Below are 46466 nucleotides of genomic sequence, written 5' to 3'. Positions count from 1 at the left end.
GGCCGGGCCTGGGACGGGGCTTGTCTGGGCCGGTGGGGCGGTGTCGTCGGTGCCGGGGTTGGCGGCGCCGGGCGGTGTGCGGGCGTTCGGCGTCCCGATCGGGGACACGGGTTTCCCGACGACGGACGCCGTCGCGGCGCCCGCGCCGTTGCTGCGGTTCGACGGGCCGGATCCCGCGGCGGTGCCCGAGCTGGCCGCGTGCCTGGCCAGGGCCGCCACCGCCGCCGTCGAGCACGCGGCACCGGCGAGCAGGGACGTGACCCACCGCCTCCACCTTCTCGCCGCCTGGCTCGAAGCGCGGGACAAGCCGGCCGACGCCCTGGTCCCCGCGGGGGAGGCCGTCGTACGGCTGCGCGGCCTGGCCGCCGAGGAGCCCGGGCTGCGGTCCATGCTGGCGGCGACCGTGAGCATGCTGGCCCGGCTCCATGCGCGGCTGGATGACCTGGACGCCGCCGCACGATCGGCGGCGGAGGCCGTACGGAGTCTGCGTGCCCTGGTCGCGCTCGACCCTGGCGGGCATCGCGCCCGCCTGGCCGACCAGCTGCTGGTGCTGGGCGAGTTGATGCTGGCGGACGACCGGCCCGAGGCGGCGCTTGGCCCGTTGCAGGAGGTCATGTGCGTGGTGGCGGAGCGGCACACCGCGACGCAGGCGAACGCGCGGAGGCTGCTCGGCCTGTGCCTGGACGAGCTCGGCAGGACCGCCGACGGCGTGGCGCAGCTGGAGATCGCCGCCGAGCTGTACGACGTGGCCGGCGGCCACGCGCGGCACGCGGCCGGGGTACGGGCCAGGCTGGACCGGATGCGCACGGCGCCGGACGTGCGCGACGGCGAGCGGCCCTGGCTGCTGGCGATGGTCACCCGCGATCCCGAGCAGGCCGTGGCCGGTGCGGAACGGCGCCTGGCGGAGTGCAGGCAGTCCTTCGAGAGCGCGGGCGTACCGGGGCTGGAGGAGATCCACGCCTACCTGGCCGCCCAGGCGACGCTCGCCCGCGCGTGGGCGGACGCGGGGCGGGCCGGGGACGGCTTCGCGCTCGCGATGCAGGCGGCCGAGCTGCTGCAGCGGTATCCCGTACCGGATCGGCCGCACGCGATCGCCGTGGGCATGGTCGAGGCGGCGCTCGGGCGCTCGCTGGCCGGGCTCGGCCGCCACAAGGAGGCCATTCCGCACCTGCTCACCGCGATCGAGTCCTACGAACCGCAGACCGGCACGAGCGCAGCGTTCCGGACGGAGCTGGCCGAACTTCTCATTCTGGAGACCGTCGCGCTGTCCCGTGCCGGCTGCCCGTCGGACGCGGAGGCCGCCGCCGACCGGCTGGTCGGGCTGTACGAGGGGCTCGTGGCGGACGGGCTCCATGCTCCCCTGGCGCTCGCCGGGGCGCTGCGGCTCCAGGGCGGCATCCGCTTCGCCCGGCGAAACGCCGGGGGCGCGCTCCAGTCGGTCACCCGGGCGCTCGACATCACGGGCGCGGCGTCCGGCGGCGGGCTGCTGGTCGCCACCTGCCTGGAACTGGGCGGGCTGTGCCTGGCCGAGCTCGGCCAGAGCGACGCGGCCAGGGCGAAGCTGACGGAGGGGGCGGCGTCGATGGCGGAGCACGGTCGTGTCCCGCCGGATCTCGTCGACGTGCACGTGCCGGCCCTGATCACGCTGGCCGGGCTGCGCGTGGCGGAGGAGGGGCCCGCCTCCGGGGTGGCTCTGTGGTCGCGGATTCTCGACATGCGGCCGTTGCCGGGGGTGGACGTACTGGAGGTCCTGGTCGAGGCCCTGGCCGGTTTCACGGGCGACATATCGGATTTGGGGCTGGCGCTGGCGGCGTTCACCGACGCTCTGGAGCGGGAGGTGCCGCTGAGCGGCACCGGCGCCGAGCTGCACGCGAAGTACGGGCGCTGCCTCTCGGGGTTCGGTGACGCTGCAGCGCGGGCGGGAGACGACGGGACCGCACGCGCGGCCGGCGAACTGGCCGCCGATCTCGCCGTCCGCGTCCACCGGAACCTCGCCGCGACGTCGGGTGGGCACCGTACGGAGCTCGGCCTCGCGCTGGCCGCCCTGGCCAGGCTCGGCCACGCCGACCTCGCCGTCATGGAGCAGGCCATCGACCTCCTCGCCGAACCGCCGGACAGCGCGCTCCGCCGGCCGGACGACGCGCTCCACCGGCCGGGCGGTGCGCTGGTCGACGTGCTCGACCGTTATGCCGGCCGGCTGCTCGAAGAGGGCCGCGCCGTCGAGGCCCTGGCCCACTGCGAGCGCGCCGCCGATCTCTGCGACGAGCTGGACGACCCGGCCCTCGCCGCCGTCACCTACGCCCGGCTCGGCACCGGCCTGGCCGTGCTCGACCGGCCGCAGGCCGCGCTGGAGGCGATCACCTGGTCGCTGGCGGAGCTGGACCGGGCCGCGGCGTCGGGTCAGGAGCTGCCGCACGTGCGGGCCCAGGCCATCCGGGTACGCGGGCAGGTGCTGCGGGCGTTCGGGAGGGGGCATGAGGCGCTGGCGCATCTGGTGGAGGCGCTGGGACTGTTCACCCGGCTGTCCGACACGGAGGCCGCCGCCGAGACCGCCGCGACGATCGCCGACGACCTGCTGGCGTCGGGGCGGGCCGAGGAGGCCACCGAGTACGCCAGGGCTGCCGCGACCGGGTACGCCACCGGCACCGTCAAGCACGCGCTGGCCACCCAGCGGCTGGCCAGGTGCCACCTGGTGCTCGGCGAGCTCACCGAGGCCAACGCGCTCGTGGAACAGCTGATCCCGATGGCCAGGCGGTGGCCGGACGACCTCACGCACCGGGCGATCCTCGCCGACTCGCTGGCGCAGAGCTCGGAGCTGCTGCCCCTGCTGCGGCTGGACGGCGGGACGGAGGCGGAGTCGAGAGCGCGGGAGGCGACAGCGCTCTACGACGAGTTGCTGGCCGGCGGCATGGACGCGCAGGCCGTGCACACGGGCCGTGCGGGCGCCTGCCTGGCGCTGGCCTCGGCGCTCAGGATGCGGGGCATGGCCGCCGACGCGATCCAGCCGCTGCGGGAGGCGGTCGCGGCGCTCGAACGCCACGGCTCCGGCCATCCCATGCTGGTCGGCCTGCTGTCCAGGGCGATGCTCATGCTGGGCGACGCCCTCATGGAGGCGGGCCGGGCGCTGGAGGCCGGGCTGGTCTTCCACCGGGCCACGCAGGTGACGCGGGACACGCTGTCCAGAGCCGTGGCGCACGCCAAGCTCGGCCTCTGCCAGGAGGAGCTGGCCAGGGACGACGCCGCCGACGCCGCGCTGCGGGTCTCCGCGGGGCTGCTCCGCGACCTGCTGATCATCGAACGTGGCGCGGGGCCGGCGGATCTCCTGCGTGACGTGCTGCACGGGCGGCTGCGGCTCATGGAGCGGGCCGGGCGGGACGACGAGGCGACGGCGATCCAGGACGAGCTGCGCCGCCTCACCCGCGCGCAGGCTCCGTGAGGGCCGGTGAGTTCCGGATCACCCGTGCGAAGCTTCGGGCGAGCCGCCCTCCACCGTCTCCCGTGCCCAGCGGTAGTCGGCCTTGCCTGCCGGTGAGCGCACCATCTCCGCCACGAATGCGTACGACCGGGGCACCTTGTACCCCGACAACAACTTCCTGCAGTGCGCGTCGAGTTCCTCCTCCGTGACCTCGACGCCCTCCCGTGGCTCGACCACGGCCGCCACCCTGCTCCCCCAGCGTTCGTCCGGCACCCCGGTCACCACCGCGTCGAACACCGCCGGATGCCCCTTGAGCACCGCCTCGACCTCTTCGGGGAACACCTTCTCCCCGCCGGTGTTGATGCACTGCGAACCCCGGCCGAACACGTTCACCGTGCCGTCGGTCTCGACGGTCGCGAGGTCGCCGGTGAGCAGCCAGCGGGTGCCCTCCTCGTCGGTGACGAACGTGCGGACCGTCTTGGCGGGGTCGTTGTAGTAGCCGAACGCCACCCGGCCCGACCTGGCCACCGTCCCCATCTGCCCGGAGCCGGGCTCGACGGGTCTGAGCCGTTCGTCGAGTACGGCCAGCTTGACCACGGAGTTGGGCTGGTAGCGCAGGCCCTTCTCCGGCGAGGAGCCGGCCACGCCCGACGCCGTGTAGCCGGACTCGGTGGAGCCGAAGTTGTCGAGGATCATGACGTTCGGGAGCAGCTCCTGCAGCCGGTCGCGTACGGCGCCCGACAGGATGGCCCCGGTCGAGCTGACCACGAGGAGCGAGGAGACGTCGTGGCCGCCGCCCTCCAGCGCGTCCGCCAGCGGCCTGGCCATGGCGTCGCCGGTGATGTTCAGGGTGAACACGCGTTCCCGCTCGACCGTCCGCCACACCTCGGGGGCGTCGAACTTGCGCACGTACACCATGGCCGAGCCCATCCACCAGGCGATGAACGTGGCCATCTGCGCGGCCCCGTGCATGAGCGGGGGTGCGGCCATCATCACCATCGGGTTGGCCTTGACCGCCTCGTCGACGACCTCCTGCGGGGTGGCGCGCGGCTCGCCGTACGGGTTGCCGCCGCCGAAGCCCATGAACAGGTCCTCGACGTGCCACATCGCGCCCTTGGGCAGTCCGGTGGTGCCGCCGGTGTAGATGATGTAGACGTCCTGGCCGGAGCGCGGCGGGAACCCCCGTTCCGGCTTGCCGCGTTCGAGGGCCGTCGCGTACGGCACCGCGGAGCCGATCGACGACGGCCCGCCGACCGCGATCAGGTGCTCGAGCAGCGGCGCCTCACCGGCCACCGCGGTCACCCTCGGGTCGAACTCCACGTCGTAGATCAGCGCCCTGATGTCGGAGTCGCGGTACAGGTAGAGCAGTTCGGCCTCGACGTAGCGGTAGTTGACGTTGATCGGCACGGCCCGGATCTTCAGCGCGGCGAGCACGCCCGCGACGTACGGGACGCCGTTGTAGAGCTGGATCCCGACGTGCTGGCCCGGCTGGACGCCCAGGTCGGTGAGGTAGTGGGCGAGCCGGTTGGCCTCGGCGTCGAGTTCGGCGTAGGTGCGCCGGTCCTGGCCGCAGACGACGGCCGTTCTGTCCCCGACCGTGTCCGCGAGCCCTTCGAACAGGTCAGCGTGGTTGAACTCCATGGCGACCCTTCCTCTTGCCGGTCAGAGGCCCTTTTCTCGGTTCGGGGTATGCGGGGTGTCCCCGCAGGTCAGGGTTTGTCGCGTCCGACGATCCACATCGCGAAGAACTGGGATCCTCCGCCGTAGGCGTGGCCGAGCGCCGTGCGGGCGCCGTCCACCTGGTGCTCGCCCGCCGTCCCGCGCACCTGCAGCGCGGCCTCGGCGAACCTGATCAGCCCGGACGCCCCGATGGGGTTGCTGGACAGCACGCCGCCCGAGGCGTTCCACGGGATGTCACCGTCGAGTGCCGTGGCGCCCGACTCGGTGAGCTTCCATCCCTCCCCTTCCGCCGCGAAGCCCAGGTTCTCCAGCCACATCGGCTCGTACCAGGAGAACGGCACGTACACTTCGGCCACGTCGATGTCGCGGCGCGGGTCGGAGATGCCGGCCTGGCGGTAGACGTCGGCCGCGCAGTCCTTGCCCGCCTGCGGGCTGACCGTGTCACGCCCGGCGCGGAAGATCGGCTCCGAGCGCATGGCCGTGCCGTGCACCCAGGCGGGGGTGCCGGTGATCGCCCCCTCCGACGACAGCACCATGGCGCAGGCGCCGTCGCTGGACGGGCAGGTCTCCAGGTAGCGGATGGGCTCCCAGAGCATGGGCGTGGACTCGACCATGGCCCGGTCGATGCCGGGGATCCTCAGGTGGGCGTACGGGTTCTTCAGCGCGTTCAGCCGGTCCTTGACCGCGACGAGCGTGCCGATGTGGTCGGGGGCTCCCGACGTGCGCATGTACTCGCGGATGTGCGGCGCGAAGTAGCCGCCCGCGCCCACCACCAGCGACGCGCTGAACGGCAGGTGCGTGGAGAGCGCCCAGGTGGCGTTGGATTCCGACTGTTTCTCGAACGCCACGACCAGCACCCGCTCGTGCACGCCGCCCTGGATCAGCGAGGCGCCGACGAGCGCCGTCGAGCCGCCGACGCTGCCCGCGGTGTGCACCCGCATCATCGGCTTGCCCGCCGCGCCGAGCGCGTCCGCCAGGTACGACTCGGGCATCATCACGCCCTCGAACAGGTCGGGCGCCTTGCCGATGACGACGGCGTCGATGTCCTTGAACGTCAGCCCGGCGTCCTCCAGCGCCCGCAGCGCCGCCTCGCGCACCAGCCCGGCGATCGACATGTCCGTACGCCGGCTGCGGTAGCGCGTCTGCCCGATGCCGATGACAGCACAACGGTTTCCCATCACGCCTCCAACACGGTGACGAGGTTCTGCTGCAGGCAGGGGCCGCTCGTGGCGTGCCCGACGGTGCGGCGGGCGGCGCCGTCGTGGACGCGCCGCGCGGCCTCGCCGATGCGGATGAGGCCCGTGGCCATGACCGGGTTGGCGGCCAGCGGGCCGCCGGACGGGTTGATCTCCGTGTCGTCGCGCAGGCCGAGCGCCTCCCGCAGGATGATCTCCTCGTGCGGGAACTGGGCGTGCAGCTCCGCCACCTCGACGGGGCCCTTGCCGACCCCCGCGGCGCGTGCGGCGTCGGCGGCGGAGTCGGACCGGGCCAGGTCGCGCATGCCCAGGTAGTGGGGCTCTGTGCGGTGGGCGATCCCCCGGATGTAGGCGGGCCGGGGGCACAGCCGGCTCGCCAGGTCGCCCGCCGCGAGCACGATCGCGGCGGCGCCGTCCGTGATGGGCGGCACGTCCGTCGCTTTCAGCGGCCGCACCGCGACGTCCTCGCCCTCCGGGTCCGGCAGGTCGAGCGCGTACGGGTTGCGCCGCCCGTCCGCCCGGCTGCGCCTGACGATCTGGTCCAGCTCGGCCCGGTCGGCTCCGGCCGCGTTCGCCTGGAGCGCGGCGTAGGAGAGCTGGTCGAGCCCGAGCGGCGCCAGGTAGTACGGGTCGAGCTGGAGGGTCATGATCGTGCGCAGGTCGCCCAGCGACGACTTGCCGAAGCCGTAGACCAGGGCCGAGTCGATGTCGCCGTGCTGGAGGCGCACCCATGCCTCGTACAGGGCCCAGGCGCCGTCCATCTCGACGTGGCTCTCGGAGATGGGCGGCCAGGCGGCGAGCGCGTCGAGGGCCGACACGAACGAGAACGGGGCGCCCGCCAGGTAGTCGCAACTGCCCGAGCAGGTGAAGCCGAACCGCTTGAGCCCGGTGCGCTCCTTGACCTCGCCGATCACGGGGCCGATGAGCTCGGGCTCGGTCAGGCCGGTGTCGTGGCCCGTGTGCCGCGTCTGGGCGAACGCGACGATCGCTACGTCTCTCATGGCTGCTCCACGTCGGGCTCGCCGGTGGGGGCGAACCAGCGGATGTTCGCCATGGACGCCGTTCGTTCGGGCTCGGGGACCCAGACGGCCCTGACGCGCATACCCTGGCGTACCTCGTGGGCGGGTACGTCCCCGATCAGGGCGATCACGGGGATGTCGCTGCCGTCGAGCAGGATGTACGCCGACACGAACGGCACCTCGGGGGCCCGCGGGTCGGGCAGGTTGTTGATGGCGAACGTGGTGATCGTCCCGGTGTCGGGGAGTTCGAGCGTCTCAGGGATGGCGTTTCCGCATTCGGGGCAGGTCAGCCGGTACGGCACGTACACCTTGGCGCAGGTGTCGCAGCGGCCGCCGAGGAAGACGCCGCGTTCGATGCCCTCCAGGAAGACGCGGAGGGCACCGCCCGCCTGGAGGCGGTATTCGGTGCGGACGTTGGCCACGATGTCGGTGACTTCAGGGACGAAACACGAAATGTCGGTGATCTGACCGGTGGGGTGGTCGTTCCAGACCGGCCACACCCGCATGCCCGCCCGCAGCCTCTTGGGATCACCCGCGTCCACGGCGTGCACGAGCGCGGTGTCCGCGCCGTCGAGCTTGATCAGCGCCCAGGCGAAGGGGCGGTCGAGCGGGTGGCCCGCGCCGGGCTCGGGCACGAACGCCCACGTCGTCACCGTTCCCGCCGGGCCGACCTCGACGAACTCGCCGGTGACCGGTTCGCCGGTCGCGGGGTCGTACTCGAGGGGCGGCACGAGCACCTTGCCCTCCTTCGTGCGCACCCCGACGATGCGGCGGCCGCGTAATTCGCTGAGGAACCGCCCGATCACCGGGCCCGTGGTGCGCGTGTAACCGCCCGGGAACTCCAGAACGTGCTGGGCTACCAGCGGGTCAGATGGCACGGTCGTGTCCCTCCCAGTACGGGTCGCGTAGCTTGCGTTTGAGCAGCTTGCCGTTGGGCTCGCGGGGCATCTCCGCTATGAAGTCGATGCTCCTGGGCCACTTCATCCTGGCCAGGCGGCCCTCCAGCGACGCGAGCAGCTCGGCGGCCAGCTCCGGCCCCGGCTCGACGCCGGGCGCGGCCTCGACCACGGCCTTGATCTGCTCGCCCCACTCCTCGTCCGGGATGCCGAACACGGCCACGTCCGCCACCTTCGGATGGACCATGAGCTCGTTCTCGATCTCGGCCGGGTAGATGTTGGCGCCACCCGAAATGATCATGTCGGCCTTGCGGTCGCAGAGGTAGAGGAAGCCCTCCTCGTCCAGGTATCCGATGTCCCCAACGGTGAAGTAGTCCTTGAGCCGGTTGGCGGCGGTCTTGGCGGGATCGCCCTTGTACTCGAACGGGACGCCCACCATCTTCATGTAGATCGTCCCGGGGGTGCCGGCCGGCACCGGCTCGCCCTGGTCGTCCACGACGAGCAGCTCGCTGATCGGCCAGGCCGAGCCCACCGTGCCCGGGTGCGCCTTCCAGCCCTCGGGCGTGGCCAGGGTGCCGCCGCCCTCGGTGGCCGCGTAGTACTCGTACACGCAGTCACCCCACCACTCGAACATCGCCCACTTCACCGGGACCGGGCAAGGCGCGGCGGCGTGGATCATCCATCTCAGCGAGGAGAGGTCGTACGCGCGCCTGGTCTCCTCGGGCAGGGCGAGGAGCCGCTTGAAGTGGGTCGGGACCATGTGGGAGCTGGTGACGCGGTGCCGCTCGCACAGCCGCAGCATCTCCTCGGCGTCCCACCGGTCCATGTAGACGAGCGTGTGACCCATGTGCAGGGCGGACCCGCCGAACTGGGTCACCGCCGTGTGGTAACTCGGCGAGGTCACCAGGTGGGCGTTGGGGCGGCCCGGCGTGATGCCGAACAACCCGAGCAGGAACGTCATCAACTCGGCCGAGTCGTCGGGATCGAGCCCGCTCAGGCGGCGCCTGACGCCCTTGGGCTTGCCGGTGGTGCCCGAGGTGTAGTGCATGGTGGCACCGGCGGTGCGGTCCTCGGGCGCGGTGTCCGGCTGCCCGGCGGTCAGCTCGACCACCGGGCGGAACCCGCCGGCCCGCTCGCCGAGCACGAACCGGCGCCCCGGCTCGATGGCCTCCGCGCCCCTCGCGCCCTCCTGGAGGAAACGCGGGTGCACGAAGAACGCCTTAGCCTCGCTGTCGGACACGATGTACGCGATCTCGGGGCCGGTCAGATGCCAGTTGACCGGGGTGTAGTACCACCCGGCCTGCAGCGCGGCCAGGTAGAGGACGAGACCGTCGACGCCGTTGGGGGCCAGGCCGCAGATGCCGTCGCCGGGTTCCAGCCCGAGACCGCGCAGGCCGTGCACGAGCCGGTTCGAGCGGGCCAGCAGGTCGCCGGCGCGGTGCTCCGTACCGTCGGGGTCCACGGCCGCGATCCACTCGGGGTCGGCCTGCGCGAGCCTCCAGAAACCGAGCGTCCCCATCTACTCCCCCTACTCATGGCCTCCACTCCGTGGAGGCGGGTTCGGTCGCCCTTGATGCCGCCATCTCCCCCCGGTCGCTACGCTCCCGCCGCTCCTCCAGGCGACGGCGCTCCCTCACGGGCTCATGGCCTCACTCCGTTCGGCGGGCTCGGTCGCCCGATGCCGCCACCTTCCCCCGCTCTGGTCGCTACGCTCCCGCCGCTCCTCCAGGCGACGGCGCTCCCTCACATCACGGGGGTCGAACAGGAACCTGTTCTCGTTTGATGGGGGGAGCGTATCCTGGGGCGAAAGTTTGTAGCAAGCGCTTGATTCAGCAAATCGGAGGCATCCGTGGAGCTCCTGCCGATCAGCACCCCCCACTGCCGGGTCGAACGCGACGGCCACGTCCTGACCGTCACCATGAACCGGCCGGAGGCCCGCAACGCGCTCTCCTCGGACATGCTGGTCGGCCTGGCCTCGGCATGGGCGTACGCGTCGGCGGAGCCGGAGATCCGGGTCGCGATCCTCACGGGCGCCGAGGGCACGTTCTGCTCCGGGGCCGACCTCAAAGCCATGGGCCAGCCGTCCACCGACCCCGAGGTCCAGGCCAGGGCCGCGCAGATCCCCAACTACCACTGGAAGGGGCTGCTGCGCGAGGAGCTGCCTGCCACGCCGGTCATCAGCGCGGTCGAGGGCTACGCGGTCGCGGGCGGCACGGAGTTGCTGGTGGGCACCGACCTGCGGGTGGTGGCGGAGTCGGCCACGCTGGGCCTGTTCGAGGCCAGACGCGCCCTGTTCCCCATGGGCGGCAGCGCCGTACGCCTGCCCCGGCAGATCCCGTACTGCCACGCCATGGACCTGCTGCTCACCGGGCGCCCGATCACGGCGGCGGAAGCCCTGTCCATGGGCCTGGTCAACCGGGTGGTCCCCGACGGGCAGGCACTCGCGGCCGCCCGCGAGCTGGCCGAGGACGTCGCCGCCTCGGGCCCGCTGGCGGTCCGGGCGATCCTGCGCACCTACCGCGACACGCTGGGCCTGGCCGAGCCCGAGGCGCTGAAGGTCTCGGACGAGCTCGGCTGGCCGGTGATCGGCTCGGAGGACGCCAAGGAGGGCACCCGCGCCTTCCGCGAGAAACGGCCCCCGGTCTACCGCGCCCTCTAGGCCAGGCGATCACCGGCAGCGTCGGACGGACGTCAGGCCTCGACGCCCATGCCGAGCCACGGACACCGGACAAGGCATTCCCCGAAGCGTCCGCTCAATGTCCGGCAGCCGCCCTTGTCCCGGCTTCCCCGGCGATGAAGGCTGTACCGATGTGGCTGGCCGCCCCTGCGGCAGGCGAAGGGCAAGCCGGTCACGAGCATGGCGGACATCGTGGGGAGGAGGACACATGACCAAGCCGCGTCTGCGTGACCGCGAGTACTGATCGACGGCCGACACGCTGACCGGTCGGAAAGGTGATCGGCTCGGGACACCATGGACGGCGCCGCGGGATCGGAGAGCCTTACAGCGCTGTCGGGTTGCCACCGACCGTTCAGCCTGCCGCCCCCGGCCAGTCACATGCGTAACCAGCTGCCTGGCAGGGGGCGGCCGTGTCGAACCGACCCAGAACCGGAAAACCCGCTCAACGTGATGACAACCGACAACGCCTCGCGAGCCACCATCGGCCAGGTGCTGGCCTACGGCGAGTTCCGAGCGCTGTGGCTGGCCCACGCCCTGTCCCTGGCCGGGGACCAGATCGCCAGGGTCGCCATCGCCGTGCTGGTCTTCGGCCGGACGGGCTCCATCTCACTGACGGCGCTCACGTACGCGCTCACCCTCGTTCCCGCGCTGATCAGCGGCCCCCTGCTGGCAGGCCTGGCCGATCGCCATCCCCGACGCCAGGTGATGATCGTGGCGGACGTCGTGCGGGCGGCGCTCGTCCTGGCCATGGCCTGTCCGGGGCTGCCGCTGCCGGTGGTCGGCGTGCTCGTGGTGGCCGTGGTGATGCTGAACGCGCCCTTCAACGCCGCACGATTGGCGAGCCTGGCCGACGTCCTGCCGGCCGCCCAGCACCCGATCGGCATGGGAATCACCAGCACGACGCAGCAGGCTGTGCAGTTGCTCGGGTTCGGCGGGGGCGGGCTGATCGTGGCCATGCTGGGGCCGAACGTCGCGCTCGTGGCCAACGCCGCCACCTTCGTCGTCTCGGCAGCGGTGATCCGCGCCTTCGTCCGCCACCGTCCAGCCTCGTCCTCCTCCGAGCACGCGAACAACCGCCTCACCCGCTCGGCACTGGGCGGCATCCGCATGGTCTGGACCAACCGCCGGCTGCGCTATTTCGCCACCCTGTCGTGGCTGTACTCGTTCTTCGTGGTCCCGGAGGCGCTGGCGGTGCCGTACTTCGCGCAGATCGGCGAGAGCACCGCCTACGTCGGGCTCTTCATGGCCGCCGACCCTGTCTGCTCCGCGGTGGGAACCCTGCTGATCACCCGGCTCGTGCCGGAGGCCGGCCGCGCACGCCTGCTCGCCCCGATGGCGCTGGCCGTGGGCTTCCCCTTGCTGCTGTTCGCCTTCCAGCCGGGCCTGCCGCTTTCTCTGCTCCTGCTGGGAGCCACCGGGTTCCTGTCGAGCTACATGGTCCTGGCCCACACCGGTTTCATCAGAACGGCCCCGGACGATCGCAGGGGCCAGGTGATCGGCGTGGGCTCGGCGGGCCTCATCGGGGGTCAAGGGCTCGGCGTCCTGCTGGCCGGCCTGCTGGGCGATCTGCTGGGCGCTCACCTCGCGATCGCCACCTGCGCTGCCGCGGGTATCCTGACCGCCATCGCCATCACGACCTCCGGCCGCCGCTCGTCGTGAACCTGTCCTGATCGTCACCGGTCCTGCCGGGCCAGGTGCACGCCAATCACGGCGACACCGGCCGCTGTCACGAGCTCGACGACCGCGAGGCCGTGTGCCCCCCGGCTGGGACGAGGAGAGCACAGGGGGCAACGAGCTGGGGGCCCGTGGCCGGTCGGGAAAGGCCGACCTGATCTTCGCCCCCGCCGACCGGCTGACCGATGACCGCACGGACCAGATCCCGGCCGGGGCCGCGTCGGCGAACTGCCGTGGCGGCGCGGAAGACCGTGACTCACCTGGCGCGCCGGCGCCGGTGGATCAGGGCCGGTCGCCGGTGATGCGGCCGAGGCGTTCCAGCGTCTCGGCGTACTCCTCCAGCAGCCCGAACACCACGTCCTTGGTCGACCTGACCTGGTTGGTGACGCCGATGATCTGGCCGGCGGGGAAGGTGGCCAGCTCCGACACGTCCGAGCGGCCGATGCGGCGCAGCGCGTCCGACACCAGCATGAACTGCAGCGGCATCGACAGCGTGCCCGGCGAATCCTCCGACTCCCACGCCTCGGTCCACTCGTTCCTGAGCAGCCGCGCCGGCTTGCCGGTCCAGCTGCGCGAGCGCACCGTGTCCCGGGACGTGGCCGCCAGGATGCGCCGCTTGGCCATCTCCGGCGTGTCCGCCTCCTCTACCGTGAGCCACAGGGATCCGGTCCACACGCCCTCCGCCCCCAGCGCCATCCCCGCCGCCATCTGGCGGCCGTTGCCGATGCCGCCCGCCGCCAGCACGGGCACGTCCACGGCGTCCACGACCTGCGGGATCAGCACCATCGTGGAGATCTCGCCGGTGTGCCCGCCGGCCTCCGTGCCCTGGGCGACCACGACGTCCACGCCCACCTCCACCTGCTTGAGCGCGTGGCGGGGCGTCGAGGCGAGCGCGGCGACCTTGACGCCCCGAGCGTGGGCGAGGTCCACCACGTCGGCGGGCGGCGGGCCGAGCGCGTTGGCCAGCAGCGCGATCGGGTGCCGCAGGGCCACCTCGACCTGGGGCCGGGCTGTGGCGTCCGTCCAGCCGAGCAGCACCCTCCCGGGGTCGGCGTCCGAGGACAGCGGCGGCACCCCGTGCCTGGACAGCAGGTTCTCCACGAACGCGCGGTGCCCGTCGGGGATCATCGACTGGAGGCGGCCGACCAGCTCCTCAGGGGCGAAGTCCGCGCCCTCGTACGAGGCCGGCATGACGACGTCCACCCCGTACGGCCTGCCGTCCACGTGGTCGTCGATCCACTTGAGCTCCATCTCGAGCTCTTCCGGCGTGAAGTAGAGAGCCCCCAGCACCCCCATGCCGCCCGCGCGGCTGACGGCGGCGACCACGTCCCTGCAGTGGCTGAAGGCGAAGATCGGGAGTTCGATTCCGAACATGTCCGTGACCCGTGTCCGCATGGACCGACCATAAGTCCGGGAAAGCTGTACTGCAACGCGTTCTACTCTAGAACGTTCACTCGGTCACCCTGATGGAATGCGTTCTAGCGAGGCAGCCTGCGCCAGAGGGCGCGAGGCAGCAGCCGCAACACGCGGAAGGCGGGCCCGAGCGCCCGCGGCACCCAGACGGAGGGCGCGCCGGCACGCAGCGCGGCCACCGTGGCCAGCGCCACCTGCCGCGGCGTCGAGGACATCGGCGCGGGTGCCAGCCCTTTCGTCATCCGCCCGATCACGAAGCCCGGCCGCACGATCAGCACCCTCGCGCCCGACCCGTGCAGGGCGTCGCCCAGGCCCTGGGCGAACCCGTCGAGCCCGGCCTTGGCCGAGCCGTACACGAAGTTGGCCTTGCGCACGCGCGCGCCCGCCACCGACGACAACACCACGAGCGTGCCGTGGCCCTGCTCGCGCAGCACCCTGGCCGCGTGCAGCCCCACCGACACGTGCGCGCCGTAGTTGACCGCCACGGCCTCGGCGGCGGCCGCGGGATCGGCGTCGTAGCGCTCCTGGGTCCCCAGCACGCCGAACGCGGAGATCACCACGTCGAGATCCCCCACCAGCTCCGTCGCCCTGGCGAAGACGGCGCCGTGCCCGTGCACGTCCAGCGCGTCGAACGGCACGACGTGGACCTCCGCGCCGAGGTCGGGCGGGTCGAACCCGTCCCGCGCGGCCAGCACCACCCGGCCCGCGCCCAGCCCTGCCAGCAGCCTGACGATCTCCAGGCCGATCTCGCTGCGCCCGCCGAGCAGCAGGACGGTGTCGACCCCGCCAAGCGCGTTCTTCACAACCGCAGCCTCCTGGCCAGGTCGGAGCGGAACAGCCCGGCGGGATCGGCCTCGTCCCTGATCCGCCGCCACCGCTCCAGTTCGGGATACATCTCCGCCATCATGGCAGCGCCCAGCCGCGCGTCCTTGGCGAGATAGACGCGACCGCCCGCGCCCGCCACCCGCCGGTCGAAGCCGCGCAGCAGGCCGCTCAGCCCGCGCCCACCGGCGGGCAGGTCCAGGGCCAGGGTCCAGCCGGGCATGGGGAACGACAGCAGGCCGCCCGAGCCGGGCCCGAACCTCTTGAGCACGGTCAGGAATGACGGGCTGCCGTGCTCCGACAGGGTCGCGACGATCCCGCGCAGCGTCTCCTCCGCGCCCAAGGGCACCACGAACTGGTACTGGACGAACCCTCGCGGGCCGTACATGCGGTTCCAGCCCTCCACGCCGTCGAGCGGATGGAAGAACGGCGCGATGCCCTGTGTGAGGGTCCGGCGGCGCGGCGCCCTGCGGTACCAGAGCTCGTTGAACGCGCGCAGGCTCAGCCCGTTGAGCAGCCCGCCGGGCACCCACGCGGGGGCCCGCGCCAGCGCGCCCGGCGCGAACGGCGGCGCCTCCTTCACCTCGGCAGGCGTCGCGTGATCGCCCCTGGTGAGCACGCTGCGCCCCATCCGGCGGCCCCGGGCGATCAGGTCGATCCAGGCCACCGTGTAGCGGTGACGGTGGTCGCTGTCCGCCATGACCGCCATCGTCTCGTCCAGGTCCGCGGTGCGCTGGACGTCCACCCGCATCATGGACGTCCTGATCGGCACGCAGCCGAACGTGACCTCGGCGATCACCCCGGTCAGCCCCATGCCGCCGACCGTGGCCGCGAAGAGCGGGTGGCCGGGACGGAGGGTCAGGACCTCGCCTCCCGCGGTCACCAGGGTCAGCGAGCGGACGTGCGCGCCGAACGAGGAGTCGCGGTGGTGGTTCTTGCCGTGGACGTCGGCGGCGACGGCTCCGCCGACGGTGACGTGCCGCGTGCCGGGGCTGACGGGGACGAACCAGCCCTGCGGGACGAGCGCCGTCATCAGCGTGTGCAGGCTCACCCCGCCGGAGGCTGTCACCAGGCCGCTGCCCTCGTCGAAGGTCCACGCGTCCAGGCCGGTGCAGTCGACGACGAGCCCGCCGGCGTTCTGCGCCGCGTCGCCGTACGAGCGGCCGAGGCCCCGCGCCACCACGCCCCGGCGCGGCGCGGACGCGACCAGCTCGCGCAGCTGCCCGACGGAGCGGGGCCTGGCGAGCCGCGCGGGCGTGGGCGCCGTACGCCCCCAGCCGGTCAGGAACGTGGTCACGCGTAGATCCCCAGACCGACGAGGGCGACGAGCACGGCGGCGAACAGCAGGGTCGGCCGGTCGCGCAGGGCGAGCTCCTCCGGCTCCTCGCCTCCCCCGCGCTCCACAAGCAGGTTGTGCCGGAGCACGAGCAGCACGAAGGGGACGATGCTGAGCCCGTAGAACAGGTCGTCGTGCGCGTTGAGCGCCCACAGGCAGTACGTCACGATCATCGCGCCCGAGCACATGGTCCGCACCTGGGCGAGGTAGGCGGGCGAGTAGGCGGCCAGCGTCGCGCGCGTCCCCGCCGCCTCCACGAGCCGCAGCTCCGCCTCGCGTTTGCCCGCCACCAGCTGCAGCGCGGCCAGCGAGACGACCACCAGGAACCACCCGGTCACCGGCACGTCGACCGCCACGGCTCCGGCGTATGCCCTGATCACGTGGCACCCGGCGACCGCGATCAGGTCCACGACCTCCTGGTGCTTGAGCCACAGCGTGTACGACAACGTCAGGACGAGGTAGCCGGCGACCACGGCGGGCGGCTTCCAGCTCCCGGTGAGCGCGGCGACGGCGGGCGCCAGGAGCAGCAGCACGACGCCGGTCACCCGGGCGGCCCGCACCGACACCGCCCCCGCCGCGACGGCCCGCCGCCGCTTGCGCGGATGCAGCCGGTCGGCCCGCACGTCGGAGGCGTCGTTGATCAGGTACGAGCCGCTCGCGGCCAGGCAGAACGCGGCGAGCACCAGCAGCGCGGCGAGCAGGTAGCGCGGCTCGCCCAGCACCCCCGCGGCCATCGGCGCGGCGAGGACCAGGACGTTCTTCAGCCATTGGCGGGGCCTGGCGGCCCTGATCAGCGCCAGCGCCGGGGTGGCCGCCCGGGGGCTCGCCACCACGCCCTGGCTCATGTGGTCCTGCGGCCGCGCAGGGTCAGCAGGAGGCCGGCGACGAACAGCACGACGCCCACCACACCCAGCACGACGGGCAGCGTGACCCTGATCAGGTCGATCTGGCTCTTGCCCTCTTGCGCGCTCTTCACGAGCCCGTCGACGGTGTCGTCGGTCATCTTGGCCGTGGCCACGAACGCCTTGGAGCGCTCGACGCCGTCGTCGCTCTTGAGCACCTCGTTGCGCTGCTGCTCCTGGCGGACGGGGGCGCCGGTGGTGGGCTCGATCCAGAAGGTGTTGGTGCCGGAGTAGACGCGGTCGAGTTGCACGTCGCCCGACTCGCCCATGCCGAACCAGTCGGCGGGCGCGGTGAGCGTCTGGGTCCTGGTCTCGGGGACGACCTGCTCGAACTTGTACGTGTTCAGCCCGCCGACCTGCTCCTCGCCGACGAACTTGGCCTCGAACGCCTTGCCCGCCGTGGAGTTGAAGACCATGTAGCTCTTCTTCTCCACGTCGAACGGGAACTTGTAGATCTGCCCCTGCAGCTCCACCGGCTCCTTGTCGATGCTGACGCCGCAGCAGTTGAGCCCGACGCCCGAGCGTTTGTCGAAGGCGCTGCGCCGCTCGGTGAAGTCGATGCCGGGCTTGCCGTTGGTGACGTCGTTCACGGCGGTGAACTCGTCCCACACGACCCGGTCGCCGGACGCCTCCTTCACGTCTCCGCGCGTGGTGACGATGATGTCGAGGTCGGCGGTCAGCACCTTGCCGTCGGCGACGCTGAAGTATTGTGCGCCGGTCGCGCGGAGCTTGCTGATCCCGTACTGGTCGCCTTTGGCGCTCATGAGCGCGGGCGCCACCTGGAAGCGCACCAGAGGGGCCAGAACCACGAGGAATGCCCCGACGGCGATGAGGACGCTGCCAACGACGACCCGGTTCATCGACCCTCCATGTGCCAGGTGCACGGACGCCTGTCTGGGTGGTTAAGTACTGAAACCAAGTTTCTACTCGCCGGTATGTTATTGCGGGGAGTGACCATCGTCACCAGGGATGCGGAAACGTGACCGAAACAGGTTCTACATCGGCGCGGCTGCCGGCGATCTCCGGCCGCCAGGCCGCGCTCGACGGCATCCGCGCCGTGGCCGCCTTCGCCGTGCTGCTCTTCCACGTCGCAATGGAGGCGGGAACGGCGCTGGAGCCAGGGTTCCTCGGCGGCGTGCTGTCGCGGGGCGAGATCGGGGTGCCGATCTTCTTCACGCTCTCCGGCCTGCTGCTGTACCGCCCGTGGGCGGCGGAGGTGCTGACCGGCGAGCGGGCCCCGGACACGCGCCGCTACCTGTGGCGGCGCTTCTTCCGCATCGTCCCCGCCTACTGGCTGGTGGTGGCCGTGGCCCTGCTGCTGTGGGGCGAGGCCCACCGGTCCGACCCGTGGACGTGGGCGCAACTGGCGTTCCTCGTGCACACCTACGACCTGACCCCGTGGTGGTTCGGCCTCGGGCCCAAGGGGCTCGGGCAGATGTGGAGCCTGGCGGTCGAGCTGACCTTCTACCTCACGCTCCCGCTGATGGCGGCGGCGCTGCGCTGGTTCGCGCTGCGCGCGGGAGCCGACCTGCGGGCCAGGGCCAGGCGCCTGCTGATCGGGCTGGCCGCCTTCGGCGCCCTGTCGTACGTGTACACGATCTTCGAGTACTTCCCCGAGTACCGCCCGTGGATGAACGTGTGGCTGCCGCGCTCGTGGACGTTCTTCGTGCCCGGCATGGCGCTGGCGGTCCTGACCGTCTGGGCCAGGGCGGAGGACGGACGGGTACGCCGCCTCTGCGCGGCCCTGGCCGGCTCGTGGGGCACGCTGTGGCTGATCGCCGGGCTCGCCTACCTGATCGCCTCCACCCCGGTGACCGGGCCGCGCTTCGTCGGCCTGGGCGGCATCTGGACGGCCTTCTCCGAGCAGGCCCTCTACACGCTCGTCGCGCTCTGCCTCGTGGCGCCCGCCGCCCTGGAGTCCGAGCGGTCCACCCGGCTGGGCGAGCTGCTCGGCGGCCGGGTCATGAGCTATCTCGGCCGGATCTCGTACGGGGTCTTCCTCTGGCAGTTCGTGGTCATCTACCTCTGGTACGACTTCACCGGCCAGCGGCCGTGGACCGGCAACCTGATCCTCAACCTCGTCGCGATCAGCGCCCTGTCCGTCGCCCTCGCCGGGCTCACGCATCGCTACGTGGAGGAGCCCGCCCGGCGGCTCATCCGGCTCGTCCCTCACGCGGCGGGAGGAGCCGGCCCCGGCTCCCCGAAGGCCGCGGCCCTCAGGCAGAATGCCTGACCCTGGCCGCCCGCCGCGCTGATCCGCATCCCCTTGCCCGACCCGTCGTGCGGCACGTAGTAGAGCGCGCCCGTCTCTCCGGTCGCCGGCAGCGTGGCCGCCCGCTCGGTGCCGCCGAGATCCACCACCACGTGCACCTGCCGGGGACTGGTGTAGGCCAGGGCCACCACCATGCCGGGGCCGCCGAGGGACTCGACGGGGAAGACTTCGTCCTCCGCGTAACACTTCTCGCCCTTCACCGCGTCGAAGAACGGCGTCACCCGGCCCACCGGGACGAGCTTGCCCGTGGAGTCGAAGACGTACGGCTTCGCCGAGGGCCGCGGGTCGCGCATGCGCCGCCGGGTCCCGGGCTCGGCCAGCGGCGCGAGCACGTACGACGTCAGCCTGCGGGAGCCGTTCCACGGCAGGACGACCTCCGGCGGCACGGGACGCGGGTAGATGTCGGTCCCCGGCGCGGCGGTGGCCAGCGAGGCACGCGCGTTGCCCAGGTAGCTCCTGACCTTGTCGCCGCTGAGAGTGTCGCCGTAGGCGTTGATCGACACCAGCGACGCGGCGAGCACGGCCACGGTCAGCGCGCTCGCGGCCATGGACAGGCCGCCGCCCACCGGCCGGCGGCGGGCGTCCGGCTCGCCCTCGACCGGGTGCCAGGCCAGCGCCAGGCAGAGGGCGAACAACACCGCGGCGTCGGCGACGTACCGCGTCTCCGCGCCCACGAGGTCCCACGCGGTCGCCCGCGCGATCGTGGTGGGGATCGCGTCGGCCACGACGACGTATGCGGCCAGGATCGCCCACGCCCGCCACGCCCGCCTGCGGTACACGCACGTGATCACGACCAGCAGCGCGAGCAGCGCCCATGCCGCGATCACGGTGGCCTGGGCCGGGTCGGCCAGCCCGCCGGTGGAGGTGAGCCCGCCCCAGCGCAGCGGGCCGCCGACCGCGCCGGTGGGAAAGGTCTCCCCCAGCAGCCTGCGCAGCAGCCCCGGCACCACCTCGGCCTTTGGCCCGGTCAGCGCGTCCGAGCCGGCGGTGTCGCGGCGCAGCAGGTAGAGCACGGCGTATCCGGCCAGCAGCGCTCCGTGCGCCCACCAGACCGGCCTGCGCAGCTCGGCCGCCAGCGCCCGCAGCCACAGGCCCCTTCCGAGGTAGGCGCTGGTGACCCCCAGCACCACGAAGGGAATGAACACCCCCTTCGTGGAGCAGGCCATCCCGGCGGCGGCCCAGATCAGGGCGTGCCACCGGCCCTTGCCCTCGCGTACGTACCTGACGTGCGCCGCGAGCGCGGCGACCAGCGCGAGCTGCAGCGGCACCGCGTTGAGCGCCGCCGCCCACCAGCTCATCGCGGGAACGGTGAGCGGCGCGAACGCGTAGACGGCGAGGGCGGCCAGCACCACGGCGCGGTCGCCGAAGAGCCGCCGCAGCAGCACCAGGAACACGATCGAGGCGGCCGCCTGGAGCGCGAGCGTCACGAACGACACCAGCGCCCAGCTGTACGGCGCCACCCAGGTGAGCAGCCACACCAGGGCCAGCGAGCCGGGCATGAGATGCCCCTTGTGCACGCGGGTCAGGTAGTCCCAGGTGAGCCCGCTGTCGCCGGCCGCGGCCACGAACAGGAAGTCGTCCTCGACGAAGTACGCCTTGCTGAGGACGTGGGCCCTGAAGATCAGCGAGACCAGGATGAGCAGCAGGCCGACGCCCATGATCGGCCCGGTGCGGATCGAGGGCAGCGTGATCCGCACGGGTTCGGAGCTCTTGGCGCCTTCCACCATCGTCGTTTCCTTCCGCTGCGTCAGAGATCCCCCGAGTGGACTGCCGTGACGGCCCTGCCAGGCACGTCCACGGCAGGCCAGTAGGCGGGGTGCTTGTTGGTAGGCTCCGCGCCGTGGACACCCCCGTACCGTTCCGAGCGGATCTCGGCAGGTCCGTCCGGCTGCTGCGCGCCTTCCGTCTGGAGCAGAGCGATCCGGACTTCTTCTACGGCACCCTGGCCATGGACACGGTCGCCCAGCTCGGCACGTACACGGGGCTGGCGGGCGCCACGGTGGCCGACGTCGGGGGCGGTCCCGGCTACTTCGCCGACGCGCTGCGCGCGGCCGGGGCGCGCCCGGTGTGCGTCGACTGCGACGCGGGCGAGATGCGCCTGCGCGACGGCCGGCCGCCGCGCGAGGCCGTGCTGGGCAGCGCGCTCGACCTGCCGCTCGCCACGGGCTCGGTGGACGTGTGCTTCTCGTCCAACGTGCTGGAGCACGTCCCAGACCCGATCAGGATGGCCGCCGAGATGGTCAGGGTCACCCGGCCCGGCGGGATCGTCTACCTGTCGTACACGGTGTGGCTCTCGTTGTGGGGCGGCCACGAGACCTCCCCCTGGCACTACCTGGGCGGCCACTACGCCGCCCGGCGGTACACACGCAGGCACGGCAGGCGGCCGAAGAACGTCTACGGCGAGAGCATGTTCGCCGTCGGGGTGGCCCGCCCGCTGGCCTGGGCCAGGCGCTGCCCCGACGCCGACCTGCTGGACGCGGTCCCCCGCTACCATCCCCGCTGGGCCCGGCACGTCGTCCACCTACCTGGCGTCCGCGAGCTTGTCACCTGGAACCTGCTCCTCGTCCTGCGCCGCAGGTGAGCGCCGCCGCACGAGCAGGAGCGCGGCCACGACGCAGCCCGCGCCCGCCACGCCGCCGCCCACCGGCGCGACCGTGCCCAGCAGCACGATCCAGCGACGATAGGCCGCCGCCGTGTCCAGCGCCGCCACGACGTCGGCCTCGCTGGTGCGGAACGTCGCCTCCAGCGCGGTCAGCCGGCCCCGCCCGTCGGCCGTGACCAGCGTCTCCTTCACCTCTTCCACCGTCCTGACCGGCTGCCCGCTGACCGGCTCGACCCAGTACGTACGCCGGATCTCGGCGTAGCGGGCCAGCCCGACGTCGCCCTTGCCGGGCAGCCCGACGAGGCGGCGCGGCAGCGGCGCCGTCTCCCCCGGCACCGGCCGGCGCGGCGTGCGCTGGACGTAGCGGTAGGTCTCGACGCCGCCGATCTGCTCGACCCCGTCGAAGGCGGCCGTGACCGGCACGCGCAGCCGCAGGTCGAACAGCGTGTAGTCGCGGCGCTGCGCGTTGAAGGGCCAGCGGAACGCCTGGCCGGACTGCCGGATCGTGGTGTCCTCGTCCAGGTACTCGCCGCAGCAGTTGATGATCGCGCCCGTACGGCGGTCGAAGGCCAGGCGCCGCTCGTGGTAGTCAAGCCGCTCCTCCTCCCGCGTGGCCAGGGAGACCGACTCGCCCCACACCGCGCGGTCCTCGTCGCCGGCCAGCACGTCGCCGATCAGCCAGCGGGTCCGCACCAGCTCGCCCACCACCGGCCGCATCGTGGCCGGATCGAGGTAGGTCGCCGACTCCGCCACCGACCGGGTCATGCTCTGCTGCTCCAACGGCGCTTTGAGCACCTGGGCGGTCACGTACAGGCGGGTCAGGGGGATGAGCGTCAGCAGGAAGGCGCCCACGCCGGCCAGCACCAGCGCGAGGTTCCTGCGACTCATGACGATCACGGTCGCGGCACCGCCTGCCCCGGTGTCACGTCGCCGATGCACACGCCCGGTGGCAGGTCGTCGACGACGATGCGGTCGGCGCCCGGCTCCGCGAGCACGAACACCCGGCCGAGGCCGGCCCGCAGCGCCACGTCGGTGGCGCGGTCCGCCATCCACAGGGTGACCTTCGTGTCCGCGCGGGCGGCGTACCCGAGCCTGACCAGGGTGCCCTCCGCGCGGGTGACGCGGTTGTCCAGCGGCACCTGCACGGTCCCGCCGGTGACCGGCCAGCACCGGTCCCGGGTGCGCGGAGCGAGCGGGACACCCTGCACGTCCACGGGGCGCAGGCGACCCTGATCGTCGAAGACCATGCCTTCGAGCGCCGCGGGGGGCGCCTGCATCGTGGCCCTGAGCCGCGGCGGGGCCAGCGCGCCCAGCACCTTCGACGTCAGGCTGTAGGCGCCGTAGCTGCTCGGCAGCACGTCGGGTGGCACGAGCCGGTCGTAGATCACCGTGCCGGGCGCCGCCCTGGCCAGCTCGGCGCGGGCCGTCTCGATGTAGCGGTGGCGCCGCTCCGCGCCCAGGTGCCCGGCGAAGACCGAGACCGACACCAGCGACGCGCCCACGAACAGCCCGAGCGCCGCGCCGCAGACCCCGCTCACCCGTTCTCTCGCGGGCAGCGCCCGCCGGTACGGCTCCGCCTCGCCCGGGAGCGGCAGCAGCACGAGCCCGGCTACCAGGGCGACCAGCGGGACGGCGTCGGCGACGTAGCGCGTGTCCGTGCCGGCGAACGAGCCGAGCAGGTGGACCCGGCCCCAGAGCACCGGAAGGGCGTCGGCGACGAGCACGTAGCCGAGAAGCAGCGCCCACGCCAGGCCGGCGCGCCTGCGGTAGTACGTGGTGACCGCCACCATGGCCGCGAGGGTCACGAGGGAGGCGATCACGACGGGCAGCGGCGGCGAGACGACCCCCCAGTCGTTGCCGGCGAACCACCGCCACGGGCCGCCCAGCACGGTCGTGGCGAAGGTGCGGCCCAGCAACTCCCACAGGAAGCCCGCCGCCTGATCGAAGATCGGCAGAGCCCCGGTGTTGGGCGCCGACAACGACCGCTGGACGTAGAGCGCGCCGAAGCCCGCCAGCACGACCAGCTGCATCGACCAGGCCGCCACGTGCCCGCGCAGCGCGCGGCGGAGACCGCCGTGATAGATCGCCGTGAGGGCGAGCAGCACCAGCGGCAGCGCGAAGCCCTTGACGAACCCCAGCAGCCCGAACAGCACCCACAGCGCGGCGGCCACGGCGTGCCGCAGCCGGCCGGTCCGCAGGTGGTGCCAGTGCGAGGCGACCGCCATGGGCAGGGCGATCTGCAGGAAGACGGTGTTGAGCCCCGCCGCCCACCACGCGAGCACGGGCACGGTGACGGGCGCGACGAGGAAGACGAGGAGCGGCGCGAGGATCGCGGGCCGTGCGCCGAACACGACGCGGAGCATGCGCAGCACGGCGAGGGCGGCGCAGGCGTGCAGCGCCAGGACCATGCCCGCCGCGTACCCCCAGCCGAAGGGCTCCAGCCTGGCCGAGATCCAGGCGAGCAGGAAACCGCCCGGCATGAACTGCCCGAAGTGGATGCGGGTCAGGTAGTCGAAGGAGAGGTCGTTCTCCATCGCCCTGGCCACGAACTCGAAGTCGTCCTCCTTGAAGTAGGCGTTCCGGGCGATGGCCGCCTTCCACGCCATGGCCGCGCCGACGAGCAGGAGCGCGGCCAGCAGCACCCCGTGCCGCCCGGCCCACCGGGACGCCGCCGCGGCGGCGCGGGCGATGGGGGCCGGGACGGTGATGACCATCCCGGTGCGCGGCTCGGTCGTCTGGCTCACGGAACACTCGTCATGGTCGGGCCGCCCGCGGCGACGGGTACGGGAAGTTCGGACGTCCGCGCGGCCCGCCTGGCGGGGATCTCGGCGAGCGACTGCGCGAGGAGGGGCAGGCAGAGGAGCTGCGGCCAGCGGCCGTCGACGCCGGCGGCCACCAGGACCGCGGCGGCCATGAAGAGGGCGACGCCGCCCGGTGGCCCGAGCAGCAGGCGCCGCCACCGCGGCACGCGCGCGTGCTCGGCCGCGCGCAGCGAACGCGACCACGCCCCCAGCGCGTAGAAGGCGCCCGCCACCCCGGCGCCCACCGGCCCGCCCACCCAGAAGCCCAGCGCGACGGCGAACGGCGCGAGGTGCGCGGCGCGCAGGCGTGCGGGACGGACCAGGGCACGGTGGCGCGCGGGCGGGGCCGTCCTGACCAGGGCCAGCAGCACGACCAGCAGCGCCAGCCCGCCGCCCGCGGCCAGCCCCGCGCGGTAGCGGGAGTCGGGCTCGTACGTGAGCGTGACCGCGCCCGCGACGTGCGACGGGAGGAACCACGCCTGCCGCCAGCCGTCGAGCCGGACCGGCTTGAGCTCGACGGCGCCCAGTCTGGCCCGCCAGCCGGGGTTGAAGTTCTCGTTGACGACCAGGTAGGAGTCCTTCGTGACGCCGACCTGGACCACGCGCTCCCCGTCCTCCCACGACGTCACGGCCACCTCGCTCATCTCCACGGGCGCGGCCTCCTGGCCGCCGTCCTCGTGGCGGACGATCGCCGACTCGACGCGGTAGGCGTCGCCCCGCCGCAGGGACAACCGCGCCTGGCCCGACGCCAGCCTCAGCGGCTCGCAGCTCTCGAACGCAACCGGCCTGCCGGTGACCACGTCGTTCAGCGAGCCGTCGACGATCCTGGTGTGCACGGTCTCGCCACCGGCGGTGAACGTCGGCCCGAACCCGCAGGGCACGCGGAGCGGGAAGCCGGTCAGGGCGCCGAGCGGGCGTACCCCGGGGAAGGAGACGTCGCTGATCTCGACGGGGCGGCCGCCCGACGCGCCGAACTCCAGCTCGACCTTCCTCGCCTCCATGGCGGGGAAGCGGACGATGCCGTCCTGGCCCACCCAGCTCTGCCTGACGCCGCCCTCGGCGCGGATCGTCACCCGGACAGGAGGGGCCCCGAGGTAGGAGTCGGGCGTGACGACGCGGATGTGCGACAACCGCGTCTTACGGGCCAGCTCGACGCTCAGCGTGGGCTTCGGGTCGAGCGGGTCGGCGAACCACGCGGTCTTCGGGTCCCCGTCGAACGCCCACCGGCCGGCGGCCGCGCCGTGCTCGACCGCCGTCGAGGACGCCCGCACCTTCACGGCGTCGCCGGGCAGCGTGGTCAGCCGCTCGATGGCCGTGCGCTCGGTGAGCACCGTACGGCCGGAGAGCTCGTACGAGCCGTCCTTCCTGACGGTGAAGGAGCGGTCGAATCCGTGACCGTCGTCGCCCAGGACCTCGTGGCCCTGGGCACAGCTCCAGGCGAGCGAGCCCCTGACGCAGCCGGGAACGTCACCGGTCCTGCTGAACGCGACCACGGCGGGCTCGCCGGAGCCCGGGCCCTTGTCCGGCTCGGGCCGTTCCGTGCCCGGGTCCGGCACGGCCGGTTCCGTGCCCGGATCCGGCACGGCCGGTTCTGTGCCCGGGTCCGGCACGGTGATCGAGCGGGTGGGGTGCACCCCTGGCACGGTCAGCTCCGTGATCCCGACCCGGCCGCCGAGCCTGCTCTCCGGCTCGTGGGCGGTGGACACCACCTCCAGGCGCAGCCGGCTGACCGGGCCGTCCGGCACGACCAGCTCCTGGGCGTCCGAGGTGGCGCGCACCTTCTGGCGCAGCGCGCCGGTGTCGGTCTCCACCACCACTTCGCCGGGCGGAGGGCCGATGGGCGAGTTCTCGAAGGCGACCTGGATCGTGGCGACGTCCAGCGGCTCGGTGAAGGCGACCTCGATCCACTCGCCGGCCGCGCCGTTCCAGCCGGTGGAGCGCCAGCTGGTGCGCCGGTCGCCGTCGAGCGCGGCGAACGGCTGGTGGCCGGGCTCCCTGCTCCGCGGGGCCGCCGTGACGTCCGCCTCGGAGCTGGACGCCGTGACGCTCGCGATCCCGGTGAACGTGGCCGTGCTGAGATACCGCTCCCAGCCCGGGTCCAGGATGTCGTTCGACGGCGAGTCGCCACGGAACGGCTCGGCCGCGGTGAGCGTGGCGCTGGAGTTGCGGCGCAGGTCGGGGTAGGCGATCTCGCGCCGGCGCAGCGTGTCGGTCAGTACGGTGTCGCGCCCGGGCACCTCGACGCGGCCGTCGTCGTCGTTGAGCAGCACGGGCCTGTCGTCGTCCAGGAGTCCCTGCTCGGCCAGGTCGAGCACGGCCTCGGGAGCTCCTCCGACGCGCAGCGGGCGGGTGGCGTCGACGGTGCCGACGAGCGGCGCCGCCCCGGGCACCCTGTAGATCTCGACCGCGGGGTAGGGCTGGTCCAGCCAGGCGGCGGCCTTGCCGTGCTGGCCGATGCCCACGCCCGGGCCCATCTGGGCCGCGAGCTCGATGCCGGGCGAGTCCTCCAGCGCCTGGTGCACGCGCGCCGGCCAGGCGGTGCCGATGGTGGCGCGATCCAGGTCGTTACGGACCACCAGGTACGTCACCCCCATGCGGCGCAGCGTGGCCGTGAGCCCCGCGGACCCCACGCCGGCGGACAGGCGCTCGTCGACGGCCGCCATCAGCCGCGAGATGCCGGCCGACCCCCACGGCACGATGGTGTGCGTGGCCCAGCGGACCTGCGAGAGCGCCTGCAGCGGCTCGTCGAGCGGGCGCCCCCAGAGGTACTCGCCGCGTTTGGACCCCGGCACGGCCAGCACCATCCCGTCGCCGGCGTTGCGGCCGACCCAGGAGATGGCCTGCTTCCAGTAGTCGGGGATCGTGGTGAAGCCGCCGGCCGGCGCGAGCCCGGCGTACAGGATGGGCAGGCCCGACAATGCCACGAGCCCGGCCGTGACGGCGGTCAGGGGCACGCGCAGGCGCGGGCGCGCCGTGGCCAGGAGACCGGCGACCCCGAGCGCCACGGGCAACCTGATCAGCGCGTCGAACTTGTGCAGGTTGCGGAAGGCGGCGAGGGGTCCGTCCAGCAGCTGGACCATGAGCTCGTGGTGGGGGGTGCCCGGGTGGCCCGTGGTGATGACGGCGACCCCGCACAGCAGGCTGATCAGGAGGAAGGGCCGCTCCGGCATCCTGCGGGAGACGAGACCGGCCAGGCCCGTCGCCGACACGGCGGCGGTGACCACGATCAGCCACGGGACCGTGGACTGCTGGTGGGCGTCCGGCAGCCAGGTCTGCCCGTCCACGTTCAGGAAGCTGAGCCAGCTCGACGTCCCGCGCAACGTGTTGACCAGCGAGGTGACGCCGGTCGTCGCGCTGGCCGTCTCGATGTAGGGCAGGAAGGAGAAGATGTAGCCGCCGAGCGTCAGCAGCGGGGCGAGCCACCACATCGAGGCGAACACGATGAGCGGCAGCCACCAGGCGACGAGCCGCCGTTTGTCCGGCCCGCCGCGCCGCGTCAGCAGGTAGAGCAGCGGCACGGCGAGCACGGCGTACTCGGCCACGGCGTTGACGCCCCCGCAGAAGAGGAAGGCGAGCGCCGACAATCCGGCCGCCCGGCGGGCCGACAGCTCGCCTCTGGCGCCCTTGACCAGGGGGAGAACGATCCACGGCAGGACCGCGCTGGGCAGGAACTCCGAGGAGTTGATGCCGATGAGCGCCTGCGCGTGCGGTGCGAGCGCGTACACGAAGCCGGCGATCACGCGGGTGTACGGGCCGCCGACGCGTAAGGCGCGGGCGAGCTGCACCACGCCGAGGAAGGCGGTGCAGAGGACCAGGGACATCCACAACCGCTGGACCATCCAGGAGTCCATGCCCAGCTTGAGGCAGAGCGCGTAGAACGGTCCCATGGGGAAGAGGTAGCCGTAGGCCTGGTTCTGCAGGTGGCCGAAGTAGGCGCCGTCCCACAGGTGCAGGGCCCGGCCGAGGAATCCCAGCGGGTTGACCGCCATGTCGAGCTTGGTCTCGGGGATGATCTTCTCGGTCGCGGTGTTGAACGCGATGGCGCCGAGCAGGAGGCAGGAGGCGAACAGCCGCAGCCTGTGCCTGACCCGGATCTCGTAGCTCTCGGCGGCGGGCTCCGCGAGCTCTTCGTGGAGTCCAGGCGAGGCTTGGGTCACTGATAGGCTCCGCCGCGATCTTGGAGTTTCGCCAGGATAAGTCCGGTTATGCTAGCCCCAGTTCGGGCCCACGTAAATTCCCGCGCCCAGGCCCGGCAGGCGTCGGCCACCTCGGCCCTGCGGCACGGGTCCGACAGTTCCTTCAGCGCCCGTTCGACCACGTCGGCCAGGCACTCGTCCTCGCCCACGAGCCATCCGGTGACGCCGTGGCGTACGGAGTCGCGCAGGCCCGCCACGTCATAGGCCACCGTCGGGACCCCGAGGGCGGCGGCCTCGATCACGGTCAGCCCCCAGCCTTCGAACTCCGAGGCCGTCACGTTGAGGCGCGCGGCGCCGAGCAGCGCGTTCTTGCGCGCCGCCGGCAGGTATCCGTGCAGCACGGCCCGCCCGTGGAGCCCGTTGTCCGCGATCCGCCGGGCCAGCGGGCCCTGTTCCGGGCCGCGCCCGATGACGTGCACGGTCAGCCCCGGCCACGACGCGTCAAGGTGGGCGGCCAGATCGACGACCCGCTCGATGCGCTTGTGCCCGACGAGCCGCCCCGCGTACACAAGGGTCGGCGCGACCGCGGGCTCCCCCCGTCCCGGCTCCGGCGCGACCGTCTCGGGCTCGGCGCAGCCGTTGGGCACGACGGTGATCGGGGCGAGCCAGCGCAGCTTCCCGGCCAGCTCATGCTTGGACGACTCCGAGACGGTGATCGTCAGGCAGCGGCGGTAGAGCAGCCGGGCGACCGGCCCTTCGACGAAGCAGCCGATCCTGGCCAGCCAGCGCGGGAGGAAGGCGTGGAACTGCCGGTCGTGGACGTGGTGGACGAGGCAGAGCACGGGGGTGCGCCGGCGTACCACGAGGGGCGAGAAGAAGGGGATGCCGTTCATCGTGTCGATGACGGCGTCGACCCGGCGCCGGTGGAACAGCAACCAGAGCGGCACCAGCACGTAGACCAGGTAGGGGTTGCCCATCCTGCGCAGCCGGATGCCCTCCAGGACCTCGGCGCGCCGCTGTCCCCGCTGGCGGCCGGTCACGAAGGTCACCACGGCCCCCTGGGCCAGCAGGAACCGGCTGACCTGCCAGGCGTACTCCTCGGCGCCGCCGGCGGTCGACTGCCGGGGCTCGCGGAAGTTCAGCATGGCGACGCGGATTCCCGCGAGAGGCCGCTCTCCCCCTTCGCCGCCGGCCCGCGGCACGGGCGGGGCCGCCGCCTCCGGCTCACCGGTAAAGACCACCGTCACTCCTCACAGCGGGCGCGCGGGCATGGCGAAGCCAGCCCCTGTGCTGTGGAGCTGGTACGACGCTGTCGAGCTGGTACGACCCGTCAAAAGGGCGGGATCACCTGGTGCCGTAGTTGTAGAGCGGCTGGTTCGGCGGGGTCAGGGCGGGTGACGCCACATTGACCACGGCGACGGAGGCTCCGACCGCCAGCAGAGCTCCGATGGCCAGGGCCACGAGAAGTCGCAACAACAGAGCACTCCTTCCGATCTGTGGCGCAGTGTGCCGAGACTAGAACCTGTTCCGCCTTGAAGCCATAACATTGGTCAAACCGTGATAAAGCAAGTTACCCTCCGGTATATCATGAAACAGCCGGTCAGCGCCGCAGCAAGTGGAGCTCTTCACCGCGGAAAACGGTCTTCCAGCCGGCCGGTTCAAGGGAGAACTCGTTCTGGCTCGCCGCCACCAGGACGTACCTGGCGGGCAGGCCCGCGTAGTCACCGGCGACGAGGAGCCCGGCGACGCGCCGGTTGAGCGCGTCCTCGCCGCGTACGCGCAACCGCCCACCGTCCGGCAGGCCGACGAAGAGGGTGTCGTCCGCGATCACCCGGCGCTGGAAGAGCTTGGTCGCCGGGTCGAGCACGACCCGGCCGCCGTTCCAGGCGAAGGCCCGGTGCGCGCCCCAGGGCAACGACACCAGCGCGCCGGGGGCCGGGTCGTCGTTGACGATCCGCTGCACGGCCCGCCACTCGGGCGGGTACGTGGTCACGGCCAGCCGCCCGAACGCCCCGAACGCCAGCGTGGGCAACACCAGCACCGGCGCCACCACCCCCACGAGCGCCGGCGCCCCCGACCGCAGCGCCGCGGCCAGGCCGACCGCCGCCACCAGGACGAGCGGCGCCAGATAGACCTGGCCGTCGCGCAGCGGCCCGAACCCCGGCCACAGCGCGACGAGCCCTTTGAGCGCCTCCCGCCCCGCCGGGAACGCCCCCAGCGCGGCGACGCAGAACCCGGCCGCGGCTGCCACGGCGAGCCCGCCCCACCACGCGGGCCGGTCGGGGCGGGAGCGGAGCCGGGCGTACCCGAAGACGCCGGCCGCGACCAGGAGCAGGCGCGTGGTGGCGGACCACCACGACTCCTGCCCGGGCAGCCCCGCGTCGGCGCTCCAGATGCCGCCCAGCGAGAACAGGCTGACCAGCACGCCGAAGGGACCGTCGGCGCGGGCCGCGAACGCGTCCACCCCCGCCGGGTCCGTCACCGCGCCAGAGCCGAGCGCGGGAAGCGCCCACGGCAGGCTGTACACGACCAGGATCCCGGCCACCACGGGCACTCTGCGACGCGCGACGGCGATCGGCATCAGCGTGAGCGCCGAGATCAGCATCGCCTGGAACCCGCCGATCGCCGCGGGGAGCAGCGCGGCCGCCAGGCGGGTCCAGCGCAGTCCCGTGGCCCGCACCGCCCACGGCAGGCCGGCCACGCCGAGCAGCAGCGCCCACTGGCCGAGCATGAGCCGCTGCGCGAGGTAGATGTTCCAGGCGAAGCAGGCGGCGGCGACCAGCCGGGCCGGCCTGCGCTCCGGGGGCACCAGCGCCGCCGCTCCGGTCGCGGCCAGCACGAAGATCCCGGCCAGCATCCCCTTCTGCACGATCTCCACGGGCAGCACCCGGGACAGGACCGCCACGACCAGGTCGCTGGGCACGGCGCGGGGGAATCCGCCGCGGTCCGGCAGCAGCGGCGCGTCGGGCACGAAGAGCAGGTCGTACCGGAGCACCAGGCCCCAGCCCAGTGCGGGCCCCAGGGCCAGCGCCGCCAGGGCCGCGCCGAGCAGCGCGGGCGCCACCCGGGCAAGCGTCGGACGCGCCCTCATCCGTGCCCTCATCCGCGCCTTCATCCGCGCCTTCATCCGCGCCTTCATCCGCGCCTACATCGGGGCGAGCGTCAGGCGGGAGCGGACGGGTGCCGGGGGCACGTGCGACGACCGCTCGACGTCCACGGCGGCACCGCCTCTCCCCTGTCCTCGGACATTCCAGGCACAGGGGAGAGTAGCCGCCACAGACTCACATGCGTTACTTACCGGGCTCAGGGTCTCTCGGCAGGCCCAGCATGCGCTCGCCGATGATGTTGAGCTGCACCTCGGTGGTGCCGCCGTAGATGGTCATCGCGCGGGTGGCGAGCACCGCCCGGTTCCAGTAGCCGGCGTCGCCGAGCTTCATGTCGGCGGCCGTCACCGCCGCCGGGCCGAGCAGTTCCACGGCGGTCTCGGACACGTGCTGGGCGTGGGAGGTCGACAGCAGTTTGCGTACGGAGGCGTCCGCGCCCGGCTCGGAGCCGGCCAGCTGCTTGAGGGTGACCCGCAGCGACAGCGCGTTGATGGAGTGGCCCTCGCAGACCACCCCGGCCACCCGCTGCGCCTCCACGGGCGACAGCTCGCGGCCGAGCCGCCCGGCCAGGCCGAGCAGGTCGGGCACGGAGGAGCCGGTGCCGCCCGAGCCGGACGACAACGAGACCCGCTCGTTGGACAGCGTGTTGCGGGCGACCTTCCACCCCTCGCCGACCTCGCCCACGACCAGGTCGTCAGGGACGAACACGTCGTCGAGGAAGACCTCGTTGAACAGGTTCTCGCCGGTCATCTCGGTCAGCGGCCGGACCGTGACGCCCGGCGCCTTCATGTCGACCAGGAAGTACGTGATGCCCTCGTGCTTGGAGCCCTCGCTGGAATTACGGGCGATGCAGATGCCCCACTCGGCCACGTGGGCGACGGAGGTCCAGATCTTCTGGCCGTTGAGCTTCCAGCCGCCCTCGACCCGCTCCGCCTTCATCTGCAGCGAGGCGAGGTCGGATCCGGCGCCGGGCTCGGAGAACAGCTGGCACCAGATCATCTCGCCGCTGAGCGTCTTGGGCAGGAACCGTTCCTGCTGCTCCTGGGTGCCGTACGTGGCGATGGACGGCACCACCCAGGCACCGATGATCATCTGGGGCAGCCGGACCTTCGCGGCCCTGAGCTCCTGCGCGATCAGCACCTGCTCGAGCGGCCTGGCGTCGCGGCCCCACGGCCTGGGGAGATGGGGCATGACGAAACCGCGGGAGGCGAGCGCCCGCTTCTGCTCCTTGCCCTCCAGCCCGGCGATCTCCGCGATCTCGGCGCGGATCGACTCGCGCAGCTCCCCCGCGTCCTCCGGCAGGTCGATCTCCATCGGGCGGAAGACGCCCTGCAGGGAGAGCGAGGCGACCGTGGCGGCCCACTCGGACGACGAGCCGAGCAGGGCCCGCAGCGTGAGCGCGCGACGGTAGTAGAGGTGCACGTCGTGCTCGAAGGTGTAGCCGATGCCGCCGAACGTCTGGATGGCGTCCTTCGCGCACTGGACGGCCGCGTCGGGTGCCATCACGCCGGCGACGGCCGCGGCGAGCTCCAGCTCCTTCGCCGCGCTGACGGTCGCGCTCTCCGGGGCCTCCACCGGCTCCTCGGGACCGGAGCGCCGCTCCGCCGCCCTGGTGGCGTCCCAGACGGTGGCACGGGCCTGCTCCAGCGCGACCAGCATGCGGGAGAGCTTGTGCTTGATGCCCTGGAATTGCCCGATCGGGCGGCCGAACTGCACGCGTACCTTGGCGTACTCCGCGGCCGCCGTGACGCACCACGAGGCCAGTCCCGCCGCCTCCGCCCCGAGCACGATCGCCGCCAGGTTGCGGACGTCGGCGCCCTCGACGCCGTCGAGCACCCGCTCCGCGGGCACGGCCGTGGCCACGAGCTCCACCCTGGCCACCGGCCTGGTCAGGTCGAGCGACGGGAGCGCGGTGACCGTGGCGGCGGAGGCGTCGACCGCGACCCACTCCTCGCCCTCCGGCGTGGTCACCGGCAGCACCAGCACGTCCGCCAGGGAGCCGCCGAGCACGGGCTCGGCCGTGCCGGCGACGACCAGGGAGCCGTCGTCGTCACGGATGCCGGTCAGGGAGCCGGTGAGAGCGACCGCGCCGGTGAGCGTGCCGTCGCCGAGGCCCTCCAGGAGGTCGTGCCGCTTGGAGGCATGGATCACCGCGCCGGCCAGCACGGTCGGCACGAACGGCCCCGGCGCCATCCGCTCGGCCAGCGCCTCCACGGCCACGGCGGCCTCCAGCAGCCCGTAGCCGGACCCGCCCGACTCCTCGGGCAGGTGCAGGCCGAGCAGCCCCTGCTCGGCGAGGCCCGGCCAGAACGGCGGGCGGCCGTCCGCCTCGGCGCGCTGCAGCTCCGCCGGGATGTTGCGCTCCGCCCAGCCGCTCACCGACTCGCGGAGCGCACCGTGCTCCTCGCTCAAACCGATCGCCATGCTCATCCTCCCGCCAGCTCCGGCGCCATGCCAGAACCATATTCTAGAGGATGCTTCTGGCCTAGAGGGGGCGAACCTGCTTCACGATGGTGCTCAGGTCACGCCAGCGCTCCTTGTTCGTCTCGGGGATGGAGGCCATGAGCAGCGTCGGCTTCGTCCTTCCCACCTCGACCACCGTCACCATGGCCTGGGCGACCTGCTCCTTGCCGTCGAAGGTGTAGGTGACCTTGTAGCCGAGCGTCCACCCCTTGCCGACCGGGATCTTCTGCGAGGCCGTCCACGCGAGCGTGGCGCCCTTGGGATATTGCGTGCGGATGGTCCAGCGGGCCGCCTCCGTGGCGATCGCGCGGTAGTCGGCGCTGGAGGACGGCTTCTTGTCCGGCACGTCGGCGGGGTATTTCGCCGAGGCGATGAGCGTGTGCGGAATGGCCACCTCGCCGATCCGCTGCGCGATCGAGAACGGCGGGAAGTCCCTGGCCTTCCACGGTGCGCCCAGGCGCGGATATTTGATCCCGGTGTTCTTGTCGGTGATGGTGCCGGTGACCTTGGCCGCCTTGCCGGACAGCGTCGGGAACTTCTTGCTCTCCGGCACCGGCGGCAGCACGACCGGGCTCTCGCTGACGGTCGGGCTGGGTGTCGCCGACGGGGTGGCCGAACTCGGCACGGGAGCGACGGCGACCACCTCCTCCGGCTGCTCCTGGTTGGCGGGAACGTCGCCGGAGAAGACCACGAAGACCAGCAGCACGGCCAGGACGGTCGCCAGGCTGGCGCCGGCCAGGTAGACGACCTTGATCGGGATGTCGCCGAGACCGCGGGAGGCCGGCTTGGCCGTGCGCTGCGGCACCGGATGAGCCTGCGGCTGCATGAACGGCTGCGCGGGTGGCGGCTGGTTCGGAGGCTGGCGCGGAGGCTGGTAGGGGGGCCGCGGAGGCTGGTGACCACCCTGGCCGCCCTGGGACGGGTTCGCGGCGCCCGGGGGGCGGCTTCCGGCGTTCGGGGGCTGGTTCCCTGGGTTCGGGGGCTGGTTCCCTGGGTTCGGAGGCTGGTTCCCTGGGTTCGGAGGCTGGCTGCCGGCGCTCGGAGGCTGGTTACCAGCCCGGCCCGGCGCCTGGTTCCCGGCGTTCGGCGCCTGGTTCCTGGCGTTCGGCGCCTGGTTCCCGGCCTGGCCCGGCGGCTGGTTCTGCGGCAGGCCGCCGCCCTGCCCGGGCGGCTGGCCGCCGAGCCGGCTCTGGGGCTGCTGCGCGGGTTGACCAGCGGGCTTCACCGGAGTGGACGACCCCTGCGCCGACGGCCGGGCGATCTGGACCGTCTCCTCGGCGGGCAGGACGATCTTGCGGAACGGGGTGGTGGGTGGATCATGTTCAGGTCTCTGGTCGCCGACGTCCGCCATGGCCTTGAGATTACGTCACCCCGGCGAGGCATAAATCCTCTATTCCCCTTGCAGAATCTTATTCTGTAAGGTCAGCGAACATGAGGGGTTTCTACGAGATCGCGGCCGACGACCCTGAACGCCCCGCCCTGCTCGGCGACAACGAGGTCACCTACGGAGCGCTGCTCGACCGGGTGAACCGCGCGTCCAACGGGCTGACCGCGCGCGGGACCGGCCCTGGCGACTGCGTGGTCACCGTGCTGAAGAACGGGCTCGACGCCCTGACCATGATGCTGGCGACCTACCAGATCGGCGCGTACCTGGTTCCGGTCAACTGGCACTTCACGGCCGAGGAGATCGACTACATCGTGACCGACTGCGGCGCCACCGTGGTGATCGCGCCGGACGCGCTCACGGTCGGCGAGCTCGTGACCGGCTCGCCCGCCGTCGCTCCCGAGCACCGCAGGGCCGGATCGATGATGCTCTACACCTCGGGCACCACGGGCCGGCCCAAGGGCGTGCGGCGGCGGCTGCTGGACCTGACGCCCGAGGAGCTGTACCCGATCCTGATGCGCAAGAGCTGGCGGCACTTCGGTCTGCCGGCGGGCGGGGTGCACCTGGTGTGCTCGCAGCTCTACCACTCGGCGCCGTACGGGCAGGCGATGATGGCGCTGCAGTTCGGGCACACGATCGTGGCGCCGGAACGGTTCGAGGCGGCCGGCGCGCTGCGGCTGATCGAGCGGCACCGGGTGACGAATGCCTTCATGGTGCCCACGATGTTCCACCGGCTGCTCGGGGTGCCCGATCGGGAGTCGTACGACCTGTCGTCCCTCACCCACCTCTACCACGGCGCCGCGCCGTGCCCGCCGGCCGTCAAGAAGGCGATGATCGACTGGCTGGGGCCGGTGTTGTGGGAGTACTACGGCTCCACCGAGGCGGCCGTGGTGACCATGGTGTCCTCGCAGGAGTGGCTGGCCAGGCCGGGCACGGTCGGCAGGGCGCTGGACGGCATGACGTTCACGATCGTCGGCGAGGACGGCCGGGAGGTGCCGCCCGGCTCGCCGGGCCAGGTGTACGTCGACGGGATCAACCGGTTCGAATACCACCGCGACCCCGGCAAGACGGCGGCGGCCATGCGCGGGCGGGCGTACACGCCGGGGGACATCGGCTATCTCGACGACGACGGCTACCTGTTCCTGCTCGACCGCCGGACCGACCTGATCATCTCCGGCGGGGTCAACGTCTATCCGGCCGAGATCGAGGCGGCGCTGCTGGAGCACCCGTCCGTGGCGGACGTCGCGGTGATCGGCGTGCCCGACCCCGAGTGGGGGCAGAAGGTGGTGGCGCTCGTGCAGCCCGCGGCGGGCGTCCCGGGTGGCGCGGAGCTCACGGCCGATCTGCTGCGCCACTGCGAGCCCCGGCTGGCCCGGATGAAGCATCCTCGAGTGATCGAATACCGCGAGTCGTTGCCGCGTACGCCGACAGGCAAGCTGAGCAGGCGTAACGTCCGAGAAGCGTATCTTTCACCGTGAGCTGGGCACAAAGCCCTGTATGAGGGAGTTCGTCGCAGCACTGGCGGCCGCCGCGATGCTGCTCGCAGGCTGCGGATCGGCCCCGCCGTCACCGGGTGCCGCCGCGCCGACAGGAACGGGCGCCACCTCGCCGGCGGAGACCGCCTCCCCGACCGCCTCCCCCACGGTGTCGCGGCTCCCGCTCGAGGCGGCGTACGAGCAGGTCATCACGAACGTCCTGCCGTCCATCGTGCAGATCACCACGAAGGTGGGCCTCGGATCCGGCGTCGTGTTCGACAGGGCCGGGCACATCGTCACCAACGCGCACGTGGTCGGCCAGGCCGAGAAGATGGAGGTCACGCTCGCCAGCGGCGGCCCGCCGCGCCCGGCCGAGCTCGTCGAGTCGTTCCCCGCGGGAGACCTCGCGGTGATCAAGGTGGACCGGCCCGACGGCCTGCGGCCGGCGAAGTTCGGCGACTCGTCGAGCCTGCGGGTCGGGCAGATCGTCCTCGCCATGGGCAACCCGCTGGGCTTCTCGGGCAGCGTGACGAACGGCATCGTCTCGGCGCTCGGCCGTACGGTCACGGAACCGCAGTCGGCCGGCTCGCCCGGAGCCACGATCGCCGGGGCGATCCAGACTTCGGCCGCGATCAACCCCGGCAACAGCGGGGGCGCGCTCGTCGACCTGTCGGGCCAGGTGATCGGCATCCCGACCCTCGCCGCCACGGACCCCGACCTCGGCGGTGGCGCCGCTCCCGGCATCGGCTTCGCGATCCCCAGCAACACCGCCACCGACATCGCCGCCCAGATCGTCAAGGACGGCAAGGTCACCAACACCCACCGGGCGGCGCTGGGCATCAGGGGCAGCACGATCGTCGGCGACGACGGGCAGCCCGCCGGTGTGGGCGTCGCCAGGGTCGAGCGCGGCGGGGGCGCGGAGAAGGCCGGCATCCGGGCGGGCGACGTGATCGTCTCGATCAACGACGAGGAGACTCCGACCATGGCCGAGCTGGCCGAGGCCATCACGGCGCTCAAACCCGGCGACAAGGTGCGCGTGGGGGTCATCCGCTCGGGCGGGAAGAGAGAGACGATCACCGTGACGCTGGGGCAGTTGCAGGGCGAGTGACCCACCATGACGCCGGGGCAGTGAAGGGCGAGCGACGCCGGGGCGGTGAAGGGCGAGTGACCCCCGGAATCACTGCTTGGCGGTGAAGACGATCTCGACGCGGCGGTTCTTGGCCCGGTTCTTCTCCATGGGCTTGCCGTCCACCAGGTTGGGCAGCTTGGGCCGGCTCTCGCCGTACCCCTTCGCCTGGAGCGTCACGCCAGAGCCGGTCAGCAACCCGCGCATGGCCGTCTGGACGGCCCGCGCCCGGCGCTGCGAGAGCGTGACGTTGTAGGAGTCGCTCCCCTGGTCGTCCGTGTGCCCCTCGATCCTGACGACGCCGCCCGCGCCCTCAGCGTCGATCTTCCCGGCCACCTGCTCGAGCCGCTGCCCGGCCTTGCCGGTCAGCTTCCACTCGTCCAGCTCGAACAGCACGTCGCTGGTGAGCGCGACCGTCACCTCGCGGCCCTGCTTGGTCTCGCTCTGCGTGCCGTCCAGCGACTCGACCTCGCCGATGACGTCCTCCACGGGCAGCACCAGGTCCTCCACCGCCCCGGTCGCGTCCGGAGGCGTGCTGGGCGCCGGCGACAGCACGAGGGACAGCGCGAGGCTAAGAGATCGGAACATCGGTGAACACGCCGAACATCGGCATCTCGACGTTGATCTTCGTGACGTCGGCGGGCGGGGCGGCGAAGACCGCGTACAACGTGGACGAGTCGCCCTTCTCCAGGAACTGGCCCTGCGTGCCCGAGCACACGCACTCCGCGTCCTCGCCCGTGCCGTTGCGGGCCACCCGGTAACGCTTGGCGTTGACCGGGTCGATCAGGGAGACGGCCGCCACCGTGTAGTCGAGCGGACCCCCGCTCATGCCGTTGTGCAGGTTGACCTTCCCGTCGAGGGCGGTGACCGTCCAGTTGAGGCTGATCGTCCTGCCCTGGCGCTTCAGCCCGGTGATGTCGACCTTGGCCCTGCCGTACGTGTCGCCGGCGCCCACGTTCGTCTCCCGGGTGGAGATCGCCTCGGTCTCCTGCGGGGGCGCGCTCTGCTGCCCCGCGGGCGGGCTCTGCCGGTCGACCGCGGCGGAGGACGCCGGCGCCTCCGGGGCGGCGGTCCGCGGCTGCCTCTCCTCGCCTCCGCCGCCCGGCTGGCCGGGAAGCACGCCGCAGCCCGCCAGTGCGACGGCCGCGAGGGTCAACGCGATCGTCTTACGCATATCGTGATCACCTTCGTCTTCGGGGATGTGACCCTCACCGTAGGAAAGCGACCTTCAGGATGTGCATAGTCCGCGTCGCCTGCGCGTTTCCTGTGCGAGCCGCTGGGCCTCGGCCTTGCCCTGTTCATCTCCGAGGCCGTCAAACTCTCCCATAGCACTCACAAGGGCCTCAAGTGCCCCTTCGAGATCGGCCAGGTCGAGCATCGCCCGGGCCAGGGCCAGCAGGGCCTGCGCGGCGCCCCTCCGGTCCCCGTACGCGGTGAAGGTCTTCAGCGCCGCCCGCGCCGAGGCCGCCGCCTCGGCGGGAACCCCCTCCGTCCTGGAGAGCTCGGCCAGCACGAGCAGCACCCCCGCCTCACCCAGCGGGTCACCCAGCTCCCGGTACGCGGCCAGGCTCGCCTCCAGCGGACCCGCGTCCATGCGCAGCGCGCCGAGAGCGCGTAAGGCGTCGGCCCTGCCGCGCCGGTCACCCGCCTCATCGAAGACCTGGAGCGCACGGGTGAAGGCCCGCTCGGCCTCGTCCGCGCGCGTCTGGACCAGGCCGAGCCGCAACGTGATCCGGGCCAGCTCCAGCCCCTCGACCAGCGGCTGCGCCGCCCGCAACGCCGCCGCGGCCGCCTCGGTGCGCCCTTCGGCCCTGTGCAGATCGGCCAGGCCGCGCAGCAGCAGCGCCTCGCCCTGCCGGTGGCCCGCCGCCCTGGCCGCGTCGAGGCCGGTCGCCGTCGTGGCGTGCCAGTCGTCGTGGTGCGCGCCCAGCTCGAACAGCGGGGTCAGGTAGAACGCCAGCCGCCATGCGGCCTCGTACAGGCCGGCCCGATAGAAGTCGTCGACGGTGGCCACCAGGAACCGGCGCTCGGCGCTCAGCCACCGCGCCTCCCGCCGCGCCCACCCGGTCTCCAGCCCGGACCCACGCCCGGGCCCACCAAGCCCCGCCCCGGTAGGAGCCGAGCCTGTCAGAGCCGAGCCCGTGAAGGGCCAGCGGCTGAAGCCGGCGTCCCAGTCGGCTGCCTCCGGCGGGGCGCCGGTCCGGCCGGGCGGGTGGATCTCCGTGCGGCCCGTGCCCGGCTCCGCGGGCAGGAGGGCGGCCCTGGCCTGCCTCGTCCGCTCCAGGACGGTCGCCGCCCTGGCCTCCAGGATCGTACGGGCGCCGCCGCCCTCCTCGGCCAGGCGCTCGGCGGCGTAGAGCCGGGTCAGGTCGTGCCAGCCGTAACGTTCCTGGCCCGCTTCGTCCAGACCGCGCGACTGCAGCAGGCCCGCCTCCACCAGCGGTTCCAGGTCCGCCCCCAGGACCCACGGCGCGAAGTCCGGCGCGGACAGGGCGCCGAGCTCGCGCAGCAGCCGCCGCTCCGGATCGGGGAGACCGCGGTAGCCGAGCGCGAGGCTGCCGCGTACGGCCAGGTCGCCCGCGCTGAGCTCGTCGAGCCTGCGCCGCTCGTCGCCCAGCCGTCCCGCGAGATGATCGAGCGTCCAGCCCGGCTTCCTGGCCAGCCGGGACCCGGCGATGCGCAGGGCCAGGGGCAGCCCTCCGCAGAGCCGGACGATGCGCAGGGCCGCCTCCGGCTCCGCGCGCACCCGGTCGTGACCTGTCACCCCGCCGAGCATGGCCACGGCCTCGTCGTCGTCGAGCACCCCCAGCTCGTACGCCCGCGCCGCCTCCAGCCCGGCCAGCGGCGACCGGCTCGTGACCAGCGTCAGGCTGCCGGGACCCGTCGGCAGCAGCGGGCGCACCTGGGCCTCGTCGGCGGCGGCGTCCAGCAGCACGAGCAGCCGCCTGCCCGCCGTCATGCTGCGGTAGAGCCGGACCCGCTCGTCCAGCGCGGGCGGGACCGCGCCGTCGGGGCAGCCCAGCGAGCGCAGCAGGTCCTCGAGCACGGCGCCGGGCGGCCGGGCGCCGAGCGCGGCGTAGAGGCGGCCGCCGGGACGCTCGATCCCGGCGGCGGCGTGCACGGCGACGGCCGACTTCCCGCAGCCGGGAGGGCCGTGCAGCACCAGGTGCACGGGGGCGGCCGCCTGCTCGCGGGCCGCCGTGCCGATCCAGTCGAGCACCTGCCGGCGCCCGGCGAAGTCGGAGACGTCCGGCGGCAGCTCGTTGATCGGCGCCGCGTCCTCGCGGCTCCGCCGGCCGGCTGGCCCCGGCTGCTCATCCGACAACACCCGCCGGTGCGCCTCGGCCAGCTCGGCGCCCGGCTCCAGCCCCAGCTCCTCGACCAGCGTGCGGCGCGCGTCCTGGTAGGCCCCGAGCGCCTCGGACCGGCGGCCCGCCTGGTGCAGCGCCTCGATGAGGCGTACCCACGCCCGCTCGCGCAGCGGATGGGCGCCCACCAGCGCCCGCAGCTCCCCGACCACCTCGGCGCCCCTGCCCAGGCTCAGGTCCAGCCGCACCCGCTCCTCGATCGCCGCCAGGCGCAGCTCCTCCAGCGGCACGGCGTGCGACCTGCGCAGCACGGACGACTCGACATCGGCCAGCGCCCGGCCTCGCCACAACCCCAGGGCCGCCCTGAACCCGTCGGCCGCCTCCGCGATCCGCCCCTCCTCCCGCCGCCGCCTGGCCTCCGCGACCAGCCGCTCGAACCGGTGGCAGTCGACGTCGTCCGGCTCCACGTCCAGCAGGTAGCCGCCGGGCACCGTACGGATGCCGTCGACCAGCTTGCGCAGCGCGCTGACGTACACCCTGAGCACCGACTCCGCCGACGCGGGCGGCCGGTCGTCCCAGACCACGGACATCAGCCGCTCGACCGGCACCTGCTCGCGGGCCTCCAGCAGCAGCGCGGCCAGCAACGCCCGGTGCTTGGCCGGCCCCGGCGCCTGCAGGCCCTCGACCCGCAGCGGCCCGAGCACACCGAACCGCACGTTCACGCACCTTTCCGCATCACTAGCCCACGGGCCTGAGCGCGAAGGAGTCGAAGCGCACGCGGGCGGGCTCGGCGTCGCCGGAGGCCGCGTGCACGCCGGCCTCGTCGGGCCCATAGGGAGCGTCGGCGTCGGACGCCTCCACGACCAGGCGTTCGTTGAGCCACATGCGCAGCGTCACCTTGCCCCCGCTCTGGCCGCACTCCGCCACGATGCGGTTGCCGGCCGCCTTCTCCACATCCGCCGGGCCGAACAGGGTCTGGCCTCGGGTGCCCGTACGGCGCTTGACGATCGTGACCCTGCCCGAACCGCTCACCGCGAACTCGTAACGATCTCCGGATCGGGCCGAGCCATGGCACCACACACCGTACTCCCCGGCTCCCTCCTCCAGCGTGGCCTTCGCGCTGATGATCACGCCGCCGTCCGGCTCGCGCCGGGGCGCCGACTTCCACAACCGCCATGACGGTTTCACGGTCAGCTCGTACGCCGGGCCCGCCAGCCGGGCGTTCCCGCCCTCCGACGGGCCGACCGCCCAGGACTCCCCGAAGCCGGCCTCGTACGGCCAGCTCACCCGCCAGAGGCCGGGCACGGTCGCGGCGGCGGTGACGGCGGCCACGAGCACGGCCGCGCCCGCCACCCACGGCCACCACCGCTTCCCCCGCCAGGCACCCGGCCGGACCGGCGCCCGTCCTTCATGGCCGCCTCCGGGCCCGTCGGGCGGCCATCCCTCACGCCCGTCCCCCGGCCTGACGGGGAACCGGCCCTCACGATTCCCAGGCCGCTCGGGAGACCGGCTCTCGCGGTGGTCCTCAGGCCGGACGGGAGACAGACGCTCGCGGTGATCCCCCGGCCCGACAGGAGGCCGACCCTCACGAAGATCCCCCGGCCAGGCGAGAGGCTGACGTTCGGGGTGGTCCTCAGGCCCGGCGGGAGGCCGGCCTTCTGGGAGGTCCCGTGGTCGGGCGTGACCGTCGGGGGGCGGCGGCTCGTGGGAGGGCTCCAGGATCCGGGTGTCCGGGATGGGGCGGGGGCCGGTGGGGACCGTGCCCGTCCAGGTGCGCTCGACCACTTCGGTGGCGGCGGCGAGCCGGGTGCCGCCCACCAGCTCCGACAGCAGGGCCTGCGCGCCCGGCCGCAGGCGGGGGTCCTTGGCCAGGGTACGCTCCACGATCCCCCTGATGCCCTCCTCCAGCCCGTCCAGCCGGGGCCCGTCCTGCATGATCCGGTAGAGGACCTCCCCTGGGGGTCCGCCCCCGAACGGCAGCCGTCCCGTCCCCGCGAAGGCGATCACCCCGCCGAAGGCGAACACGTCGGCGGCGGGGGTGAGCGGTTCCCCGCGCACCTGTTCCGGCGCCATGAAGGCGGGCGTCCCGAGGATCGCCTGGCTGGCCAGGCTGTCGTTGTCCACGAGCTGGGCGATGCCGAAGTCGATGACGCGGGGGCCGAGCGGCGAAAGGAGCACGTTGGACGGTTTGAGGTCGCGGTGGATCACCCCGGCCCCGTGGATGGCGCTCAGCGCGGTCGCGATGCCCACCGCCAGCGCCTCCAGGTTGCCGCCCGACAGCGGCCCCTGGTCGTGTACGGCCTGCGCGAGGTCGGGCCCTTTGACGTATTCGGTGACGAGGTAGGCGACGTCGCCGTCGATGCCGGCGTCCAGGACGGGCGCGGTGCAGAACCTGGCCACCCGGCGGGCCGCCGCCACCTCCCGCTCGAACCGCCGGCGGAAGGCCGGATCCCTGGCCAGCGCGGGGTGGATGAGCTTGACCGCGGCCAGGCCGCCGGTGGGCGTGGCCGCGAGGTGCACCTCTCCCATGCCGCCCCGGCCGAGGACGCGCCGCAGCGCGTACCCGCCTATGACCCGGTCGCCGTCCATCGCAGACAGAGTAGCCAGATCCCGGCATCTGCCACCCCCGGCCAACCGCCCGGCGGGGCCGGTCAGGCCCGACCGGGCGGTCATGATGGTCCGCGCGGGGCCTACGCAGCGGCGCGCTCGCGGTCGTGCTCGCGCAGGAAGTCCCGGAGTCCCGCCAGGTCGTCGGTGTTGACGTGGTCCACGTCGGCCGCGACGAGCTCTCGCCAGAGCGCGTCACGCGCGGGACCGGCCGTGTCGGGGGTGGCCCAGAACCGCACCCTCTGCCCGTCGCGGTGGGCGGTCGCCACGATCTGGCGCAGCTTGGCCCGCTCCGCGTCGGGCATCTCGCCCTCGCCCAGCCAGCTGAAGTGGTTGGTCCAGTTGTCGCTGATGAGCGGGATCAGGCCCGGGTTGCCCTGCCCCAAGTCGTCCATGCGGCCGTCGTAGAAGGCGTAGCGCCGATCCTGGCCGGCCATGAGTTCGCGCGGCCGTTCGCCGCTGACCACCACGGTCACCGCGCCGGGCCGCACCTTGCCCTTGTGGTAGGTGGTGAGCATCCTCTTGTACGCCTTGAGCACCCGGTCGAGCTCGGTGTACGTGGCCTCCCCGTTGTTCTTGATGTCCACGAGCAGCTGGAGCCGCTGCCGGGTGCCGGGGAAGACGCTTCCGTGGCGGGCCCGGCGGATCAGCGGGTCGAGGTAGAGCGACTGCAGCGTGCGGCCGGGCCGCAGGTCCTCGGGGTCGTGCCCGACCCGCAGTTCGCCGTCCACCAGGTAGATGTCGGCCTCGACGCTCGTGAACCCGTGGTCGAGCGCGTCAAGGAGCGGCCGCTCGTGCTCGTAGTCGTTGTGCGCGTGGGCACGTGGCAGCGGCTCCGGCCGGCCGGCCGCCTGAGCGGGAGCGGCCGCCAGCAGCATGGTTCCTGCCGCGACCAGCACGCCGAGGGTTCGACGCAACATCGCATCTCCTTGACATGTGAGGTAAGGGATGCGTGACACGTTACGCGTGCAAGTTGTGACACGGGTGACATCTCGCCTAATTGTCGGCGGCGGTCACGAGGCTCACTCGACGAACTGGATCTGGTGGTCCTCGACCTCGCCGCTGTCGGCCCAGCCCGTCGCCGAGTCCACGGACTCCGCCCTTGCGACCAGGCGCAGCCGCATCCAGACGGGGCCGGCCGGCAGCGACTCGGGAAGGAGCCAGGTCAGCTCGGCGTCCGTGGCGCCCTCGTCGGCCAGCGTGGTGGCCCGCTCGTCGGCGTCGAAGCGGCCGTCACGGTCGAAGTCGATCCAGCCGGCGACCTTCGACGGCGATCCCGCGGTCACGGGCACCGAGATCCTGCACCTCCGGCCGCTGAGCACGCTCCGCTCCTCCCCGGCCTCCATGGCGTCGTCGCCCGTGTCCAGGGGCAGGGCGCGCGGGGTCATGCTCACCGCGCCGGTGTGGTCGTCGCTGACGGACCACCCCAGATGGGAGTCGGTGATCGCGTGGGAGGCCACGCCGTACGAGGTGGGCGCGTCGGAGACGTCCTCGGCCAGCGACAGCTTGAACGCTGCCCACAACTGCGGCATGGACCCGCCACGCCCGTGGCGCACGTCATGCGCCTTCAGCTTGACCGTGAACGTGCTGACCGTGCCGTTCACCTTGGCCGTGCCGCAGGTGTAGACGACCCCGCAGGTCGTGGAACGGGCGGAGTAGACCCTCTCCGGGGTGATCGCGTCGCTCGTGACGCGGTACCCGGGGAACCCGGCCGCCCACGAGAAGGTGGGCCTGGCAGGTACGCCGCCGACCAGCTCGACGGCGGGCCAGTAGTCGTCGCGGCGCTTCCTGGACTCGCCCGAGGCGCCGCCCGTGCCGAACACGTGCAGCCGCGGGTCGCGTACGGGCCTGGAGAACGTGAACGTCAGCAGGGCGACGTCGCTCCACTCGCCGTCCTCGGCCGCGAAGCCCTCGTAGAGGTCGACGAAACCCGCGGACGTCTTGGTGTTGGCCGGGACCAGGTATTCGTCGTCGGGCGCCGCGGGGTTGGCGGACGACGCCTCGGCCGACGCCACCCGCGCCGTCCCGATCATCTCCTTACGCACCGTCACCGTCACACCGGACGGCGTGCGGCCCGAGGCCACCGTGGTCGAGTTGGTGAACGACGATGGCGCGCTGTCGGCACGCGCGACGGGAGCGACCCCCGAGACGCCGACGA

The 46466-nt window shown here is 72.8% G+C and carries 32 protein-coding genes (1 of these 32 only partly in view); 7 read left to right on the top strand and 25 right to left on the bottom strand.

Annotated elements, in window-relative coordinates:
- On the top strand, window positions 1-3436 hold a 3436-nt coding region (locus E1292_RS08440; protein ID WP_220446733.1), incomplete at its 5' end, for a hypothetical protein.
- Window positions 3437-3454: 18 nt separating this feature from the next.
- On the opposite strand, the gene E1292_RS08435 is transcribed toward E1292_RS08440, so the two are convergent.
- From E1292_RS08435 to E1292_RS08415, 5 genes are all read right to left on the bottom strand, one after another.
- Complete coding sequence (locus tag E1292_RS08435; RefSeq protein WP_132593736.1) at window positions 3455-5056, bottom strand: acyl-CoA synthetase; 1602 nt, start codon at window positions 5054-5056, stop codon at window positions 3455-3457.
- 68 nt (window positions 5057-5124) lie between these two features.
- Window positions 5125-6273, bottom strand: coding sequence for a thiolase family protein (locus tag E1292_RS08430; protein WP_132593734.1), 1149 nt, complete (start codon window positions 6271-6273; stop codon window positions 5125-5127).
- The gene (locus E1292_RS08425; protein ID WP_132593732.1) at window positions 6273-7292 is read right to left on the bottom strand and encodes a thiolase family protein; all 1020 of its coding nucleotides are present in this window, start codon (window positions 7290-7292) and stop codon (window positions 6273-6275) included. Before E1292_RS08425 ends, E1292_RS08430 begins: the two co-directional genes overlap by 1 nt.
- Complete coding sequence (locus tag E1292_RS08420; protein WP_246090001.1) at window positions 7289-8188, bottom strand: Zn-ribbon domain-containing OB-fold protein; 900 nt, start codon at window positions 8186-8188, stop codon at window positions 7289-7291. Before E1292_RS08420 ends, E1292_RS08425 begins: the two co-directional genes overlap by 4 nt.
- Window positions 8178-9725: an acyl-CoA synthetase gene (locus E1292_RS08415; RefSeq protein ID WP_132593730.1), complete on the bottom strand. Its 1548-nt coding sequence runs from the start codon at window positions 9723-9725 to the stop codon at window positions 8178-8180. The genes E1292_RS08420 and E1292_RS08415 overlap by 11 nt, the downstream gene beginning before the upstream one ends.
- A 330-nt stretch (window positions 9726-10055) precedes the next feature.
- Here E1292_RS08415 and E1292_RS08410 point away from each other — a divergent pair, with 330 nt between their 5' ends.
- Window positions 10056-10865, top strand: a complete 810-nt coding sequence (locus tag E1292_RS08410; protein ID WP_132593728.1) for a crotonase/enoyl-CoA hydratase family protein — start codon at window positions 10056-10058, stop codon at window positions 10863-10865.
- Between the two features lie 468 nt (window positions 10866-11333).
- Window positions 11334-12542, top strand: a complete 1209-nt coding sequence (locus E1292_RS08405) for an MFS transporter (RefSeq protein WP_165974446.1) — start codon at window positions 11334-11336, stop codon at window positions 12540-12542.
- Between the two features lie 297 nt (window positions 12543-12839).
- Here E1292_RS08405 and E1292_RS08400 read toward each other — a convergent pair whose 3' ends face one another.
- The 5 genes from E1292_RS08400 to pgfA (E1292_RS08380) form a co-directional block, all read right to left on the bottom strand.
- On the bottom strand, window positions 12840-13952 hold the full coding sequence (locus tag E1292_RS08400) for an NAD(P)H-dependent flavin oxidoreductase (RefSeq protein WP_132593723.1): 1113 nt from the start codon (window positions 13950-13952) through the stop codon (window positions 12840-12842).
- 83 nt (window positions 13953-14035) lie between these two features.
- A complete protein-coding gene (dprE2, locus tag E1292_RS08395) occupies window positions 14036-14773 on the bottom strand; it encodes a decaprenylphospho-beta-D-erythro-pentofuranosid-2-ulose 2-reductase (protein ID WP_132593721.1) in 738 nt (245 codons plus the stop codon).
- Window positions 14770-16089 carry an FAD-binding oxidoreductase gene (dprE1, locus tag E1292_RS08390; protein ID WP_132593718.1) on the bottom strand — a complete coding sequence of 440 codons (1320 nt, stop codon included), beginning with the start codon at window positions 16087-16089 and terminating at the stop codon, window positions 14770-14772. The genes dprE2 and dprE1 overlap by 4 nt, the downstream gene beginning before the upstream one ends.
- Window positions 16086-16973, bottom strand: a complete 888-nt coding sequence (locus tag E1292_RS08385; RefSeq protein WP_132593716.1) for a decaprenyl-phosphate phosphoribosyltransferase — start codon at window positions 16971-16973, stop codon at window positions 16086-16088. The genes dprE1 and E1292_RS08385 overlap by 4 nt, the downstream gene beginning before the upstream one ends.
- Window positions 16970-17890, bottom strand: coding sequence for a cell envelope lipid trafficking protein PgfA (gene pgfA, locus E1292_RS08380; RefSeq protein ID WP_132593714.1), 921 nt, complete (start codon window positions 17888-17890; stop codon window positions 16970-16972). The genes E1292_RS08385 and pgfA (E1292_RS08380) overlap by 4 nt, the downstream gene beginning before the upstream one ends.
- Before the next feature lie 119 nt (window positions 17891-18009).
- Between pgfA (E1292_RS08380) and E1292_RS08375 the strand changes: the two genes are divergently transcribed.
- Window positions 18010-19263: an acyltransferase family protein gene (locus tag E1292_RS08375; RefSeq protein WP_132593712.1), complete on the top strand. Its 1254-nt coding sequence runs from the start codon at window positions 18010-18012 to the stop codon at window positions 19261-19263.
- Here the strand turns inward: E1292_RS08375 and E1292_RS08370 are convergent.
- A complete protein-coding gene (locus tag E1292_RS08370) occupies window positions 19200-21029 on the bottom strand; it encodes a glycosyltransferase family protein (RefSeq protein ID WP_132593710.1) in 1830 nt (609 codons plus the stop codon). The two genes, E1292_RS08375 and E1292_RS08370, sit on opposite strands and share 64 nt — an antisense overlap.
- Before the next feature lie 113 nt (window positions 21030-21142).
- Here E1292_RS08370 and E1292_RS08365 point away from each other — a divergent pair, with 113 nt between their 5' ends.
- Window positions 21143-21883, top strand: coding sequence for a class I SAM-dependent methyltransferase (locus E1292_RS08365; RefSeq protein ID WP_132593708.1), 741 nt, complete (start codon window positions 21143-21145; stop codon window positions 21881-21883).
- On the opposite strand, the gene pgfA (E1292_RS08360) is transcribed toward E1292_RS08365, so the two are convergent.
- From pgfA (E1292_RS08360) to E1292_RS08330, 8 genes are all read right to left on the bottom strand, one after another.
- The gene (gene pgfA / locus E1292_RS08360) at window positions 21824-22792 is read right to left on the bottom strand and encodes a cell envelope lipid trafficking protein PgfA (protein ID WP_132593706.1); all 969 of its coding nucleotides are present in this window, start codon (window positions 22790-22792) and stop codon (window positions 21824-21826) included. The two genes, E1292_RS08365 and pgfA (E1292_RS08360), sit on opposite strands and share 60 nt — an antisense overlap.
- Before the next feature lie 5 nt (window positions 22793-22797).
- Window positions 22798-24648, bottom strand: a complete 1851-nt coding sequence (locus tag E1292_RS08355) for a hypothetical protein (RefSeq protein ID WP_132593704.1) — start codon at window positions 24646-24648, stop codon at window positions 22798-22800.
- Window positions 24645-28862 (bottom strand): alpha-(1->3)-arabinofuranosyltransferase, encoded by a 4218-nt coding sequence (locus E1292_RS08350; protein ID WP_132593702.1) that lies wholly within the window; start codon window positions 28860-28862, stop codon window positions 24645-24647. The genes E1292_RS08355 and E1292_RS08350 overlap by 4 nt, the downstream gene beginning before the upstream one ends.
- A complete protein-coding gene (locus E1292_RS08345; RefSeq protein WP_246090000.1) occupies window positions 28859-30082 on the bottom strand; it encodes a glycosyltransferase family 4 protein in 1224 nt (407 codons plus the stop codon). The genes E1292_RS08350 and E1292_RS08345 overlap by 4 nt, the downstream gene beginning before the upstream one ends.
- A 103-nt stretch (window positions 30083-30185) precedes the next feature.
- The gene (locus E1292_RS54825) at window positions 30186-30317 is read right to left on the bottom strand and encodes a hypothetical protein (protein ID WP_281284010.1); all 132 of its coding nucleotides are present in this window, start codon (window positions 30315-30317) and stop codon (window positions 30186-30188) included.
- Between the two features lie 124 nt (window positions 30318-30441).
- Window positions 30442-31932 (bottom strand): MmpA family trehalose lipid delivery protein, encoded by a 1491-nt coding sequence (locus E1292_RS08340; protein WP_132593698.1) that lies wholly within the window; start codon window positions 31930-31932, stop codon window positions 30442-30444.
- 199 nt (window positions 31933-32131) lie between these two features.
- Window positions 32132-34369, bottom strand: coding sequence for an acyl-CoA dehydrogenase family protein (locus tag E1292_RS08335; RefSeq protein ID WP_132593696.1), 2238 nt, complete (start codon window positions 34367-34369; stop codon window positions 32132-32134).
- Between the two features lie 61 nt (window positions 34370-34430).
- On the bottom strand, window positions 34431-35213 hold the full coding sequence (locus tag E1292_RS08330) for an iron-containing alcohol dehydrogenase (RefSeq protein WP_165974439.1): 783 nt from the start codon (window positions 35211-35213) through the stop codon (window positions 34431-34433).
- A gap of 626 nt (window positions 35214-35839) precedes the next feature.
- Here E1292_RS08330 and E1292_RS08325 point away from each other — a divergent pair.
- Window positions 35840-37270, top strand: coding sequence for an AMP-binding protein (locus E1292_RS08325; RefSeq protein WP_132593693.1), 1431 nt, complete (start codon window positions 35840-35842; stop codon window positions 37268-37270).
- Between the two features lie 19 nt (window positions 37271-37289).
- Window positions 37290-38375, top strand: a complete 1086-nt coding sequence (locus tag E1292_RS08320) for a S1C family serine protease (RefSeq protein WP_132593692.1) — start codon at window positions 37290-37292, stop codon at window positions 38373-38375.
- A gap of 69 nt (window positions 38376-38444) precedes the next feature.
- Here the strand turns inward: E1292_RS08320 and E1292_RS08315 are convergent, their stop codons facing one another.
- The 6 genes from E1292_RS08315 to E1292_RS08290 all read right to left on the bottom strand — a co-directional run.
- Complete coding sequence (locus tag E1292_RS08315; protein ID WP_132593691.1) at window positions 38445-38981, bottom strand: OmpA family protein; 537 nt, start codon at window positions 38979-38981, stop codon at window positions 38445-38447.
- Window positions 38965-39567, bottom strand: coding sequence for a hypothetical protein (locus E1292_RS08310; RefSeq protein ID WP_132593690.1), 603 nt, complete (start codon window positions 39565-39567; stop codon window positions 38965-38967). The genes E1292_RS08315 and E1292_RS08310 overlap by 17 nt, the downstream gene beginning before the upstream one ends.
- A gap of 54 nt (window positions 39568-39621) precedes the next feature.
- On the bottom strand, window positions 39622-42417 hold the full coding sequence (locus E1292_RS08305; RefSeq protein ID WP_246089999.1) for an AfsR/SARP family transcriptional regulator: 2796 nt from the start codon (window positions 42415-42417) through the stop codon (window positions 39622-39624).
- 22 nt (window positions 42418-42439) lie between these two features.
- Complete coding sequence (locus tag E1292_RS08300; RefSeq protein ID WP_165974445.1) at window positions 42440-44290, bottom strand: serine/threonine-protein kinase; 1851 nt, start codon at window positions 44288-44290, stop codon at window positions 42440-42442.
- 101 nt (window positions 44291-44391) lie between these two features.
- Window positions 44392-45228, bottom strand: a complete 837-nt coding sequence (locus E1292_RS08295; protein WP_132593684.1) for a phosphatidylinositol-specific phospholipase C/glycerophosphodiester phosphodiesterase family protein — start codon at window positions 45226-45228, stop codon at window positions 44392-44394.
- A 102-nt stretch (window positions 45229-45330) separates the two neighbouring features.
- Window positions 45331-46466, bottom strand: the 3' portion of a protein-coding gene (locus E1292_RS08290; protein WP_132593682.1) for a GEVED domain-containing protein. Its footprint extends 40 nt past the window's final position; 1136 of the gene's 1176 nt are visible here — the last part of the coding sequence; the start codon falls outside the window, past its right edge — the gene reads right to left on this strand; the stop codon is at window positions 45331-45333.

Origin of the sequence: Nonomuraea deserti, assembly GCF_004348685.1 — a bacterium.
In the GTDB taxonomy this organism is placed as follows: Bacteria; Actinomycetota; Actinomycetes; order Streptosporangiales; family Streptosporangiaceae; genus Nonomuraea; species Nonomuraea deserti.
This window is presented reverse-complemented; position numbering and strand designations above follow the sequence as displayed.

Coding starts and splice junctions, on each gene's coding strand:
- E1292_RS08325 (WP_132593693.1), top strand. CDS start 35,840: ATGAGGGGTTTCTACGAGATCGCGGCCGACGACCCTGAACGCCCCGCC.
- E1292_RS08425 (WP_132593732.1), bottom strand. CDS start 7,292: ATGAGAGACGTAGCGATCGTCGCGTTCGCCCAGACGCGGCACACGGGC.
- pgfA (WP_132593706.1), bottom strand. CDS start 22,792: ATGAGTCGCAGGAACCTCGCGCTGGTGCTGGCCGGCGTGGGCGCCTTC.
- E1292_RS08415 (WP_132593730.1), bottom strand. CDS start 9,725: ATGGGGACGCTCGGTTTCTGGAGGCTCGCGCAGGCCGACCCCGAGTGG.
- E1292_RS08335 (WP_132593696.1), bottom strand. CDS start 34,369: ATGGCGATCGGTTTGAGCGAGGAGCACGGTGCGCTCCGCGAGTCGGTG.
- E1292_RS08400 (WP_132593723.1), bottom strand. CDS start 13,952: ATGCGGACACGGGTCACGGACATGTTCGGAATCGAACTCCCGATCTTC.
- E1292_RS08310 (WP_132593690.1), bottom strand. CDS start 39,567: ATGCGTAAGACGATCGCGTTGACCCTCGCGGCCGTCGCACTGGCGGGC.
- E1292_RS08405 (WP_165974446.1), top strand. CDS start 11,334: ATGACAACCGACAACGCCTCGCGAGCCACCATCGGCCAGGTGCTGGCC.
- E1292_RS08370 (WP_132593710.1), bottom strand. CDS start 21,029: ATGGTGGAAGGCGCCAAGAGCTCCGAACCCGTGCGGATCACGCTGCCC.
- E1292_RS08430 (WP_132593734.1), bottom strand. CDS start 6,273: ATGGGAAACCGTTGTGCTGTCATCGGCATCGGGCAGACGCGCTACCGC.
- E1292_RS08295 (WP_132593684.1), bottom strand. CDS start 45,228: ATGTTGCGTCGAACCCTCGGCGTGCTGGTCGCGGCAGGAACCATGCTG.
- E1292_RS08300 (WP_165974445.1), bottom strand. CDS start 44,290: ATGGACGGCGACCGGGTCATAGGCGGGTACGCGCTGCGGCGCGTCCTC.
- E1292_RS08435 (WP_132593736.1), bottom strand. CDS start 5,056: ATGGAGTTCAACCACGCTGACCTGTTCGAAGGGCTCGCGGACACGGTC.
- E1292_RS08385 (WP_132593716.1), bottom strand. CDS start 16,973: ATGAGCCAGGGCGTGGTGGCGAGCCCCCGGGCGGCCACCCCGGCGCTG.
- E1292_RS08340 (WP_132593698.1), bottom strand. CDS start 31,932: ATGAGGGCGCGTCCGACGCTTGCCCGGGTGGCGCCCGCGCTGCTCGGC.
- E1292_RS08315 (WP_132593691.1), bottom strand. CDS start 38,981: ATGTTCCGATCTCTTAGCCTCGCGCTGTCCCTCGTGCTGTCGCCGGCG.
- pgfA (WP_132593714.1), bottom strand. CDS start 17,890: ATGAACCGGGTCGTCGTTGGCAGCGTCCTCATCGCCGTCGGGGCATTC.
- E1292_RS08320 (WP_132593692.1), top strand. CDS start 37,290: ATGAGGGAGTTCGTCGCAGCACTGGCGGCCGCCGCGATGCTGCTCGCA.